The organism is Roseomonas genomospecies 6, assembly GCF_008365375.1.
Taxonomy (GTDB): Bacteria; Pseudomonadota; Alphaproteobacteria; order Azospirillales; family Azospirillaceae; genus Azospirillum.
On the sequence record NZ_QOKW01000011.1, the window covers coordinates 114,248 to 170,891 of the forward strand.

The window sequence follows — 56,644 nt, forward strand, 5'->3', positions numbered from 1 at the left end:
TGCGCAGAAGCCCGGCGATTCCGGTGTGCTCCTCCTGGGTATCGAAGCTGTAGACCAGTTCCCGCCCGTCGCCGGACAGGGTCAGGGGATAGCCGGCCAGCTCCGGCGGGATGGACTCCAGCGGGTTCTGGAGCTGAAGGGTCAGCAGCCGCTTGCCCAGCTTGCGCATCAGCGCCGCCTTGTCCTCCACCAGGACGATGCGGCCGTTGGAGATGACGCCGATGCTGTCGGCCATCTCCTCCGCCTCCTCGATGTAGTGGGTGGTCAGGATGATGGTCACGCCGCTGTCGCGCAGGCGCCCGATCATCTCCCACATGCCGCGGCGAAGCTCCACGTCCACCCCGGCGGTCGGCTCGTCCAGGAAGAGGATGCGCGGCTCGTGCGACAGGGCCTTGGCGATCATCACGCGGCGCTTCATGCCGCCGGACAGCGCCATGACCTTGCTGTCCTTCTTGTTCCAGAGGGACAGGTCCTTCAGCACCTTCTCGATGTGGGCGGGGTCGGGCGGCTTGCCGAACAGCCCGCGGCTGAAGCTGACGGTGGCCCAGACGCTCTCGAACGCCTCGGTCGTCAGTTCCTGTGGGACGAGGCCGATCAGAGAGCGCGCGGCGCGCCAGTCGCGCACGATGTCGTGCCCGTCCACCGTCACGCTGCCGCCGGTCGCGCGGACGATGCCGCAGATGATGCTGATGAGCGTCGTCTTGCCCGCCCCGTTCGGCCCCAGCAGGGCGAAGATCTCGCCGCGGCGGATGTCGAGATCGACCCCTTTCAGCGCCTGGAAGCCGGTGGCGTAGGTCTTTTCCAGCCCACGCACCTGAATGATCGGCTGCATGTCTCCCCTCTGCCTGTCGGTCGGCCCGTTCCGGGCGGGCGTCACCTTAACGGCGGGACGGCCCGCGGTCACCGGGCATTCGGCGCGGTGCAACCATTCCGGATAAGAGGAGCCCGGCTTTGGGAGTCCCGATTTGGTGGAGTGAAAGGTCTGCCCACAAATGATTCCGGGACATCGGCGCTGACGATCCCCATATTATGTAAAAAGCACTGAAGAGGACGAGCCCTCATGCCAAAAGATGTTGTGCTCGGCGATGTCGCCGTTTGGGAAAGCTCCATCACCACATGGCTGCGCTCCAACGCAGCCGAGGACCCGGCGCACGATGTCGACCATCTTCTTCGCGTCTGGCGCACCGCCAAGGCCCTGGCCGCGGCGGAGGCCGAACGGGACGGCGGACCGCCGCCGGACATGCTGGTCGTGCTGGCGGCAGCCTTGCTGCACGACATCGTGAACGTTCCGAAGGACCACCCGGACCGCAGCCGCGCCTCCCGCCTGTCGGCGGACCGGGCCGAGGAGGTTCTGCGCGGCATGGGCTTTCCGGACGCGCTGATCCCCGCCACCCGCCACGCCATCGAGGCGCACAGCTATTCCGCCGGCATCCAGCCGCTGACCATCGAGGCGAAGCTGGTCCAGGACGCCGACCGGTTGGAAAGCCTGGGGGCCATCGGCATCGCGCGCTGCTTCGCCACCTCCGGCCTGATGAAGCGGGCGCTGTTCCACGGCGAGGACCCGTTGGCCGAGGGGCGCCCGCTGGACGACCTTCAGTACGCGCTGGATCACTTCAAGGCGAAGCTGCTGCTGCTTCCCAACACCATGCAGACCCCGGCGGGCCGGGAGCGCGCGCGGGAGCGGGCGGCCTTCCTGCTGTCCTTCCAGGTGCAGCTTCTGGCGGAGATCGCCGGGGACGCCTGACGGCCCCCACTTGCGGGCAGACGGACCGGCGGGCAGGCGGACCGGACGACAACATTCGCCCCGCCTGGGCGGGAGTGCGCTACCATACCCGAATTGAGGGCATCGCCAGGGCGGTGCGGCTCACGCGGACCGGGCTGCGGCAATCGCGGCGCGGCGCCGAGCGTTGGGCAGAATGGGCGTTGGGCAGAATGGGAAAAGCAGGGTCGTGTCGGAGATGAACAAGAACAGCCACCGCAACGGACCCTCCGGGCCGGATATGCGAAAACTGTCGGATGCCCTGGCCTTGGCCCGAAAAGGCGACTTGGAGCGTGCCGTTGCGCTGTTCGAAGCGGCGACCAAGGGCATCGCATTGCCCCCTCAGATCGCGGGTTTCGGGCGTGATCTCTACGCCGCGGTCGGGAACGAGGCCTTCAAGAACCAGCGTTACGACGATGCCCTGCAGGCGTTCGAGACGGCGCGCCGCCACGATCCCGATCACCCCGGAATTCTGCTCAACATCGGGAACACCCTGTTCCGGATGGGAGCCTTCGAGCGCGCCGCCGGCACGCTCGAACAGGTCCGGCTCCTTCAGCCCGGAAACCCGGACACGCTGCTCAGCCTCTCGGCGGCGCTGTTTCAATTAGGGCGCCTCGAGGGGGCGGAGCGCCTGGCGCGCCAGGCGGCTGCGGTGGCGCCGAACGCCCCGGCGGTGTGGTTCAATCTGGGAACCGCTCTCAAAGGACAGAACAGGCTGGACGCGGCGTCCCGGATCTACAGCCGTGCGCTGACCATCGCGCCGCAGCATCCGACCGCGAAGGTCGGGCTCATCCAGACGAAGCAGCAATCCTGCGACTGGTCCTCCTTTGAGGAAGACGCCGAAGAGCTGGAAGCCATCGCGTCGCAGGGTGTGCCGGTGCAGGCGGCCATGATGCTGTCCCACCGCGTGTCCCCGGCGTCGCTTCTGGCGGCGGCGCGGGCGCACGCGCAGACGATCCGGCCGAAACCGGTGCGGCTCAAGGCGAAGCCCCGCCGGACGGATATCGCCACGATCGCCTATCTGTCGAACGACTTCCGCCAGCATCCGGTCGCGCAACTGCTGGCGGAGGTGCTGGCGCTTCACGACCGGTCACGCTTCCGCGTGATCGCCTACAGCTACGGCCCGGACGAGGACGGCGTCGAGCGCCGACGGGTCCGCGAAGGCGTCGACCGGTTCGTGGACATCGAGTCCTCGACCGTGGAGGCGGCGGCCGAGACGATCCGGCGGGACGGCGTGGACATCCTGATCGACCTGAAGGGCTACACCGGACATCCGCGACCGCACATCCTCGCCGCCCGCCCGGCACCGGTGCAGGTCCAGTTCCTGGGCTATCCCGGCACCATGGGCGCGCCCTGGATCGACTACATCGTCGCCGATCCCGTCTCCCTGCCGCCGGAACTGGAGAGCGGCTTCACGGAGGCGGTCGCGCGGATGCCGCGATGCTTCATGCCGCGGGACCGCCGTTACGACGTGCCGCCACCGCCGCCGCGTTCGGCCTGCGGGCTTCCGGCGGATGCGTTCGTGCTGGCCTGCTTCAACAACAGCTACAAGATCACGCCCGAGATCTGGGGCGTCTGGATGGCGTTGCTGCACCAAATCCCCGACGCCGTGCTGTGGCTCGCCCGAACGGCGTCGGAGGCCGAGCGGAATCTGCGCCGGTCCGCGCGATCGGCGGGCGTCGGCGCGGATCGTCTGGTCTTCGCGTCCTGGGCTCCGAGCCTGAGCGATCATCTGTCCCGGCTACAGAACGCCGATCTGATGCTGGACACCTTGCATTACGGCGCCCATACGACGGCGAGCGACGCGCTGTGGGTCGGGCTTCCGCTGGTGACGTGCCTGGGGCCGACGTTGCAATCGCGTGTGGCGGCGAACTTGCTCCACACCGCGGGCATCCCCGAATTCGCGACGGATTCCCTGACGCGTTACGAAAGCACGGTTCTTCATTGGTCGAACAACCGTGATCAACTCAGAACCTTGACGGCAAATCTGCGCGCCGGGCGTGACGGCAGCCCGTTGTTCGACATGGACGCCTACACGCGCTCGCTGGATCGGGCGTTTCTGACGATGCTGGAGCGCCAGCGCCAGGGGAAACCCCCGGCGTCCTTCACGGTTGCCGGGTAGAGGGCGGCGCGGTTTCAGGGCAAACCGGTCTCCCGTTCCGGATGGCCGAAACGAAAAAGGACCGCTCCGGAGGAGTCGGTCCTTTTTTCTGGCCCGGATGGTGGGGCCGTCGCGTCGGGGGCCGGATGGCCCTGGTGCCGCTCATTCGCGCATCAGCGTCGGCAGGTCGAGCGCCGAGGTGTTCGTGGTCGGAGCGTAGGTGGCGGACGACACGGCCTGGTATACGATATACAGCGGGGTGGCCGAGAACCAGGCGCCGGCGAATTCCGTAACAGCCTTGGCGACCTGCGACAGAAGGCCTTCGTGATGGCTGTGATGGGCGGAAGCGTAAGCCATGATGTGTCTCCTCTTTTCTGGTGGGGTTATGATGCCGTGGTATACCCGATACCAGAAGCGTAAACACCGCAGGGCAGGAAGGCGGAAAAATTACAGCCACCTCAAGCGTTTAGAGTAAAAACAGTCGGCATCGCGAACCAATGGACGGACGCCCCGGCATGGCCCCCACGCATCAATGCGTATGCATTTGCGCGTGGATCACGTATTCTCAGCAACATTGCCCCCTGGGATAACCTGGAGTGCCGCGTCCGTGCCGGCGTATGAGTGGCCGCAGATCGTCCGCGCCTTGAGAAGCCTGCACGGTCTGACCTGCGCGCAGTTCGCCGTCATGCTGGCCACCACCGAGGAGGCCGTCACCCGCTGGGAGGCGGGCGCCGCCCTGCCCGACCCGCGGGAGCAGGCGTTGCTGCGCGACGTGCTGACGGGCCATTTCCGGCATCACCCCACCTTTCTCGGGCTGAAGGCTATGGTGCGGACCATGGGGGAGATGACCACCCTCTACACGCCCGGGCTGATCGCCCAGGCCGTATCGCCGCCGCTGGCCTGTTGGATCGAGAAGCACCGGTTCGACATCGTCGGTTCCTCCCTGCTGCCCCGCATCGACGGGATGACCGCGGAAATGATGGAGCGCTACGCCCTGCCCATGCTGGACGGGACGAGCGACGTCCTGTCGGTGACCTACAACGACCGGGCCGTGGCCTTCCGCAACGCCGTCATCAACCGCCGGCTGAGCGTCGTGCCGGTCGACGGCGTGCGCGTTCTGGTGCTGGTGGACCGGGTGCTCTACCGGGACGACGGTCAGGGCATGCCGGACCTGGACCTGCGCATGCTGACCGCCGACGACCTCGCGGACGACTGATACGGTTCGGCGAAAGGTCCGGCTTGCCTCCTGCGCTGTTGTCTGCTCCATGGAGCGGGTACGGTGGGGAGCCAGGGCTTTGAGCACGGGACTGATTGCGCTGTTGGATGACGTGGCCGGGCTGGCGAAGGTCGCCGCGGCCTCCCTCGACGATGCCGCCGGGCAGGCGGCCCGGGCGGGGGCCAAGGCCGCTGGGGTGGTGGTGGACGACGCCGCGGTGACTCCGCGCTACGTGGTCGGCTTCACCGCCGACCGGGAGTTGCCGATCATCGGCAGGATCGCGCTGGGTTCGCTGAAGAACAAGCTGGTCTTCCTGCTGCCGGCGGCGCTGGCGCTCAGCCTCGTGGCGCCCTGGGCGATCACGCCGCTGTTGATGCTGGGCGGCGCCTTCCTCTGCTACGAGGGGGCGGAGAAGGTGTGGGAGGCCCTGTGGCCCCACGGCGGGCATCACGGCACCGGCGGTGTGGAGGCCATCGGGCAGGACGCCGCCCAGTTCGAGCAGGAAAAGGTCAGCAGCGCCATCAAGACGGACCTGATCCTGTCGGCGGAGATCATGGCCATCGTCCTGTCCACGGTGGCCGCCGAGACCTCCTCCTTCTGGATGCAGGCCGCCGTCCTCGCCATCGTCGGGGTGGGCATCACGGTGATGGTCTATGGCGCGGTGGCGCTGATCGTGAAGGCGGACGACGCGGGTTTGTCGCTGGCGCAAAACGGGCGTCCGGTGGCCAGCCTTCTGGGGGTGCGCCGCCCCTCCTCCGCCGAGCCGGGCGGGGCCGACCGGGCGCTCGCCCCGGTGACGCAGGCGATCGGGCGCGGGCTGGTCAAGGGGATGCCGGTGTTCCTGAAGCTTCTGGCCGTGGTCGGAACCGCCGCGATGCTGTGGGTCGGCGGCGGCATCGTCGTCCACGGGCTGGAGGGCTTCGGCGTGACGGCGGTCGGGCACGCGATCCATGGGGTTGCGGTGGCCGCCGGGCACGCCGTTCCGGCGGCGGGAGCGGCGGTGGAATGGCTGGTGGGTGCTGCGGGATCGGGCCTGTTCGGGCTGCTGCTGGGCGCCCTGCTGATCCCGCTGGTGCACAAGGTGATCGAGCCGGCCTGGGGCATGGTGTCCGGAAAGTAACGCGGCCCGAAGAACAACGAAAAGGGGCGGCCCTCCCTTTTCGCTGGGTCCGGACCGCCCCTCGGCAAGCTCTCTTCCCTTACATCAGCATGTTCGGCAGGAACAGCACCAGCCCCGGCCACAGCGCCAGAAGAACGACCAGCGCGACCACGGTGCCGACGAAGGGCAGCGATTCGACGATGTACTCCTCTACCGGGCAATCCAGCAGGCTGCACACCGTGTACATGGCGACCCCCACCGGAGGCGTCATGGAGCCCAGCGTGACGATGGTCATCATCAGGATGCCGAAATGGACCGGATCGACGCCCAGCGGCGCTACGATGGGAAGGAAGATCGGCGTCAGCAGAAGCACCAGCACCGTGCTTTCCACGAACAGCCCGGCGATGAACAGGAAGATCAGGATCAGCGCGACCACCAGCAGAGGGTTGGTGGTGATCTGGGTCATCGCCTCCGCGATGGTCTGGGGCGCCTGCTCGAAGATGATGGCGTAGCCGACCATGCCCGAGAACAGGATGATCAGCATGATCAGGCCGGTGTCCACCACCGCTTCCTGAAGCGCTTCCGCCACGGCGGCCCAGGTCAGTTCCCGGTGCAGCAGGAAGCCGACCACCGCGGCGTAGATGACCGCGAAGGCGCCGACTTCCGACGGGGTGAACAGACCGCCGCGGATGGCGAACAGCAGGGCCACAGGAAACAGCAGCGCCCATTTCGCGTCGGCCATCGCCCGCCCCACGGCGCGCAGGGTCGGACGCTCCGCCATTTCCGGACGGTATCCGCGTCGCTTGGCGATCAGCCACACCGTCAGCATCAGCCCGGCCATCATCAGAAGGCCCGGAATGACACCGGCCAGGAACAGCCGCCCGATCGACACGTTGCCGACGAAGCCGTAGAGGATCAGCCCCAGGCTGGGCGGGATGGTCGCGGTGATGAGCGAGCCGACCGCGATGGTCGCCGAAGTGAAGCCCCTCGAATAGCCGCGCGCGATCAGGCTGGGGCCGAGGATGCGCGCCTCCATCGCCGCATCGGCCACCGCCGAGCCGGAGACGCCGCCCATCAGCGTGGACAGCACGATGCAGACCTGCGCCAGCCCGCCGGACATCCAGGACACCAGCACGTTGGAGCAGTTGATGAGCCGGCTGGTGATGCCGGTGCGGTTCATCATGTGCCCGGCCAGCACGAAGAAGGGCACGGCCAGCAGCGGGAAGCTCTGCGAGGCGGAGGCGACCTGCTGCACCCCGATCGACATCGGGATGATCTCGTTGGTCGCGAAGAAGGAGAAGCCGGCGATGCCGATGGCGAAGGCGATGGGAAGCCCCAGGGCCATCAGCGCGAAGAAGGTGACGGCAAGCAGGGTCATGGCACGACCTCCTCGATCTCGCCGGGTTTGGGGGCCGGTGCGAAGACCGGTTTCGGATGGCGGCGCAATTCGCGCAGCGTGTCCAGGATCTGCCCGGTCAGCGTGGCGGCCAGCAACAGGCAGCCCACCGGCACGGCCGACGTCACGAAGGCGTAGCTGATGCCGCTGTCGCCGAACTGGCGCTCCAGGTTCAGCATGGTCAGCCGGTATCCCATCACGACCATGGTCATGAGGAAGGCCACGACCAGCACGCCGAGCACGAGATCCAGCATGGCCCGGCTCTTCACCGGCAGGCGCTTGACCAGATAGTCGATGCCGATGTGGGCGCGCTTGCGCAGCGCCATGTCGGCGCCGAGGAAGGCGACCCAGACGAACAGAAGCTGCGCCACGTCCACCGACCAGACCAGCGGGTGGCCGAACCAGCGCATGACGCCGGCGGCGAAGACGAGAAGCACGATGGCGGCGAGGAGAAGCATCGCCAGGAACGCTTCCCCCTTGTGGAACAAGGACGACATGGTGGAAGTCCCTTGATAGCGGCCGAAAGTGGCGGCGGACGGGCGTTGGTTTGGTAAGTCTTGCCCCCACCCCGGCCCTCCCCCGCTCTCGCGGGAAAGGGTGCCTTTTGCAAAGCGGCGGCAGTCCCCTCCCCTGCGAAGCTCTCGCGCAAACCTTTGGTTTGCGCTGACGCGGCAGGCGGACCTTCGGTCCGCCGAGAGCGGGGGAGGGTTAGGGAGGGGGCAAGGTCAAAACCCCGGCGTCAGTTCTGGAGCAGCTTCTCCACCTCCTTGTGGAGGTCGGCGTAGCCCAGCTTTTCGTAGACCGGGGCGGTCGCCTTGCGGAACGGGGTCACGTCGATCTCCTCGATCGTCATGCCCTTGTCCTTCATCTGCTTCTCGAACTCGGCGAGCGAGGCCTGGGTGGCGCGCGATGCGCTGTCGCCGGCCTTCAGCGCCTCTTCCTTCAGGATCGTCTGCTGGTCCGCCGGCAGCTTGTCGAACCAGGCGGCGCTGGTGACGATGCCGGTGATCAGGTTGATGTGGCCGGTCTTGGTGACGCGGTTGGTCACTTCATACAGGCGGGAACCGAAGCTGGCCGGGTGCTGGGCCTCCACGCCGTCGATCACCTTCTGCTGAAGGCCGGTGTAGACTTCCGACCAGCCCATCGGGGTCGGGGTGGCGCCCATGGCGCGGATCGTCTCCATCCACACCGGCGCGCCCGGGGTGCGCATGCGGATGCCGGCGAGGTCTTCCGGTCCCTTCACCGGCTTGTTGGTCAGCAGGTGGCGTTCGCCCTGCCACCAGTTGAAGGACAGGACCTGATGGCCCGACGCCTTGCGCAGCTTGTCCGACCACTGGTCGAACATGGGGGAGGTGACGACCTTGCGGATGCCGTCGTAACCCTGCGCGAGGTAGGGGCCGCCCAGCACGCCGAATTCCTTCACGAAGACGGCCAGGCGCCCGCCGTCGACGACCACCGCGACGCCCGCTCCGGCGCGGGCCTGCTCCAGCACGTCCTCGTCCTTGCCGAGCTGCGAGCCGGGGAACAGGCGGACGGCCATTTTGCCGCCGGACCGCGCCTCGACGTTCTTCTTGAACTCCTCCAGTCCCTTGTAGAGCGGGTCCTGCTGGGCCAGCGCGGTGTTCACGCTGAGCGTGTAATCGGCGGCGAGCGCACCGCCGCCGGCGACAGTGGCCAGCGCAAGGCCCAGGGCGGCCACGCGCCATGTGCGGGTGATGATGCTCATCGTTCCTCCCCTTCGCGGAAAATGCCTGCTTCACTCAGACGATTGTTCGATCCACAACTGGTATGGTAGTATACAAGAATGGTGTTGTCCATGGGCTTGCGAACGGTGCAGGATGATTCCTCCGCACGGTGCGGTCCGGGCGGGGACCGGCGATAAGGCCGGCAAGAAAGAGGAATGGGGGAAGCCATGTTGAGGAGGATCGAACCGGATCTGGCGGAGCCCGTGGCCCGCCGCGTCTTCCGGGAACTGCGCCACGCCATCGTGACCATGCAGTTCCGTCCCGGGCAGCCCTTGTCGGAGCAGGAGGTCGCGGGGCAGTTGGGTGTCAGCCGCCAGCCGGTGCGCGAAGCCTTCATCAAGCTGAGCGAGTCCGGCTTGCTCATCATCCGCCCGCAGCGCGGAACCTTCGTCGTGAAGATTTCGGCCAAACAGGTGATGGACGCCCGCTTCGTCCGCGAGGCGGTGGAACTGGCCGTGGCCCGCAAGGCGGGAGAGGGGCTGCCCGCCCGCACCGTCCGTGAACTGGAAGCCAACCTGAGGGCCCAGCGCGATGCCGCCGGATGCACGAATCCGACGGCCTTCCTGGAACTGGACGAGGCCTTTCACCGGACCATAGCGCTCGGGGTGGACTGCGAATACGCCTGGAGGGTGGTGGAGGAAACCAAGGCCCAGATGGACCGCGTCCGCTACCTCAGCCTGCCGCAGGCGACCCCGCTGGACCGGCTGATCGCCCAGCACGAACAAATCCTGGAGGGCATCCGGGTGCGCTGCCCCGATGCGGCGGAAGCCGCGATGCGCCTGCACCTGCGGGAGATCCTGACCTCGCTGCCCGAACTGGCCCGTCGCTTCCCCGACCTGTTCGACAGCGACTCCGCCCCCGCCGAACCGGTGGCGGAGTCCGCGTGATCTCCCGCGCCCGCTTCCCCGCGGGCGGGGGAAACCTTGGTCAGAACTGGCTTTCGGCGACCTTCCTCACCAGGAAGTCGCGGAACACCGCGATGCGCTTAGAATGGCGCAGCTCCTCCGGATAGACGAAGAAGGCGTCCACCTTCGATCCGGACTGCTCGGGCAGCACCCGCACCACGTCGCCAAGCCCGGCGACCAGATAATCGGGCAGCGAGCCGATGCCCAGTCCACTCTCCACGGCGCGGAAGATCGCGTAGAGGTTGTTGACCTGAAGAACCGTGCGGTTGCGGGCAACCGGTTCGGTGACCAGATCGCGCAGCCAGTGCGTGTTGGCGAAGGGCGGGCGCATTTCCTGCGGATAGGTCACCAGATCGTGCGACCCCAGATCGGCCACCGTCTGCGGCTCCCCCCGCCGGTCCAGATAGCGGCGGTGCGCGTAGAGGTGCGAGCGGAAGGTCATCAGATGCCGCTGGATCAGGTCCGGCTGGCGCGGCGGGCTCACACGGATCGCCACGTCGGCCTCGCGCATGCCCAAATCCAGCTCGGTGTCGGTGATCAGCAATGTGAGCTGGATGTCCGGGTAGAGCGCCAGGAACTCGCCGATGCGCGGGGTCAGCCATGTCGAGCCGAAGGCCGCCGTCGCGGTCACCTTCAGCGGGCCTTTGGCGGCGTCCTTGCTTTCGCTCAGCATCGCCTGGGTCATCGACAGCTTCGCGAAGATGTCGCGCGCCGCGTGGTTCAGCAATTCGCCCTGTTCGGTCAGGATCAGGCCGCGGGCGTGCCGGTGGAACAGCGGAACGCCGAGGCTGTCTTCCAGCGCGCTGATCTGGCGGCTGACCGCCGATTGGCTGAGGTTGAGGGCCTCGCCCGCGTGGGTGAAGCTGCCGGCCTCGGCCACAGCGTGGAACACCCGCAACTTGTCCCAGTCCATCATCCCGTCCTGCTTCCCTGAGTCCTTGAGCCGTCCATGGGGATTCGCCCTGCGTCCCCCTTTTGCAATACTGTTTATGGCAAAACGCGCCCCAGGTCTTCCATTGCGAACGTCAGAGGCTGTGGCGGTCGCTATTAGACGTCTAATGCCCCGCCCCGCTCACCCCGCCGAAGGGCCGAGCGGCGGCAATCCGATGCTAATCCGGGTGCGTCCGGGGCGCCACCTTGCAAACCCCTGCCGTGCCACAAATGATAGGCTCTGCCCATCAACGACCGCCGTTCCGTTGACGATCGAAGGGGAACAGACATGGACGCGCCCGTTCCGAACCACGCCGACCTCGCCTGCCTGCGCGAGCTGGAGCGCAAGGTTCTCTGGCTCGCGTCCTGGACGGTCCACAACGCCAACCACGTCCGACCCAACCAGGACGGTCTGAAGATCGGCGGTCGTGCCCCACGGGGTGGTGTAGGAGCTGTGGGGAACCGGCCCGCCGCAGCGCCCTCATCTGGCTGGCGTAGGCGGGCCGGTTATCCATAGCGGGCGGTCATCGTGGTTCTTCGGTAGAGTCTGGTCACCACAACACAACCTCGACCGATGGTGACCACGATGACCGACGAGATGATGGCGCTTCGCGCGATGCTTGAGAAGGGCGCGGATGCCGATGTTCTGCGCGAGATGATCGGCTTTGCCGCCGAACGGCTGATGGAGTTGGAGGTGCAGGGGCTGACCGGCGCTGGTCATGGCGAACGGTCTGCCGAGCGGCTGGTCCAGCGCAATGGCTATCGGGATCGCGACTGGGAAACCCGGGCGGGCACCGTCGAGCTGCGCATTCCCAAACTGCGCAAGGGCTCTTACTTTCCAGGCTTTCTGGAGCCGCGGCGGATGGCCGAGAAGGCGCTGACGGCGGTGATCCAGGAGGCCTACATCCAAGGCATCTCGACGCGCTCGGTGGACGATCTGGTCCAGGCGATGGGAATGTCCGGCATCTCCAAGAGCCAGGTCAGCCGGTTGTGCGCCGAGATCGATGAGCGGGTGAAGACCTTCCTCGGCCGCCCCATCGAGGGCGACTGGCCCTACCTGTGGCTGGATGCCACCTACGTGAAGGTGCGCCAGAATGGGCGCATCGTCTCGGTGGCCGTCACCATCGCGGTGGCGGTCAACACCGATGGCCGCCGCGAAGTACTGGGGATGGACATCGGCCCGTCGGAGGCCGAGACCTTCTGGATCGAGTTCCTGCGTAAGCTGAAACGCCGGGGGCTGAACGGCGTCAAGCTGGTGATCTCCGACGCCCATGGCGGCATCAAGGCCGCCGTCACCCGTATTTTCCAGGCGACGTGGCAACGCTGCCGGGTGCATTTCTCCAGGACCGCGCTTGCCCATGCCGGTAAGAGCGGGCGCCGTGTCGTCGCCGCCTTCATCGCCACTGCTTTCGCGCAGGATGATGCGGCATCCGCACGAACGCAGTGGCGGCAAGTGGCCGATCAAGTCCGGGCCAAGCTGCCGAAGCTGGCCGCCCTGATGGACGAGGCGGAAGAAGACGTCCTGGCCTACATGACCTTTCCCAGGGAGCATCGGGCCAAGCTCCACTCGACCAACCCGATTGAACGGCTCAACGGCGAGATCAAGCGGCGCACCGAGGTCGTGGGTATATTTCCCAACGAGGACGCGATTACACGCCTCATCGGTGCCATCCTCTTGGAACAGAACGACGAATGGGCTGTCCAGAGGGCACGCTATATGACGCTGGAAACCATCGCACCTCTCGGCGATGATACCCTCGTCAGCCTGCCCGCTGTGGCCGCCTGACAATCCCGGCCAGACCAGCCGGAGACCATGAGCGCCTCTCCGTTCCTACACCACGGCCGGGGACACGATCAGATCGGCGGGCATCAGGCGTCCTCCGCCTCGCTGGCGACGATCATGACGGCGCTCTATTTCCAGGCCCTGCGTCCGGAGGACCGGGTGGCCGTGAAGCCGCACGCCAGCCCGGTCTTCCACGCGATCCAGTATCTTCTGGGCAACCAGACGCGCGGGAAGCTGGAGAACTTCCGCGGCTTCAAGGGCGCGCAGTCCTATCCGTCGCGGACCAAGGATGAGGACGACGTGGATTTCTCCACCGGCTCGGTCGGGCTGGGGGTGGCGCAAACCCTCTTCGCCTCGCTGGTTCAGGACTATGTGAAGGCCAAGGGCTGGGCGAAGGACCTGCCGGAAGGGCGCATGGTGTCTCTGGTCGGCGATGCCGAGATGGACGAGGGCAACATCTTCGAGGCGCTGCAGGAAGGCTGGAAGCACGGGCTGCGCAACACCTGGTGGATCGTCGATTACAACCGCCAGAGCCTGGACGCGGTGATCCGCGAAGGGCTGTGGGAGCGGCTGGAGAACATCTTCCGCGCCTTCGGCTGGGACGTGGTGATCCTTAAATACGGCAGACTGATGCAGGCGGCCTTCCAGGAGGAGGGCGGCGAGCGCCTGCGCGCCTGGATCGACCGATGCCCGAACCAGCTCTATTGCGCGCTGACCTACCAGGGCGGTGCGGCGTGGCGGAAGCGGCTGCTCGACGATCTGGGCGACCAGGGGCCGGTGACCCGCCTGATCGAGCGCCGCAGCGACGAGGAGCTGGCCCTCTTGATGGGCAATCTCGGCGGTCACGACCTGCCCTCGCTGCTCGACGCCTTCACTCAGGCGCGCACGCACGACCGGCCCGTCTGCTTCATCGCCTACACCATCAAGGGCGCCGGGCTGCCGCTGGCCGGCCACAAGGACAACCATTCCGGTCTGATGACCCCGGCGCAGATGGAGGCGTTCCGCGCCGCCAACGCCGTCCGTCCGGGCCATGAGTGGGACCGCTTCGAAGGGCTGTCCCTGCCCGAGGCGGAGCTGGACGCCTTCCTGAAGCGGGTGCCCTTCGCGGCCAAGGGGCGGCGGCGCCATGGCGCGGCGGCGGTCCCGGTGCCGGCGGCGCTGGCGGCCCCGGCGCAGAAGGCCCTGTCCACCCAGGCGGCCTTCGGCCTGATCCTGAACGAGCTGGGCCGCGAGCGTACGGAACTGGCGGAGCGCATCGTGACGACGGCGCCGGACGTGACGGTCTCCACCAACCTCGGCGCCTGGGTGAACCGCCGCGGCCTGTTCGCCAAGAGCGCGCTGGCCGACCTGTTCAGGAAGGAGCGCATCCCCTCCACCTACACATGGGACTTTTCCCCCGACGGCCAGCATGTCGAGCTGGGCATCGCCGAATCCAATCTGTTCATCCTGCTGTCGGCGCTGGGCCTGTCCCACTCGCTGTTCGGGGAACGGCTGCTGCCCATCGGCACCGTCTACGACCCCTTCGTGATACGGGCGGCGGACCAGTTAAATTACGCCTGCTATCAGGACGCACGCTTTCTGCTGGTGGCCACCCCGTCCGGCGTGACGCTGGCTCCGGAAGGCGGCGCGCACCAGTCCATCGCCACGCCGCTGGTCGGCATGGCCCAGGACGGGTTGGCCTGTTTCGAGCCGGCCTTCGCCGACGAACTGGCCGTCACCATGCGCTGGGCCTTCGACTATATGCAGCGGGAGGGCGAGGGCGAACCGGACGAGCGGAACTGGCTGCGCGACGAGACCGGCGGCTCGGTCTATCTGCGCCTGTCCTCCCGCGTGCTGGAGCAGCCGGTCCGCACCATGGACGCGGAGCTGGAGAGCGGCATCGTGCAGGGCGCCTACTGGCTGCGCCGTCCCGGCCCGAACGCCCAGGTGGTGGTCGCCTACAGCGGCGTGGTGGCGCCGGAGGCCATCGAGGCCGTGGGTATGCTCGGCGAGGACCGGCGGGACGTGGGGCTGCTGGCCGTCACCTCCGCCGACCGGCTGCACGCCGGCTGGAGCGCGGCGCAGCGGGCGCGCGAGCGCGGCAAGCCCCACGCGCGCTCCCACGTCGAACGGCTGCTGGAGGGGGTACCGTCCCACTGCGCGCTGGTGACGGTGCAGGACGGGCATCCGGCGGGGCTGGGCTGGCTGGGCTCGGTCCACGGACACCGCACGCGGGCGCTGGGGGTGGAGCATTTCGGCCAGACCGGCACCATCGCCGATCTCTACCGCCACCACGGCATCGACGCCCAGGCCATCGCCCGCGCGGCGGAGGCCCTATCCCCGGGACGTCCGGTTCGCCATCTGAAGGCGGTGTAGCGGGCATTCCGAACAGGTCCGTCCCGCCCCGCGCCCAGGATCACCACATAAGGATCGTATCCAGGAACGGTCACAGCGCGAGGCGAGGTCGGGATGAGCTGGTCGATCCCCATCGGCACCGTGAAGGGCACGGTGATCCGCATCCACATCACCTTCTTCCTCTTCCTTCTGTGGATCGGCGCGGCCTACCACGCGCAGGGCGGCTGGCCGGCGGCGCTGGAGGGGGTGGTCTTCCTCTCGCTGCTGTTCCTCTGCGTGCTGCTGCACGAGTTCGGTCACGTCTTCGCCGCCCGGCGCTACGGCGTGCGCACGCCGGACATCACCCTGCTGCCCATCGGCGGGGTGGCCCGTCTGGAGCGGCTGCCGGAAAAGCCGTCGCAGGAGCTGGTGGTGGCTCTGGCCGGGCCGGCGGTCAATCTGGTGATCGCGGCGCTGCTCTACGCCGCACTCGGCGGCTTCGTGCCGGCGGGGGCGGCGGAGGTGCAGAACGCCGGGATCGACGTGCTGTCCCGGCTGGCCGTGGTGAACCTGTTCCTGGCGCTGTTCAACCTGATCCCGGCCTTTCCCATGGACGGCGGGCGCGTGCTGCGGGCGGTGCTGGCGAGCCGCATGGGCTATGTCCGCGGCACGCAGGTGGCGGCATCGGTCGGTCAGGCGGTGGCCATCGGGCTCGGGGTGCTGGGGCTGTTCGGCAACCCGCTGCTCCTGTTCATCGCGCTTTTCGTCTATCTGGGTGCGGCGTCGGAGGCGCATGCGGTGCAGATGCGCGAGATCACCCACGGGGTCGTGGTGTCCGACGCCATGGTCACCCGCTTCGAGACGCTTCCGCCCTCCGGCGTGCTGGAGGATGCAGTGCAGTGCCTGATCCGCACGACCCAGCACGAGTTTCCGGTGGTGGACGGGTCCGGCAAGCTGCGCGGCGTGCTAACCCGCGACGACCTGATCCGCGCCCTGCGCGACCGCGGCCCGGACACCCCGGTTCTGGAGGTGATGCGCCCCGACATTCCGGTGGTCCACCGCCACGGCAAGCTGGAGGAGGCGTTGCGCCTGATCCAGGAGAAGAGCCTGCCCGCGGTCGGCGTCGATGACGGGAACGGGCGGCTGGTCGGGCTGGTGACCCCGGAGAATGTCGGCGAAATGATGATGGTCCAGGCGGCGCGGCACGCGGTGCGGCGGTAAGGAAGGCGTCACGCCGTCCCGGCGCCCTCGTACCAGCGCCGGGTCTTGGTGACGATGCGCACCACGGACAGCATCACCGGCACCTCCACCAGCACGCCGACCACGGTGGCCAGCGCAGCGCCCGACCCCAGCCCGAACAGGCTGATGGCCGCGGCCACGGCCAGCTCGAAGAACCGGGTTGCCGCAGCAGTTTTCCGTCAGGAAGGCCAGCAGGTCGTTCATCCAGCCGAACGCGGCGGAATAGATCAGGGAGCGGCTTGCGCGGCGTTGCTCGATCAAACCGGCGTTGGTCAGTTGCGACAGATGGAAGGACAGCGTGGCCGACGTCTTGAATTCCACATTTCGGTAATGATGGAAGCATCGAAATGCGCGTGGGCGTTCAAGTGACCGTTTCATGACGGCCGATCCATGGGCTGCCATCCGCAAGAGAGCGCCGGGCTGGCCCGCCTTCCCCTTTCGGGAACAAGCGGCGGGCGGGCTCATTGTGCTAGGACAGCGGATGCTCCTGCATCAGAAGGGAGGATGACATGGCGATGCGCTCCACGCGCCGGGCGGCGCTGGCCCTGGCCGGCTTCGCAGGGATGACCGCCGCCATGGCGGGACGGAGGGCCGGGGCGGACCAGCCCGTCGTCCATCGCGTCGCCATCCAGGTCAGCAGCAACGATCCGGCGCTGATGAACATGGCGCTGAACAACGTCAAGAACATCATCGAGCATTACAAGAACACCGGCGAAGCGGTGGAGGTGGAGGTGGTCACCTTCGGCCCCGGCCTGCACATGCTGCGCGCCGACCGTTCTCCGGTGAAGGAGCGGCTGACGTCCCTGAAGGGCAGCCTGCCGACGCTGACCTACTCGGCCTGCGAGAACACCCGCAACGGCATGATCCGCGTGGAGCAGGGCGAGGTTCCCATGGTGCCGGAAGCCAAGCTGGTGCCGTCCGGCGTCGTCCGGCTGATCCAGCTTCAGGAGGAAGGCTGGTCCTACATTCGCCCGTGAGGCGGCGCGTCAGTCGGCATCCCGCAGCAACGCCGCGGTCACCGGTCCCACGGTCCCGTTGCCAATGGGCCGCCCGTCCACGCGCAGCAGCGGGCGGATGCCCAGGCTGTTGGTCAGGAAGGCTTCCTCGGCCTCCAGCAGATCGGCGACGGTGAGAGGCATCTCCCCGGCCCCGGCCCGTTCCAGGATCAGCGCGCGGCGGATGCCCGGCAGAGCGCCCTCCTCCACCGGCGGAGTCATCGGGCGCCCGTCGCGGACGACGAACAGGTTCGCCACGCTGGCCTCCGCCAGCCGCCCCGCGCCGTTGAGAAGAAGCGCCTCCCCCGCGCCGCGTGCCGCGGCTTCCTGGCGAGCGAGAATGGAATCCAGGTAATTCAGTGACTTCAGGCGCGACAGCGGTGAATGCTCGTTGCGCCGGGTGGTTCGGGCGATCACCGCCTCCACCGGCCCGGCGGGCGGCGGGGCGGGCGCCAGCGTCATCAGCAGCGTCGGCACGGCGTCGGCGGGAGGAAGCACGCCGCGCGCCCCGGTGCCGCGCGTCAGCGTCAGGCGGAGCACGCCCTCGTCATGGCCCTGCGCCGCGATCAGCGCCGCCGCGGCCTCGGCGAGCCCCGCGGCGGTGTGGGGAAGCGGCAGGCCGAGAAGCGCCACCCCCTCCCCCAGCCGGGCGAGGTGCCGGTCCAGATGGCGGGCGGTCCCCCCGCTCACCCGGATCGTCTCGAACAGCCCGTCGCCCAGCGTGAAGCCGCGGTCCGCCGGGTCGATCCGCGCCTCTTCCGCCGGCAGCAGGCGCCCGTTCAGCCAGAGAAGGCTCATCCTCGATCCCCCTCCAGGGCGCGAAGCTGGGCGCGGATCTTGACCATCATCTCCTCATGCTCCTCAGCCGGGTCGGAATCGGCGACGATGCCGCCGCCGGCCTGGGCGATCACCGCGTCGGGCGTGATGGAGAGGGTTCGGATGACGATGCTGCTGTCCGTGGCACCGTCGAAGCCGATCCAGGCGACGGAGCCGCAATAGGCGCCGCGCCGGGCCACCTCCAGTTCGTCGATGATCTGCATGGCGCGGATCTTGGGCGCCCCGGTGATCGAGCCGCCGGGAAGCGCCGCGCGCAGCAGGTCCACCGCCCCCAGCCCGGACCGCAACCGCGCCGTGACGACCGAGACGAGGTGGTGCACGTTGGAGAAGCTCTCCAGCCCGTAGAGGACCGGCACGCGGACGCTGCCCACCGCCGACACGCGGGCGAGGTCGTTGCGCAGCAGGTCCGTGATCATCAGGTTCTCCGCCCGGTCCTTCACGCTGGCGACCAGTTCCGCGGCGGCGGCGGCGTCCGCCGCGGGGTCGGCGTGGCGCGGGCGGGTGCCCTTGATCGGGCGCGTCTCGATCTCGCCCGAGGCGTTCAGCCGGATGAAGCGCTCCGGCGAGCCGCTGGCGATGCGCAGGCGGGGGCCGCAGTCGAGATAGGCGGCGAAGGGCGCCGGGCTGATCGCGCGCAGCCGGCGGTACAGCGCGTAGGGGTCCAGCCCGGCGGGCCGCTCGGCCAGGAAGCGCTGCGTGAAATTGGCTTGATAGATGTCGCCGGCCCGGATGTATTCCAGCACCCGCTCCACCCGCTCCAGATAATCGGGGCGGGCCAGTTCGCTCCGCCAGGGGGCGCCCGGCACGGGGCCGAGGGGGGGCGCTCCGCCGCCCTCCAGCCGGGCCGCCAGGGCCTTGGCGCGGTCCTCGGCCTCCGGGCGGGCGGCGATGACCCAGGCGCGGCGCTCCGCATGGTCGAAGGCGGCCACCGCGTCATAGAAGCCGAAGGCCATCTCCGGCTGGCCGCCCGCGTTGGCGTGGCGCGAGCGGACCCGCTCCAGCCGCAGCCCGGCCTCGTAGCCGATGAAGCCGACGGCGCCGCCGCGGAAGGGCACTGGTCCCGGCGGACTTTCGGGACGGGCATGGCGCGCCAGTTCGTCGGCAAGCACCGCGAAGGGGTCGCCCGCCACCGGCTGGCCGTCGAGGTAGGCCCGACCGTCCAGCGACTCCAGCGTGCGGAACGGGTCCGCCGCGATGTAGCTGTAGCGGCCATGGGCCGGGTGCGGAGCGGCGCTGTCGAGCAGCATCGACCAGGGCTGTCCGGACAGGGCGCGGAAGGCGTCCGCCGGATCGGCGCAGGAAAGGGGAATCACCAGCATGGAGGCGGTTCTTCCTGAAAGGATGGCTTTTCTTACATCTGGATGGTGGCGCCGCCGTCCACCACCAGCACATGCCCATTGACGTAGGACGCGGCGGGCGAGGCCAGGAACACGGCGGCCCCGGCGATCTCCTCCGGACGGCCCCAGCGGCCGAGCGGCGTGCGGCCCTCGAAATAGGCGGACAGGGCCGGGTTGCCGGTGATGCCGGCGTTGGTCTCCGTCGCGAAGAAGCCGGGGGCGATGGCGTTGCTGGTCAGGCCCCGTCCGCCATACTCCGCGGCGAGCGCCCGCACCATGCCGGTCAGCCCGGCCTTGGCGGCGGCATAGACCGCGTCGTTGGCGCGGGCGACCTGCCCGGCGATGGAGGTCACGGCGATCAGCCGCCCGAAGCCCCGGGGCAGCATCAGCCGCGCCGCCTCCCGCGCCAGGATGAGGCCCGAGGCCAGATCGACGTTCAGCAGATCGCCGATCTCCTCGTCCGAGAAGTCGGTCAGGGGCTTGCGGTTGCGCTGCCCGACATTCTGGACCAGCACGTCGAGCCGCCCATGCTCCCGTTCGATCCGCGCGAAGGCGTCCCGCACCGCCTCCCGGTCGGCCACGTCGAAGGCCAGCACGGTGGCCCGCCCGCCCGCCGCCGCGATGGCCTCGGCCTGCGGTTGCAGACGCGCGGCGTCCCGTCCGTTCAGCAGCACATGGGCGCCGGACCCGGCCATGGCGCGGGCGATTTCCAGCCCCAGCCCGCGCCCGGACCCGGTGACCAGAGCCACCCGGCCTTCCAGCGAGAATTGCGACAGATAGGGACGATGCGGGACGGTCATGGTCACCGATGCGGATGGAACGGACGATTCCGCAGGTTTAGCAGATGCCCCGCCGGATGACATCCCATCAGGAGCGGGGCAGCAGTTCCACCGTTTCCGCGATGGTCCAGCCATCCGTGCGGACCAGCCGCCCGATGCGCCCGTACAGCGTGGTTCCCGCGGGCACGCGCCCGTCCGCGGCCCAGTCCGATGCGGCGGGGACGGTCAGCAGGCCCAGCACCTCCACCGAGAAGGCGACACCGCCGCTGGCCAGCAGGCGCCCGAAGGGCTCCCGCCCCTCGCGAAGCCGGTCGGCGAACTGCGCGGGGAAGTCGCCGAGCGCGATGCGGATGCTCGCCAGTTCCACCGGCAGGGCGTCCGGCCCGACGGTCAGAACGATGTCGCGCAGAAGCGCCGCCCCGTCCGGCTCCGTCCGTTGCCGCAGCACCCGCACGCCCACCGGCTCGCCCCACCGCTCCGACAGGACGGCGGTCATGCCGCGGTCGTGGTCGAGCAACGCCCGGTAGGGCGCCGGCACCGCGGCGGCGGGCAGCGTGGAAAGCGCCTGCGCTCCGGCCCCCCACCCCGCCGTCAGCGCCCGCGCGCGCGCCAGGGCAAAGCCGGGTTCGTCCATGGAGGAACAGCCGGCGACGGAGGCGGACGAAAAGGAAGGCTTCATTCGGAATCGCGGTTCTTCGGAAGGGCTTGGCCATCCCGAGCGGGGGAGCGGCCACGGGCCGGCATTCTAGGAACAGCGCCCCGCCAACCGCAATGCCGAAGGCGCGCATTCCAGGGTCCCTCCCCTATTCGAAGGCGACGCCGGGGCGCAGACCGGCGCGCTTCAGGACGATCGCCAGCGGGCAGAAGCCGGAGAAGGCCGCCTGGAGCATGTTCGCACCGACGAAGGCGGTCAGCCACAGCCAGTTCGGGCTGTGCAGCTGCGACAGGGCGAGGCTCAGCAGGATGATGGTCCCGGCGAAGGCCATCACAACGCGGTCGATGCTCATGTCGTCGTCTCCTTGAGGCGCGTCGGCGCAATTCATTCATTGACACTAAATTAGCAACAACTAAATTATTGCGTCAAGACACGCCCGTCCCGTCGTTCCTGTTCGAAGGTGGCTCGCCATGCCCCGCTCCTCCCGCCGCCGCACGCTGGCGATGGCCGTTCTGCTGGGGGCGCTGTTCCTTGCGCCCACCACATGGGCCGAAACCGGTACTCTGACCGTCCAACCGCGCCCGGTGGAGGATCTGAAGGCCGTCTTCGCCACGGTGGAGAGCGTGCGCGAGGCGCTGGCCCGCACGCGCATCGGCGGCACCGTGGCGGGCCTGAGTGTGACGGAGGGCGACAAGGTGACGGTCGGGCAGGTCATCGCCACCGTGCGCGACCCGAAGCTGCCGCTCCAGCTCGCCGCCCTCGACGCGCGCATCCAGGCGTTGCAGGCGCAGCAGCATCAGGCGGAGCTGGAACTGGGCCGCGCCCGCCAGCTCCGCGCCAGCGGCACCGGCACGCAGCAGCGGCTGGACGACGCGCAGGCCGCGCTGGACGTCGCCCGCGCCCAGATCGCCGCCATGGAGGCCGAGCGCTCCGTCGTCGCCCAACAACTGCGGGAGGGGGAGGTGCTGGCCCCCGCCAACGGGCGCGTCCTTCAGGTCAAGGTCATCGACGGCGCCGTGGTGATGCCGGGCGAGGCGGTCGCGAGCATCGCCACCGACACCTACATCCTGCGGCTCCGCCTGCCGGAGCGGCACGCCCGCTTCCTGAAGGAGGGCGACCCGGTGCTGGTCGGTCGGCGCGGGCTGGCCCCGGCCACCGTTACCGGCCCCGGCCCCGGCCCCGGCCCCGGCGCCGCGGCGCTGATGCGCGGGACCGTCCGGCAGGTCTATCCGGAGATGGACGGCGGGCAGGTGGTGGCCGACGCCACGGTCGGCGGGCTGGGCGACTTCTTCGTGGGCGAGCGGGTGCGGGTCTACGTCGCCACCGGCACGCGGGAGGCCGTGGTGATCCCACCCGATTTCCTGCTGCGCCGCTTCGGCACCGATTTCGTCCGGCTGGCCGACGGGACGGAGGTTCCGGTCCAGGCCGGCGGCGACATCCCCGCGCTGGACGACCGGCCCGGCGGGTTGGAGATCCTGTCCGGCCTGAAGCCCGGCGACGTGATCGTCCGCCCGGCGGGCTCGTGAGGGACGCCATGAGGCTCGGCCTTTCCGGGGTGCTGACGCGGACCTTCATCCGGTCGCCCCTGACCCCGCTTCTGCTGCTCGCCTCGCTGGCGGTCGGCGCCATCGCGCTCCTCTCCCTCCCGCGCGAGGAGGAGCCGCAGATCAGCGTGCCCATGGTGGACATCCTGGTCCAGGCGGACGGGCTGAAGGCCGGCGACGCCGTGGAGCTGGTCACCCGGCCGCTGGAGGAGATCGTCAAGGGCATCGACGGCGTGGAGCACACCTACAGCCAGACCATGGACGACCGCGTGGTGGTCACCGCGCGATTCCTGGTCGGCACCCCGTCCGACGACGCCATCCTGCGCGTGCACGAGAAGGTGCGGGCCAACATGGACCGCATCCCGCTGGGCATTCCGGAACCGCTGATCGTCGGGCGCGGGATCAACGACGTCGCCATCCTGACGCTCACCCTGTCGCCCCGGGCGGAGGCCGCCGGGCGCTGGACCGTCAACGCCCTGCACGGGGTGGCCGGCGACCTGCTGGGCCAACTCGTCCAGGTGGAGGATGTGGGGCGAAGCGTCATCGTCGGCGGGCAGCCCGACCAGATCCGGGTGGAGCCCGATCCGGAACGGCTGGCGCTCTACGGAGTCACGCTGAACCAGCTCGTGGACAAGGTGAGGAACGCCAACCGCTCCTTCATCGCCGGGGCGGTGCGCAGCGCGGGCGGCAGCCTGCCGGCGGTGGCCGGGCAGACGCTCCAGGGAACGGCGGACATCGGGCTGCTTCTGGTCACCACCCGCGACGGGCGGCCCGTCTATGTGAAGGACGTGGCCGACGTGGTGATCGGCGCGCGGGCCGACGAGAGCAGCGCCTGGCATCTGGTGCCGGACGGCAAGGGCGGGCTGGTCCGCACCCCCGCCGTCACCATCGCCATCGCCAAGCGCGCCGGGGCCAACGCCGTCACCATCGCCGACCGCGTGCTGGAGCGCGTCCAGGCTATCGAGGCGGACGGGCTTCCCAAGGACCTGACCCTGACCGTCACCCGCAACTACGGCGAGACCGCCGACGAGAAGGTGAACGAGCTGCTGTTCCATCTGGCGCTCGCCACCGTCACCATCGTCGGGCTGATCGTTCTGGCCATCGGCTGGCGGGAGGGGCTGGTGACGCTGGTCGTCATCCCGACGACGATCCTTCTGACCCTCTTCGCGTCCTGGCTGATGGGCTACACCATCAACCGCGTCAGCCTGTTCGCCTTGATCTTCTCCATCGGCATCCTGGTGGACGACGCCATCGTGGTGGTGGAGAACATCGACCGCCACTGGGCGATGCGCGACGGGCGCAGCAAGGTCCAGGCCGCCGTCGAGGCGGTGGCGGAGGTCGGCAATCCGACCATCGTCGCCACCCTGACCGTCATCGCCGCCCTGCTGCCGATGATGTTCGTGTCGGGCCTGATGGGTCCCTACATGAGCCCGATCCCGGCCAACGCCTCCGCCGCCATGCTGTTCAGCTTCTTCGCCGCCATGGTGCTGACGCCCTGGCTGATGGTGACGCTGCGTCCGGGTGAAACCCCGGCGGGCGGGCATGGCGATCACGATGGCGGCGGGCGGCTGGGGCGCCTCTACCTCGCCGCCGCGCGCCCGGTGGTCCGCAGCAAGCGCCGGGCCTGGATGTTCCTGCTGGCGGTGGGGGTGGCGACCCTCGCCTCCATGGGGCTGTTCTACAGCAAGGACGTGGCGGTCAAGCTGCTGCCCTTCGACAACAAGTCGGAGCTTCAGGTAGTGCTGGACCTGCCCCGCGGCGCGGCGCCGGAGGACACGGAGCGCGCCCTGTTCGCCGCCGCGCGGGCGTTCGCCGACCTGCCGGAACTGGCCAGCGTCCAGGCCTATGCCGGCACCGCCTCTCCCTTCAACTTCAACGGTCTGGTCCGGCATTACTACCTGCGCGACCAGCCGGAACAGGGCGACCTTCAGGTCAACCTCGCCCCCAAGAGCGAGCGGAGCCGCAGCAGCCACGAGATCGCTCTGGACATCCGGGCGCGTCTGGCCGGTCTGCCGCTGCCCGCCGGGACGGTGCTGAAGGTCGTGGAGGTGCCGCCCGGCCCGCCCGTGCTGTCCACTCTGCTGATGGAGGTCTACGGCCCCGACGCGGAGACGCGGCGCAGGGCGGCGCGGGCGGTGGAGGACGCCTTCCGCGGCGTGGATTTCATCGTCGATGTGGAGAACAGCGTCCGTCCGCCCGGCGAACGGCTGCGCTTCGCGCTGGACCAGGAAAGCCTGGAATTCCACGGGGTGGAGGAGCAGGCCGTCTACGACACGCTGCGCGCGCTGACGGGCGGTGTGCCGGTCGGCTACTCGCACCGGGGAGCGGGCCGCAAGCCCATCGAAATCGCCGTGCAGATGCCGCGGTCCGGCCTGTTCCTGTCGGAGCGCATCCTCGCCACGCCGGTGCCGGGGGCGCGCGGCACGGTGGAGTTGGGCGATCTGGTGACGATGACGCGCGAACCCGCCTCCCACCCGCTGTTCCGGCGCAACGGGCGCTTCGCGGAGATGGTCATGGCCGATCTGGCCGGGCGGTTCGAGGCGCCGGTCTACGGCATGATGGCCGTGCAGGACCGGCTGAACGCCATCGACTGGGCCGCCGCCGGCCTTGCCGCCGAGCCGGAGATCCGGATGCACGGCCAGCCCGACGACCAGAGCCGGACCGTGCTTCTGTGGGACGGCGAGTGGGAGATCACCTACGTCACCTTCCGCGACATGGGGGCGGCCTTCGGCGTGGCGATCCTGGGCATCTACCTGCTGGTCGTCGCGCAGTTCGGAAGCTTCAAGCTGCCGCTGGTCATCCTGGTGCCGGTGCCGCTGACCCTGATCGGAATCGTGCTGGGCCACTGGCTGTTCGGGGCGGCCTTCACCGCCACCTCCATGATCGGATTCATCGCCCTGGCCGGGATCATCGTGCGCAACTCCATCCTGCTGGTGGACTTCATCCGCCACCTGCGCGATTGCGGGACGCCGCTGCGCGACGCGGTGCTGGAGGCCGGGGCCATCCGCTTCAAGCCGATCCTGCTGACCGCCGTCGCCGCGATGATCGGGGCCGCCTTCATCCTGACCGACCCGATCTTCCAGGGGCTGGCGATTTCGCTGCTGTTCGGGCTGTTCAGTTCGACCCTTCTGACGGTGCTGGTGATCCCCGCGATCTACGTCGTCCTGCGAGGCGAGGATGCCGGCCACCGTCACCGTGAAACCGTCGCCACTCGGGGATGACCATGCTGAAGACCCTTCTCTCCCTCCTTGGAATCAACCGGAGCGCAAACACCATGAGCGACCAGATCAAGACCGTCGACGCGGCCACCGTCATGGGATGGCTGAAGGAGGGTTCGGCGGTGATCGTGGACGTCCGCGAACCCCACGAACACCGCGCCGGCCACATCCCCGGCGCCACGCTGGTGCCGCTGTCGCGGTTCGACCCGGCCCGCGTGCCGGATTCGGCGGGCAAGCATCTGGTCTTCCACTGCCAGAGTGGGCGCCGCTGCGGCCCCGCCTCCGAGCGGATGGCGGCCAGCGGCCATGACGGGGACATTTATCGGCTGAACGGCGGCATGGCCGCCTGGATGGCCGCGTCCGGTCCGGTCGAACGCTGACGGGGGCGCCTCAGGTCAGCGTGGCTGGCCTTCGGCCACGCAGCGCGCATCGACGCAGAACTGCCGGTAAAGCTCCATCAGGATCGGACGCACCCGGTCCGACCCGATGCGGTAGTGGATGGAGGTGCCGTCCCGCCGGGTGGCGACCAGCCCCTCCTCCCGCAGCTTGGCGAGGTGCTGGGACAGGTTCGATTGCGACAGGCCGAGCCGCCGCGCGAGATCGCTGACCGGCATCTCCCCGTCCAGCAGGCTGCACAGGATCATCAGCCGGTGGCGGCTGGCGATGGAACGCAGGAAGGCTTCGGCCTCGGCGGCCCGCGCTTCCAGCTCGGCGGGGTCGAGCGGCGGATCGGTGGGTGGCATGGGCCTTGTCCGACCTATAAATCAGATACATCTAATCTACAGGGAGCCCGCCGGGGATCAAGCGGATTGCACCCTCCCCAGAGGCGACGCCTTGCTGAACCGCGTTCAGGCGGGAATTTGCCCGGACCGGGATTAAAAGGCCCCCCCGAACGAAAACGATGCAGGGAAACAGAAATCCAGTCCACGGGGTGGAGTCGTGACGTTCGGCCTGCGCGACCAACTGTCAAATCAATTGCGTTCCTTGCGCCGCTACGCGCTGGCGCTGGCCCGCAACCGCGACGATGCGGAGGATCTCGTGCAGGAAACGCTGGTGCGCGCCATTTCCGGGTCACGGACCTTCCGTCCGAACGGCGACCTGCGGTCCTGGCTGTTCGGCATCCTCCACAACGTCCACGTCAACGGCGTGCGGCGGGAGCAGGTGCGGGCGCGCGGGGTCTCGGCCATCGAGGCCATGGCGCATGGGCAGGTGCCGCCCAACCAGCCCGACCATGTGGAGCTGGTGCGGACCATGGAGGCCTTCGCCTCCCTGCCCGAGGAGCAGCGCCGCGTCCTGACCCTTGTCGCCGTGGAGGGGATGAGCTACCAGGAAGCCGCGAGGTTGCTGGACATTCCGCTGGGCACACTGATGTCGCGGCTGGCTCGCGGGCGGGAAGCCCTGCGTGTTGAAATGGGCCACCGGCAGCGCGCCGCGGTCCCCCTGCGGGTGGTGAGCTGAGCATGGGACGTGACCCCGTCAACATCGGTCCGGACGCCGACCTGCACCTCTACATGGACGGCGAGATGGACGCGGCGCGGCGCATCGCCTTCGAAGCCCATCTGGCCGGCAACCCGGCGCTGGCCGCGAAGCTGCACGACTACCTTCACCAGCGCGAGATGCTGAAGCTGGGGCTGGACATGATGGCCGCCGCCCCGCCGCGGACCACGGAAAGCCTCGCCAGCCGGCTGTGGCGCCGCCTGCATCTGGACCGCGCCACCCGCCGGCTCGCCCCGCTCGCCGCGGCGGTGCTGCTCATGACCGGGGGGTGGAGCCTCGCCGTGTGGGTGGGGGCGGAACGGAGCGGACCGGAGCGGGTGCTGGCCGATAAGGCGGAGGAAGTGCCCGCCTTCGCGGGCGAGGCGGCGCAGGCGCATTCCAAGGCCGTCGCGCTGACGACCCTGCAATCCGCGGCGGTGCCGGCGGACATCGCGCTGGTGCTGGCGCTCGCGCAGGCCCAGCCGGGCCGCGCCGGCGGCATGACGGTGGAGCTTCCCGCCGTCGATCCCAATCTGACGCTGGTCCGCGCCTCCTTCATCCCGTGGAACAACGGCGCCGCGCTTCAGTTTGTCTATAGGGAGGCCGACGGGGAACTGCTCACGCTGTTCGTGGCCGCCGGCGACACGACGCTGGACGGCGCGCTGCACACCGTGGAGCGGGACAGCCTGCGGCTGGTCTACTGGCGGGCCGGCATGGTCGCCTACACCGTGACCGGCAGCAAGGCGGACGGTGATCTGATGACCGTCGCCAAGCGTATGGCGGACAGTGTGCGCCGATCCTGATACGGCACCGCGTCGGTGCCTCACCGAACCTGTGGAGCCCAGCCATGAGCCTGTACACCGATCCGGATGAACGGAACGGCCATCCGCTGGACATGGTCGAAACCTTCATCGCCCGCGAGCATTGGGAGCCGATCCTGCGGCTGGCCGCCGTCAACGGCATGATCATGGGCGCCGTGACCCTCCTTCTCGGTCTGGACGCCCTGCCCGGCCTCGCGATCATCCACATCATCACCTTCGCCACGGCCATGGCCCAGGGATTCCTCGCGCTGCGCCTGGACGAGAGCGGGCACGAGGACGCTGCCGTCGCCGTGGGGCGCCGCTCCATGTCCGCCTTCCTGCTGGCCGGAGTCACGCTGCTGCTGATGCCCTTCGCGGCGTGAGGGGGTAAAAGTCACGCACGGGGAAAGCGAAACGTGACATGGTCCCCGTCCCGCCGGGGATAGCCCCGTGCGGGGAACCGTGAGAGGGGAATGGGACAGCCGATGCGGGGCAGGCAGACACGCGCCGGGGGCCGGATGCAGATCCGCGCACCCTATCTGGACCCGGTGCGTGTGGGAGAGACCTCCGGGAACCTGCGGTGCCGCTGCTGCGGGCGGCCCGACGGGGTTGTCGTGCGCTGCCTGCCCGATGGGCGCTGGTACGACGGGGCGGACGAGACGTGGCGCGACGGGCGCGGGCGCCGCGTGCCCTGGCCGGAGGCCACCGAATACGCCGCCACCACCGACATCCTGGTCGGCGTCGAGGCGCTGCGCATCACCCGCTCTGCGGTCGAGCGGGTCCGCCTGCTGTGCAACCGCTGCCGCCGGCTGGAGGGCGCCGTCCATGGCCGCGCCCGCGCCCGCATCAGCATCCTGCTGCGCCGGGCCATCGGCGACCTGTTCCTGGGCCGCTACGACGACCCCGCCGTCCTCACGGCGCTGGTGGATCTCTACCGCAAGGACGGCTGAAGGCTGGATTGTGGATCAGCCGGCGTCCTCCGCCGCCATGCCGCCATCCAGCCTCGCGGCCAGTTCCCGCCGGGCCAGCACCTCCGGCGCCAGCGGTGTCGCGGGCGCCGCGGCGGGCAGATGGCCGTAGGCGCCGATTCCGAACGCCCCGGCGTCGCCGACGATCCACTCCTCCGCGGGGGACGGCGGCGTTTCGATCTTCCGGAACAGCGCCGCGGCGGAGGCCAGCGCGGAGGACGCGGTGAGAGGGATGGTGGAATTCGCGCGTTCGGTCCGGCCCTGCATGGCCAAGACTTCTTCCTGAGCATCGGACATGGGCCTCTCCCTCACCGTCTGACGAAGGGTGACGCTGAAAGTGTGACATGACGGCCACGCTCCATTCAATTGCACGAACGGCAATCGTATGAATGCCAATCGTATGAAAGGACGAGCCACCGCTTGGACAACAGTCCGTGGCCGGCGCTGGTTCATAGGCAATTAGGGGGAATACGGGCCGGGGGAGCCTTGCCCCGTTCCGGGCGTTCCGTTCACGGCACGGAAACAGGGAGAGACGGCAGGCGCATGGGACGGTTCTTCCGCTGGACGGCGGCCTTGCTGCTGCTCGCCGCCGTCGGCGGGGCGGCGCTGGTGGGAACGGGCATGGTGACGGTTCCGCCCCGCTACGACCCTTGGGCGCCGCTGGACATCGGGGAGGCGCCGAACCTGCTGACCCGCCTCAAGCTGTCACGGCTTGAGGGGGCGCCCCGGCAATGCCACGCCGTTCTTGGGACCGCGGGTCTGCGCTTCACGCCGGTGGAAGACCGCCGCACGGGCGACGGCTGCGGCCTGACGGACGCGGTGCAGGTCGGCCGGTCGGCGGTGGCCTTCAACAGCGGCTTCACCGTCACCTGCCCTCTGGCCGCCGCCTGGATGCTGTTCGAGACGCACACGCTCCAGCCCGCGGCGGAGCGGCATTTCGGCCAGCGCGTCGCGCGGGTGCGCCATCTGGGAAGCTACGCCTGCCGCAACCTGTACGGACGGGCGGAGGGGCGCCGCAGCCAGCACGCGACCGCCAACGCCATCGACATCGCCGGGTTCACGCTGGCCGACGGAACCACCATCGCCCTGCCCGGCGACTGGGGACCGGCTGACGCGCCGAAGGGCGCCTTCCTGCGCGACGTGCGCGACGGCGCCTGCGGCGTCTTCCGCGCCGTGCTGGGCCCCGACTACAACGAGGCCCACCGCGACCACTTCCACCTCGATATGGGGCCGCACCGCGTCTGCCGGTGAGGCCCCTTCGGTCAGGCGCCGTGGTAGGCCAGAACGCCGTCGGGGCGCGTTTCGGTGCGCAGCTCGCCGCGCCCGACCATGTGGTTGAGGTGTGCCAGCGCCTCCCCGAAGGCGAAGCTCAACTGGTGGGTGTCCAACGCCCGGCGGAACAGCACCGGCACCAGTTCCTTGCAGCTCAACGGCTTGGCGCGGCAGGCCTCGGCGATCTGCGCGCAGCGGTCGGCGTGGTGGGCCTCCAGCGCGCGGGTGCGGTGGTCCAGCCCGTAGAAGGGCAGCCGGTGCCCGGACAGGACCAGCGCGTCCGCCGCCACCTCCTCCCGGATCGCGGCCAGGGAGGACAGATAGAGCGCCAGCGGGTCGGCCTTGGGCTGCATCGCCGAGACGCTGACGTTGGGAGAGATGCGCGCGATCACCTGATCGGCGGCCAGGAACAGCCGGTCGGCGGCGCAATAGAGCATCGCCTGCTCCGGCGAATGGCCGCCGCCGGTCAGGATGCGCCAGTCGCGCCCGCCCAGCCGCATGGTCTGGCCGGGGATCATCCGCTCGAAGCTGGGCGCCAGCCCGGTCGTTCGGTTCAGGTAGCTGAGCCCGCGCTTCAGCATTTGCTGGATCTCGTCGGGCGACAGGCCGCCGGCCTGGTAGAAGGCGTCCTGCGCCTCCAGCGTCTGGGGGTCGCGGCCCTGTTGCAGCAGCTTGGCGTAGAAATACTCGCTCTGCGTCATGTGCAGCGGCGGGGCGAAGCGCTCGTGCAGCCAGCCGGCCAGCCCGACATGGTCCGGGTGGAAATGGCTGACCACCAGCCGGACGATGGGTTTGCCGCCCAGCGGGCCGTGCAGCAGCCGGTCCCAGCAGGCGCGGCTGACGTCGTCGCCCAGCCCGGTGTCGAACAGCGCCCAGCCGTCCCCCTCCTCGAACAGGTAGAGGTTGACGTGGTCCAGCGCGTAGGGCAACGGCAGGCGCAGCCACAGCACACCCGGCGCCACTTCCCGGACCGTTCCATTGTCCGGCGGTTCGGAAAAGGGATGGCGGATGAGCTCTGCGTTGTCTTTCACCCTGATGACCCTCCTGCGGTGCGGTCCGGTGATCCGGTGTCTATTGGCTACATGTCTAATGGCTACCCGGTGGTTCGCATCCGGTCAACCATCCGTCACTAGAACATTCCGGTCATTGACGCGCTTCGGTCCGATCCCCATGGAGCGCCTCGCCCCGGGCGGGAGCGCGACGATTGAGCCGCGCCACGGTTATCCAATGGGCATTGCCAGAGGAGAATACCCGGATGACCACCGCAACCTTTCGGATCATCCGCCACGCCGACGGACCGATTTTCTTCGATGACCGGACCATCACGCTCGCGGAGGCGCAGATCATCATCAACGACGCCATCGCTCTTGGCGAGTTGGAGGTCGGGTCCTTCCTGCGCATCGACGACGACGAGCTTGTGATCGAGCGGGAGGCCACGGGGTAAGGCGGCGCCCCGCCCACCCCACGGCTTGCTCCGGAGCGTCAGCTCATCGCCACGAGGCTGGCGTTGCCGCCGGCCGCGGCGGTGTTGACGCTGGTGGACCGCTCGTTCAGCAGCAGGTCGAGGTCGTAGCCTTCGCCCCGCCCCGCCGCCAGCGCCTCGGCGGTCGCCGCCTGCACCAGCAGGATCGGGCCGGGCAGCTCCGCCACGCGGCGGTTGACCGCGGTCACGCGCTCGCGGTCGCCTTCCACCAGGACCGCGGCGAGCGGCCCCGCGTCGCGCCAATCCGCGATGGTCCGGACCCGCGCGGCCAGCGCCGCGGGAAGGCCGCGCAGCAGCTCGGCCAGCTCCGGCGGGGCGTCCACGGCGGCGCTGTTGCCGGTCGCCAGGACCGCGCCGAGCTGGAGCAGCAGCCCCGTCCGCGTCTGTGGCAGCAGCAGGACGCGGCCCCGCCCATGCAGCTCATACAGGTTGCGCTCGCCCACCGGGCCGTTCAGCTCCGCGCCGCCGCCGATGGCGCTGCGCGCCACATAGCCGGCGCAGCGCGACGCCTCCGCCGTGAAGCCCTTGGACCGCAGCCACTCGCAATAGGCAAGCCCCGCCGCGCGCTCCGCGTCCGGCCCGCGGAACTCCAGCCAGCCCTTGGGGCGGCGGCTGAGCAGGCGGGAGAGGTAGAGCGGGCCGCCCGCCTTGGGGCCGGTGCCGGACAGGCCGTGGCCGCCGAAGGGCTGCACCCCGACCACCGCGCCGATGGTGTTGCGGTTGACGTAGACGTTGCCCGCCCCGATCCGCCCGGTCACCCGCTCGATGGTGGCGTCGATGCGGGTGTGCAGGCCGAAGGTCAGGCCGTAGCCCGTCGCGTTGATGGCATCGACCAGAGTGTCCAGATCGTCGCGGTGGAAGCGGACGACGTGCAGGACCGGGCCGAAAACCTCCCGCTCAAGCTCATTGATGCCGCCGATCTCGATCACGGTCGGGGCGACGAAGGTGCCCTCCTCCGTCTCGGCGGGCAGCGGCAGGGAGTCCACCTTGCGGCCCTTGGCGCGCATCGCCTCGATGTGGCCGGCGATGGTGGCGCGGGCCTCCTCGCTGATGACCGGGCCAACATCGACCGCCAGCCGGTCGGGGTTGCCGATGCGCAGTTCCCGCATGGCGCCCTTCAGCATGGCGAGCGTGCGGTCGGCCACGTCCTCCTGAAGGCAGAGGATGCGCAGGGCGGAGCAGCGCTGCCCGGCGCTGTCGAAGGCCGACGCGATCACGTCGCCGACCACCTGCTCCGCCAGAGCGGAGCTGTCCACGATCATGGCGTTCTGGCCGCCGGTCTCCGCGATCAGCGGGATCGGCGCGCCATCCGGCAGCAGGCGCCCGGCCAACTGGCGCTGGATCAGCCGCGCCACCTCGGTGGAGCCGGTGAACATCACGCCGCGCACCGCCTCATGGCCGACCAGCGCCGCACCGACCTCCCCCGCGCCGGGAAGAAGCTGGAGCGCACCGGCGGGGATGCCCGCGGCGTGCAGGATGCGCACGGCCTCCGCCGCGATCAGCGGGGTTTCCTCCGCCGGCTTCGCCAGCACCGGATTGCCGGCGGTCAGCGCCGCGGCGATCTGGCCGGAGAAGATGGCGAGCGGGAAGTTCCACGGGCTGATGCAGACCACCGGCCCCAGCGGGCGGTGGGTGGCGTTGTCGAAGCGGTCGCGCGCCTGCGCCCCGTAATAGCGCAGGAAGTCGATGGCCTCCCGCACCTCGGCAATGGCGTTGGGCAGCGACTTGCCGGCCTCCCGCACGATCAGGCCGAGCAGGGTCGGCATCCGCTCCTGCATCGCGTCGGCGGCGCGGAACAGGCAGGCGGCGCGCTCCTCCGGCGGGGTGGCGGCCCAGGCGTCAGCCCCCGCGACGGCGTGGCCGAAGGCCTCCGCCACCAGGGCTTCGCTCGCCTCGGTCACCGTGCCCACCACGTCGCGGCGGTCGGCGGGGTTGCGCACCGGCTGGGCCTGCCCTCCCCGTTCGCCATCCGCCAGCAGCGGCGCGGCGGTCCAGGTCATTTCGGCGCTGGCCGACAGGGCGGCGGACAGGCGGGCAAGCTCCGTCTCGTCGGACAGGTCGATGCCGGCGGAGTTCGTCCGCTCCGGCGCGTAGAGGTTCCGCGGCAGGGCGATCAGCGCGTGCGGCGCCCCCAGCGGGGCGATGGCCCTGGCGACCGTCACCGGATCGGCGATCAACTCGTCCACCGGCACCGCCGGATCGGCGATGCGGTTGACGAAGGAGCTGTTGGCCCCGTTCTCCAGCAGGCGGCGCACCAGATAGGCCAGCAGCGTCTCGTGCGTGCCGACCGGCGCGTAGATGCGGCAGGGCCGTTTCAGCGGGCCGACGACCTCCTTGTAGAGCGGCTCGCCCATGCCGTGCAGGCACTGGAACTCGTACTTGCCGACCTGGAAATCACTGCCGGCCATCTCGTAGATGGTGGCGAGCGTCTGGGCGTTGTGGGTGGCGAACTGCGGGAACACCGCCTCCGGAGCGGCCAGCAGCTTGCGCGCGCAGGCGACGTAGGAGACGTCGGTGTAGACCTTGCGCGTGTAGACCGGGAAGTCGGGCAGCCCGTCGAGCTGGGCGCGCTTGATCTCACTGTCCCAATAGGCGCCCTTGACCAGCCGGATCATCAGCCGGTGCCCGCTGCGCCGCGCCAGATCGACCAGGAAGTCGATGACATACGGGCAGCGCTTGCCGTAGGCCTGGACGACGAAGCCGATGCCGTTCCAGCCCGCCAGATCCGGATCGAAGCAGAGCGATTCCATCAGGTCGAGCGACAGCTCCAGCCGGTCGGCCTCCTCCGCGTCGATGTTCAGGCCGATGTCGTAGCCCTTGGCAAGCAGCGCCAGGGCCTTCACGCGCGGCAGCAGCTCGTCCATCACCCGCTCGGCCTGGGCGCGGGAATAGCGCGGGTGGATCGCCGACAGCTTGATGGAGATGCCCGGCCCCTCATAGATGCCGCGCCCCGCCGACGCCTTGCCGATGGCGTGGATGGCGTTCTCGTAGTCGGCGTAGTAGCGGGCGGCGTCCTCCGCCGTCAGCGCCGCCTCGCCCAGCATGTCGTAGGAATAGCGGAAGCCCTCGGCCTCCATCGGGCGGGCGTTGGTCAGCGCCTCCTGGATGGTCTGGCCGGTGACGAACTGCTCGCCCATCATGCGCATGGCGAAATCGACGCCGCGCCGGATCAGCGGCTCACCGCCGCGCGCGATCAGGCGCGTCAGGGCGGAGGACAGCGCCTGCTCCCCGCCCGCCGAGGTCAGCTTGCCGGTGATGAGCAGGCCCCAGGTGGCGGCGTTGACGAACATCGAGCCGCCCTTGCCCAGATGCGCCTGCCAGTCGCCCCCGGCGATCTTGTCGCGGATCAGCGCGTCGCGCGTGGCGTGGTCGGGGATGCGCAGAAGCGCCTCCGCCAGACACATCAGCGCCATGCCTTCCTGGCTGGACAGGCTGTATTCGTGGATCAGCCCTTCGACACCGCGCCCCCGCGGCTTGGCGCGCAGGGCGGTGATGAGCTTGCGGGCGGTGGCCGCAGCGGCGGTGACGATGCCGGGGGGAAGGGCCGCCTGTTCGAACAGGAAAGGCAGGCATTCCGGCTCGGGCCGGCGGTAGGCGGCGGTGATCGCCGCGCGCAGGTCGGTCGCCGGGCGGATGGGCGGGGCAAAATCCGCGAAAGGCTTTGTTCCGCCGGAACGGGAGGCGGCGGACGGAGTGATGGTCGGGGTGTCGATCGGGCTGGTCATGCTGTTCATCGGTGTCGTCCGCTCGAATCCGCAGGCCGGGGGCGAGCCGGTCCCTGATGGTGAAAAGGGTGTGCTTCTCAGGCTCGCGGGCCGGTTCCGCCCAGTTCGGTGGCGCGCTGGGCGGCGGCGCGCAGGGTCGCGTTCAACAGAGTCTGGAGGTGGTCATCGGCCATCAGCTTGGAAAGGCCCGCCGCCGTGGTCCCGCCGGGTGAGGTCACGCCGGCCCGCAGTTCCGCCGCCGGCTGGCCGGTGGCGCCCATCAGCGCCCCCGCCCCCTCGACCGTGGCGCGGGCCAGCCGCTCCGACACGTCGGCGGGCAACCCCACCTCCACCCCGGCGCGGGTCAGGCACTCCACGAGGTAGAAGACATAGGCGGGGCCGGAGCCGGACAGCGCCGTGGCGGCGTCCACCAGCGCCTCGTCGGCCAGCCATTCCAGGCTTCCCACGGCGGTCAGCAGGGAAGCGGCGCGCTCCATCCGGTCCGCCGGGCAACCCGCCTCGGCCACCGCGACGGTGGCGCCGCGCCCGACCGCCGCCGGCAGGTTCGGCATCGCCCGCACCACGCTGCCCGACTTCGGGAACAGGCGGCGCAGGTCGGCCAGCGTCTTGCCGGCCATGATCGACAGCACCAGCGTGTGCGGCGCCAGCATCGCCTGCACGCCCGCCGCGGCGCTCTCCACCATCTGCGGCTTGACCGCGACCACGAGCACATCGACCGGAGCGCCGTCCGCCGGGTTCAGCCGGACGCCGGTCCGGGCGGCCAGTTCGGCCAACTCCGGCGCCGGGGCGGGGTCGGCCACCGAAATGGCGGAAGCCGGCACACCCTGCGCCAGCCAGCCGCGCAGCATGGCGCCGCCCATGCGCCCCGCGCCCAGAAGAAGGATCGTGCCGCCGCGCGGCGCCGATCCGGCATTCTCCGCAACAACAGGATTAATGTCGAAGGTCACGGTGTCTCTCACCCGATCCAATTCGTCTCCGCAAGGCCGCACCGTCTGCATTGTTTTGCTTGTTCCGGTGCGGCATCCGCAGACTATCGCGGAGCCTTCCGTGCCTCCATGGTTGTTTTCGCTATTCCACCGCGATATCAACGGACAAAGGCTTCATGAGGCGTGAAAATGACGGACCTTGACCGGACCGACCGGCGCATCCTGGCGATCTTGCAAATGGACGGGCGGATTTCCGCCGTGGATCTGGCGGAGCGGGTCGGCCTGTCCCCCACCTCCGCGGGCGAGCGGATGCGGCGGTTGCTGAAGGACGGCTATGTGACGGGGTTCTCGGCGCGGCTCGATCCGCACCGGCTGGGATTCGGGCTGATGGTGTTCGTCGAGGTGTTGCTCGACAAGACGACGCCCGACGTGTTCGACCGCTTCGCCCAAGCCATCCGCCACGCGCCGGAGGTCCTGGAGTGCCACATGGTGGCCGGCGGGTTCGATTATCTGGTGAAGACGCGGGTGGCCGACATGGCGGCCTACCGGCGCTTTCTGGGGGATGTGCTGCTGTCGCTGCCCGGTGTCCGGGAAACGCGCACCTACGCGGTGATGGAGGAGGTCAAGAACGACGGCCCCCTCCCCCTCTGAAACAAACCGTCGCCCTCGATGCCCGATCAGGCCACCCGGACGGGAAGCGCCGGTTGGCGCGCCGGGATGACGGTGCGGACGAGGGCGTGCAGGGTGGCGATTCCCAGCACCGACAGTGTCGTCACAAAGCCGGTCAGCAGAAGCCCCAGCACCAGAAAGACCAGCATGTCCATATCACGCCTCCTTGCAAGACATGGCGGGAGGCTACGCCCGGACCGGCTCCGGTGGTTTGACCCGGGTCAATGGATGGCCTGATTCCGCAGCCATACCCTTTTTTGTCTTCGGCATCCCGGCGGTTGCATCCGGAATCGCTCCGCCACCGGGGCGTGGCGGCCTCACTGTGGCCCGATTATCACGCATTTGAGATTTATTATCCTAAAATCGTCCCATTTAAGGCCACAACGAAGCGGCTAGTCTGAAGTGGTAAGCCAAAAGGCGAAAGCGCTAACCGAAAGGAAGGGGACGCACCGACCGCGTGCCTGCCCCGCCGGCCACCAACCGCGGTGGCGTCCCCATAAGGAAGAGAGTGCAGACCATGGACGATCTGGGTATCGACCTTCACCACCAGGATCTGACCGACCACACCAACTACGCCGGCGACCTCGGTGCCGATACGTCGCATCTGACGATCGGCGAGACCGCCGTGTCCACCGCCGATTCCTTCGCGACGCCGACCTCCCTCCTCCAGGCGCAGGCCCTCCAGACCGCCGTGCAGCCGCTGGCCCTGGCCGATGCCGCCGCCACCGCCGACAACGCCACGAAGATCGTCATCAATGCCGCCGGCAACGTGGCGGGTGGCGTCGCCCCGCACTTCAAGCTGCTGGTGGACGGCAAGGTGATCGGCGAGGGCTCCGCCGGTGCCGACGCCAAGGACTTCACCTTCAACGCCAACGTGACGGCGGATCAGGCCCACAAGATCCAGATCCAGTACGACAACGACGGCTTCGCGAACGGTCAGGACCGCAACCTGATCGTCAACAAGATCACCATCAACGGCCATGCGCTCGACGCGGCCGACCCGTCCGTGACCTACGACAAGGGCGCGCTGGACGGCAAGGATGTGGTGAAGGGCCAGTCCGGCATGTGGTGGAACGGCACGCTGGTCGTCGCCGCGCCGAAGGAGTTCTTCCCCGCCGCCACCGCCGAAGCGGTGACGGGCGCCACGAAGATCGTCGTCAACGCGACCGGCAACGTGGCGGGCGGCGTCGCCCCGCACTTCAAGCTGCTGGTGGACGGCAAGGTGATCGGCGAAGGCTCCGCCGGCGCCACCGCGAAGGACTACAGCTTCTCCGCCGACATCGCCCCCGGTCAGGCCCACAAGGTCCAGATCCAGTACGACAACGACGGCTTCGCGAACGGCCAGGACCGCAACCTGATCGTCAACAAGATCACCATCAACGGCAACGCCGTCAATGCGACCGACGCCGCCGTCACCTATGACAAGGGCGCGCTGGACGGCAAGGACGTGGTGAAGGGCCAGTCTGGCATGTGGTGGAACGGCACGCTGGTCGTCGCCGCGCCGAAGGAGTTCTTCCCGTCCTCCACCACGACGCCGACCACGCCGACCACGCCGACCACGCCCACGGTCCCGACCACGCCGCCGGCTCCGCCCGCCCCGACGAACCCGGGCGGCACGTCCGACTATCCGGCGACCCCGGCCTCGCAGGTCTTCTACATCGACGCGACGCACGGCAACGACAGCAACTCCGGCAACAACCCGAACCAGGCCTGGAAGTCGCTGGCCAAGGTGAACGCCACCAACTTCGCCGCCGGTTCGCTGGTCCTGTTCGAGCGCGGCGAGACCTGGACCGACAGCCTGCTGGTCTCCACCTCCGGCACGTCGGACAAGCCGATCATCTACGGCGCCTACGGCACCGGCGCCGATCCGGTCATCAAGGCCAAGAGCGGCTCCAGCTTCGCCGTCAGCCTGAACAACAAGGACAACATCACGTTCGACAACCTGACCATGACGGGTTCGAGCGACACCGGCCTTCTGCTGAACGGCGGGGCCGAGAACGTGAAGGTCACCAACTCGCAGATCATCGACAACCGGGGCTCCGGCGTCGTCATCAGCGGGACCTCCAACAACCTGCGCATCGATCACTCCATGATCGACGGCAATGGCGCCTACGGCATCGTCCACTATGCGTCCAACAACGCCAACCAGTACTTCACCAACAACGTCATCAGCGACAACGGCTGGCGGACCGACGGTGTGTATTCCGGCTGGAACGGGCGCATCCTGAGCGGTGAAATCGCCGGCAACACGATCTTCAACAACGGCAGCGGTGGCGGTGACGGCCGGTCGCACGGGCTGTACCACGACCACAGCCAGGCCAACAGCACGCTGAAGATCCACGACAACGTGATCCACTCGAACCCGCGCGGCGCCGGCATCCTGGCGAAGTCGAGCACCGAGATCTACGACAACACGATCTACGGCAACTCGAACGTCGGCATCTCGATCGGCCAGAACCAGACCACCAGCGTCACCTACAAGATCTACGGCAACGAGATCTTCAACAACAACGGTGGCCTCATGGAGCATCTGAAGGGCAGCGGTTCGATCACGCTGAGCCTGTACGACAACACCTTCTACAACAACAACGGCCGCGCGGCGATCAACATCGCCGACAGCATCAAGCAGACGGTGACCAACAACACCATCTCCTCGGTGACCAAGGCCAACCCGATCGCGTAACGACGGGCCGCTTCGACCCTTTGGCAACGACCGCGCCCGGCCACTTGTGGCCGGGCGTCGGCGTTTCGGGACTTGGAGCCTCAATGATCGGAAGCAACAGCCGGTCAGGATCGCGCCAATCGCCGCATTTTCTTGTGCGCTGCACAAGAAGCTTCGCATCGCCGGAATGATAAGGTCGCTGTGCCGGTCGTATTCCCTAGCTTTTCATGGCGCCCAGCCGTTATTTCTTCACCGCACACGCGGCATCCCCCGCTTTCTCCAGACCAGACCAAAGTGGCAGGCGGCTTTCCCTTTAGGGCGCTGCGAAGGGGATATTTATCTTGCACTTTATGTAGGTTTACCAGCCTTCCGCCCTTTGATAGCGTCGGCAGACGTATTCCGTGCCTATGCTTGCATCGGCACCGACCGCTACGACGGCTGCGGGTGTCCCGGTCCAGGATGCGGACCGGACCGGGACCCGCGCGAAGCCGACACCGAAAGGGACGAAGCAGAACAAGAACGGCACTGAAAACGACGACAAGGACGGGACGGCCGGCGCCTCGATCGGCTCCGGACCGACGGCCACCAGGGAAGGAACGCCGAAACCGGTTCCGTGCGCGTGCCGCGGGGCCGCAGGCTCGGGGCGGCACGCACACGCCTCCATTCCCGGGGCCGGGCCTCCGCGCGCCGTCCGCGTCGCCACGCAAAGAGGGTGGAGACCAGGTATGAATCATTTGAGCGGACCGGGGGACGGTCGGGACACTCAATCGATCAGCGTTCTTATGGCCACCTATGCCGGCGAGAAGGCGGAAAACCTTCACGCCGCATTGGAGAGCGTCTACACGCAGACGCTTCTCCCGCGCGAGTGCGTGCTGGTGGTCGATGGGCGGATCGGGGAGGAGCAGGAGAAGGTCATCGCCCGCTTCCAGGCGTCCAACGCCTGCCGGCTGGTCGTGGTCCGGCGGCGCAACCAGGGGGGCTTGGCCCGCGCGCTGAACGACGGGCTGCAATACTGCACGGGCTATCTGGTGGCCCGCATGGACAGCGACGACATCTGCCTGCCCCACCGCTTCGAGACGCAGGCGCGGGCCTTCGCGGAGCAGGGGGCGCTGGACGCGCTGTTCTCCTGGCACGCGGAGTTCGAGCAGGACCCCGGCGCCATCACCTGCGTGAAGCGCAGCCCGGCGACCCACGAGGAAATCAGCCAGGGCATGAAATGGCACTGCGTCCTGTCGCACCCCACCATGATGGTGCGGCGGCGGGCGCTGAACGCCATCGGCGGCTACCGCTCCTGCTTCGGAAATCTGGAGGACTACGACCTGTATGTCCGCCTGCTCCAGGCCGGGGCGCGCATGGAGACGGTGCAGGAGGCGCTGCTGCTCTTCCGCACCAGCATGGCCCAGCGCGTCCGTCGCGGCGGGTTGCGCTACGCCGTCAACGAATGGGCCTTCCGGGTCTGGTGCTGGCGGTCGGGGTTCCTGACCAATTCGGAATTCCTGGCGACGGCCTCCCTCCAGATCGGCTTCCGGCTGACGCCGCCGGGCCTGAAGAAGATGCTGTACCGCATGGTCCGCACGCCGACCGAGGCGCAGGTCATGACCAGCATCCACACCGCCATGATGCAGCCCAAGCGCCTTGCCCCCGATGGGGCGGACGCCCTCTGACCCTCTGCCTGACCCTCTGCGGGAGGATTTGAATGAGCGTTGCGGACGTGATTTCCGGTGGCGGGTCGGGACGGCGGCTCCGGTGGATGGACGCGGTGCGCAATCCGCTGGGGGCCGCCTGCCGTCACGCCTACGGCAACCCGGTGCTGGCCGTCGTCTACCACGCCGTCTGCGACACGGTGCCGGACCATCTGAAGCACATCTACCGCCCCCGCACGCCGAAGGAATTCACGGAGGATCTGGATTTCCTTCTGAAGCACTTCGAGCCCACGGACCTGCCCACGGTCACCGGGGCCGCCATGGGCGGGCCGGAGATCCGCCGCCCGTCGCTGCTGGTCACCTTCGACGACGGCATGCGCGAGGTCGCGGAGGTGGCGATGCCCATCCTGCGCCGGAAGGGCATCCGCCCGGCGCTGTATCTGAACCTGAATTTCCTCGACAACAAGACGCTCTTCTACCGCCACAAGGCGAGCCTTCTGGCGGAACGGCTGCGCCGGCTGGCGGTGGCCGATCCGCGCCGCGCCATCTGCGCCGCGACTTTGGCGCGGGCCGGCGCCGTGGCCGCCGATCCGTCCGCGGGCGTCATGGCGGTGAGCTGGGACCGGCGCGCGGTGCTGGACGAGATCGCCACCGTCCTGGAGTTCGACACGGCCGATTTCCTGGCAACTCGGAAACCCTACCTGACCTGCGGAGAGATCGCGGAGCTGATGGCGGAGGGGGTGTCCATCGGCGCCCATGGGTTCGACCACCCCAACCACCGTCTTCTGACTCCGGAGCAGCGGAAGGAGGAGGTGACGGGCAGTGTGGCCGGCATCCGGGCGCTGTTCGGCGCCGGCTGCGGCTCCTTCGCCTTTCCCTATTCGGACGAGGGCCTGCCCGACGCGCTGTTCGGGGAGCTGTATGGCAGTGGCGTCGATGTCACCTTCGGCACCTCCTGGCCGCGGCGCGGGGGACCGCAGCGGCGGATTCAGCGCATCTGCTTCGAAAATGGCCCCGCGCCCGCCCGGCACCAACTGGTCAAGCGCCTGCTCCGCGGCGGCGCCGGCAACATGAAGCGCGCCCTGGCGGGGTAAGCGTTTCAGGCGCACCGAATGCTCCCTTGCCCAAGGAGGGCAAGGGAGCGTTTTCCGTTGGGCGTGTATTGTGGGCAACCCCGGCGGTACGATTCCAAAGAGAACCCCCGCACATCCCTTTGGAATGCCCCCTTATCGCAGCGTGATCGCTTAAGCGTGATCCCGTTTCCTTTCCCTTTATTTGGCTGCGACGTAACACAAAGTACAGGGATACGGGAACGCTTCGGTTTTTAGTATTCCGTTCCTCCGCCTGCCTAGGCCCCCGCAAGGAGATCGCGATGATCGAGCAAGCCACGCCGGCCAGCCCTGATCTTCTGGGTGGGGTCGCGGACATCCGCGCGGCGGACGCCGCGCCGAAGGCGGCGGGCCGCCTCGATCGCCCAGTGTTCGATCGCCCGGTGTTCGATCGCCCGGCGCTCGATCTCGGCCGGGCGGGCTGGGCCTTGCTGTGCACGGGCTGCGCCCTGGCGGCCTGGGGAGTGGCCTATGCGCTGATCCGCGCCGCCGTGTGAGACTGCGCCAAGAGCGAAAATCATGGATCATCTGCCCCCGCCTTCCCCCGCCTTCGAGCGGCCCGCGCCGCAGACGCCGACGCAGCCGCTGTTCGTCGCCACGCGCGGGACCGACGCCGACGCGCCGGTCTTCTACGTCGATGCCACGGACGGCGACGACCGCCGGTCGGGCCGCGGCCCGAAAGAGGCGTGGAAGTCGCTGGACAAGGTGAACGCCACAGTCTTCGCGCCGGGAACGCGCGTGCTGTTCGAGCGGGGGGAGAGCTGGCGCGGCAGCCTTCTGGCCTCCTCCTCCGGCACGGCGGACCGGCCCATCACCTACGGCGCCTACGGCACGGGCGACGCTCCGGTGATCGACGCGCGGGGCGCCTCGGTCGCGGTCGGCCTGAACGGGCGGACGAACGTCGCCTTCGACGGTCTGACCATCACCGGGGCGGCGGATACCGGCCTTCTGCTCGGCCCGCGGGCGCGGAACATCACGGTGACGAACGTGACCGTCGCGGGTAATAGCGGGTCCGGCATCGTCGTGCAGGGCACTTCCGACGGGCTGCGGATCGACGGGTCGGCCATCACCGGCAACGGCGCCTATGGGATCGTGCATTACGCCGCGGACAACACCGATCAGACCATCACGCGCAACACCATCGCCGACAACGGCTGGCGCAAGGACGGCGGGGTCTATTCCGGCTGGAACGGGCGCATCCTGACCGGAGTCATCGCCCACAACCGGGTTTTCAACAACGGCATCAACGGCGGCGAGGGCCGGTCGCACGGTCTCTACCACGACCAGGGGCAGGCGGGCAGCGCGCTGAAGATCCACGACAACCTGATCCACGACAACCCGCGCGGCGCCGGCATCCTGGCGAAGTCCAGCACGGAGATCTACCGCAACGTCATCTACCGCAACGCCGACGCGGGCATCTCGCTCGGCCAGAACCGCGGGATCGACGTGACCTACCGGGTCTACGAGAACGAGTTCTACGACAACAACGGCGGCGTCCTTCAGCACCAGAAGGGCGGCGGCTCGATCACGCTGGAATTGCGGGACAATCTCTTCCACCGCAACGGCAAGCGGGCCGCCATCATCATCGCCGACCGCATCGACAAAACCGATACCGGCAACCGGATCAGCAACGATGCCAAGACCGGAAGCCGGGCCGGAAACACCGCGATCCAACAGACAGGAGGACCCGTGCAGGAGGCGTCCGGGCGGCATCCGGAACCCATGCGCTGACCCCAACTCCGGTCCGCGGGCAAGCCGCGGGGCGGGCTTCGGTTCCGGCGCGTTCGAACAAGGGGGGGCATGTGAGCATCAGCAGCAGCACCGTCGGTCAGTCCATCGCCGACCGGCTGAAGAAAACCGTCTTCCGCTTCGAAGCCTCCGACACGGCGGAGCTTCGCGGATTCCAGCGGAAGATGTTCGGGGAGCGGGTCTGGCAGGTGGATGAATCCTACAACCGCTGGCTCTTCGACGAGGTTCCCGACCGGGACGCGGACGGGCCGCAGATCTGGGTCTGCAAGCGGCAGGGTCAGATCGTCGGCCAGCAATGCGGGATTCCCTTCCGTCTGAAGGCGGGGGAACGGGAGATCCCGGCCTCCTGGGCCAACAGCCTGATGGTCCTGCCGGAATGGCGGATGCGCGGCGCCTTCACGCCGCTGGCCGAGGCCCAACTCGACAGCCGTCCGCTGGCCATGGCCATCCATATTTCCGATTCCGCCTACAAGGCCTACACGAAGGCGGGCTGGATCGACATCGGCGCCCTGCCCGCCTACGTCTTCCCGCTCGACACCCGGCGCTGCCTGGAGGCGTCCTCGCTCCAGGGGCGCATGCGGACCATCGGGAGGATCGCCGGTCCGGCGCTGCATGGCGCCCGGGTCGCCGGCCATCTGCTGAGCCGGGCGACCGGCGCGCGGTTCGAGGAGATCGGGCGGTTCGACGGGCGGGCCGACGCGATTTGGCGCCGCGCCTCCTCCCACTACCCTCTGATCGCCTTGCGCGACCTGACGCACCTGCGCTGGCGCTACGACGCGATTCCCTGCGCCTCGGCCTATCGCCGGTTCATGCTCACGCGCGGCGGCGAGCCGCTGGGCTATGTGGTCCTGCGCCGCGAGACCTGGCGCAAGGAGCCCTGCCTCGCCGTCGTGGATTACCTGTGCGAGCCGAAGTGGCTGTGGGTCCTGCTGAGCCACACGCTGCGCATCGCGGCGGCGGAGCGCGCGACCGCCCTCATCTGCCGCACGCTGAACGCGCGGGCGGAGCGGACCTTCCTCGCCATGGGCATGATGAAGGTGCCCGACCGCGTTGGCTTCCCGGTGCGGGTGATGGCGCATCCCGCGCCGGACGCCGGCGTTGACCGGGCGCAGTTCGCCGACCGCCGCAATTGGCTGCTGACCATGGGCGACGGCGACGCCAGCTTCCTGATGCACAACACGCTGCCCGAATCCGCCGGGCTGCAACCGGAAGGAGTCGCCGTCCAGGGGTGACCGGGATGCGAAGGGGCTGTCCGGCCACCGAAGCGCCGGCTTGGTTCCTTTCGTCTATTCTTCCCGTGGTTACTCAGAAGGGGTTGGCAAAGCATCATTCGGGATGGTCATCCCGAAAGTCTCACAAGAAAGTGCACGCGCTCCACTGACGGTAGTTCGGCCTTTTACGACGTTTACGGCTTCCACTTTTTCTATCACGATTGCTGGGTGCTTACACAAATAAGCCTAACGTATTCGGTGAGAGGAAACGCCGATCGATCAGCACTATGAAAAGCAAAAGCCAAGGCCCGATGTCAGAACCGGACCTTGGCTTCGGTTTTGTGCCGGTACATCTGGTCTCTGTCATACAGCACGTAGAATAGTGAAACCTTTACGAGCAAGTGAGTCGGGAAAGGAGACGTCTTATGTCGAGCAATGAGATTGCCGACCTGTTGGTGAGCGGGGGTTCGGTCGGCACGTCCGGCATTCCGGAGGCCCTGGCGGCGCTGGAGGCGAAGATCGCGGCGGGGACCGCGAGCGTCGGCGTCATCGGCCTGGGCTACGTCGGCCTGCCTTTGGCGCGGCTGTTCGCGCGGGCCGGTTTCTCGGTGACGGGCTTCGACATCGACCCGGAGAAGGTCGCCAGCCTCAACGGCGGCACCTCCTACATCGGCACCGTCTCGACGGACGAGGTCCGCGGGATGCTCGACGAGGGGCGCTTCACGGCCACGGCGAATTTCCAGACGCTGGCGGACATGGACGCCATCGTCATCTGCGTGCCGACGCCGCTGACGCGCAACCGCGAACCGGACATGAGCTGCATTGAGGTCACCACCCGGCAGATCGCCCAGGTGCTGCGCCCTGGCCAGCTCATCGTCCTGGAATCGACCACCTACCCCGGCACGACGCGCGAGGTGGTGCGCCCGATCCTGGAGAAGACCGGCCTCAACAGCGGCACGGACTTTCTGCTGGCCTTCTCGCCGGAGCGTGAGGACCCCGGCAACGAGACATTCACCACCGCCCGCATCCCGAAGATCGTCGGCGGCGAGGACCCCAACGCGCTGCGCATCGCCTGCGCGATGTACGGGCGCGCGCTGGAGCGCGTGATCCCCGTCTCCTCGCTGGAGGCGGCGGAAGCGGTGAAGCTGACCGAGAACATCTTCCGCTGCGTCAACATCGCGCTCGTCAACGAGCTTAAGGTCGTCTACGACGCGATGGGTATCGACGTGTGGGAGGTCATCGAGGGCGCCAAGACGAAGCCCTTCGGCTACATGCCCTTCTACCCCGGCCCCGGCCTGGGCGGTCACTGCATCCCCATCGATCCCTTCTACCTGACCTGGAAGGCCCGCGAGTTCGACGTCGCCACCCGCTTCATCGAGCTGGCCGGCGAGATCAACACCCGCATGCCGCATTACGTGGTCGAGCGGCTGTCCCAGGCCATGGACACCAAGCTGGGCCGCGCGCTGCGCGGGTCGCGCATCCTCATCCTCGGCGTCGCCTACAAGAAGAACATCGAGGACATGCGCGAAAGCCCGGCGCTGAAGATCATCGATCTTCTCCAGGACCGCGGCTGCGAGGTCTCCTACTACGACCCGCACGTCCCGGAGCTTCCGGAAACGCGCCGTCTGGCCCGCATGGCCGGCACCCCGTCGGTCGCGCTGGAGGACATCCGCGAGGGCGCCTTCGACGCGGCGATCCTGTGCACCGACCACGACTCCTTCGACCTGAAGACCCTGCTGGACGGGCTGCCGCTGGTGGTCGACACCCGCAACGCCTTCGGCAAGGCCGGCATCGTGGATGACAAGATCGTCAAGGGCTGATCGCCGGACCGGACCCTTTCCGACCAATCCTCAGGAGAATGGGATGGCCGCGTACACTCACGTAGACGGAGCCCTGGGGTCCGAAGCCAGCACGCGGGAGGTCGCGCTCCGCGACCTCCTCCAGGTGCTGCGCCGGCGCCGGAGCACGATCATCGCCAGCGTCCTGTGCTGCACGGCTCTGGCCACCACCGGTGCCCTGCTCTTCGAGCCGCGGTTCACCAGCCAGGCCGTGCTCATCATCGACCCGCGCACGACCGCGGTCACGGACATCGACGCCGTGATCTCCAACCTGCCGCGCGAGGCGGCGGCAATCCGAACCGAAATCGACATGATCACCTCCAGCGCCACCGCCGCCAAGGTGGTGGACCGTCTGGGGCTGGTCCACGATCCGGATTTCAACGGCGCCATCGAGCGGCCTTCGGCCATCGACCGGGCGGTTGCCGGGATCAACGACACCTTCGGCTACGACCTGTCGCCGCTGCATCAGCAGATCACCGGCTACCTGACTTCCGCCGGGATCGGCGTGAAGGAGCCGACGACGCCGGACAAGGAGCGCGCCGCCGTCATCGCGGAGGTCCGCCGCGGCCTGTCCGCGACCAGCGACGCGCAGTCCTACACCATCGTCGTCTCCTTCAAGGCGAAGGAGGCGGAGAAGGCGGCGCGCATCGCCAACGCCTTCGTGGACGAGTACCTGCTCGACCAGTTGAACACCAAGCAGGAGGTCACCCAGCAGGCCAACAAGTGGCTGGAGGACCGCATCAACGAACTGCGCGCCCAGGTCGAGGTGTCGGACAAGGCGGTGCAGGACTATCGCGCGCAGCAGGGCCTCGTGCTCGGCGGGGCCGGCGGCGAAACCTTCCTGTCGCAGCAGTTGGCCGAACTGAACCGCGCCCTGGTCGTCGCCCAGACGGAACGGGGCCGGGCCGAGGCGCGGGCGCAGAACGCGCGGCTCGTCGCCCGCAGCCCGACCGAGGGCAACGCGGCGGAGGTCCTGGGGTCGCCGCTGATCCAGCGGCTGGGCGAGGAGGAGTCGGCCATCGCGCGGCGGCTGGCCGAATACCGCACCCGCTACGGCGACCAGCACCCGGCGGTGCAGGCCTACGTCACGCAGCTCACCAACCTGCGCCAGAAGCTTCGTGACGAAGCCACGAAGATCATGGCGGTCATCAACAACGAGGTCGAGATCGCCCGCGCCCGCGAGCGCGAGCTTGAGGCCCAGTTGAAGAAGCTGACCGCGGAGACCGCGGGCGAGCTGGGCGCCAACGTCCGTCTGGCCCAGTTGCAGCGCGAGGCCGACGCCAACCGCCGCGTCTATGAGGGTCTGCTCCAGCGGCTCGTCGAGACGCGGGAACAGGGCGACCTTCAGCAGCGCGACGCCCGCGTCGTGTCCAAGGCGGAACCGCCGCTGGAGCCGTCCACGCCGGGCAAGAAGCTGTTCGTCGGCGGCGGTCTGGCCGTGGGCCTGCTGATCGGCATGTTCCTGGCCTTCCTGCGCGACCATCTGAACAAGACCTTCCGCAACACCCAGCATGTCGAGGAGACGATCGGTGTGCCGGCCATCGGGCTGGTGCCGTCCCTGCCGCATCACAGGAACGCCAAGCCGGAGGATTACGTCCTCGACCGCCCGCGCTCGGAATACAGCGAGGCGGTGCGCGCCATCGGCGTGTCGCTCTACGCCCGCGGCGCCCTGAACACCGGCAGCGTGGTGATGGTCACCTCCGCGGTTCCGGGCGAGGGCAAGACCACCGTCTGCCTGACCCTGGCGCGCATGCTGGCCGCCTCGGGACGGCGGGTGCTTCTGCTGGAATGCGACCTGCGCTGCCCGCGCATCGGGAACGTGCTGGGCGACAACGCGCCGGGCGACCTGAGCGACCTGATCGTCGGCAAGGCGGAGTGGAACGACGTGGTCCAGGTGGACGGGCGCACGGGACTGCACTACGTCGTCGGCCGCCCGCACTGCGACCACCCGCAGGAGCTTCTGGGGTCGGAGAAGCTGGCGAGCATCATCAAGTTCGCCTCGCTCGAATACGACTGCGTCATCCTCGACACCCCGCCGATGGCGGTCGTGGCGGACGCGGGCGTGCTGACCCGGTCGGCGACGGAATGCCTGTTCGTGGTGCGCTGGGAACAGACGCCGCGCGCCGTCGTCCAGCGGGCCATCGACCGGCTGACCGAGCTGGGCCGCGACGTGACCAGCGTCGTGCTGAGCCGGGTGGACCTGAAGAAGCTGGCCCGCACCGACGCGTCGGAAGAGGCCTACGGCATGAACGAGGCGCGTCGCTACTACACGCGCTGACCGGCAAATCCCCTCTCCCCTCCGGGGAGAGGGTTAGGGTGAGGGGGTTGCGCTTTTGCCGGACGTACCGCCACGCACATCCCCCTCACCCTCCCCACCGCTGACGCGGTGGGTCCCCTCCCTCTCCCCAGAGGGGCGAGGGGATAAAGGGTTCATCGGGGGAACAGGATGAGTGCAACGCCATTTCCGCGAAACCGAGCCGCGCTCGCGGCGGCGCCCGACGCGGACGCGCCGCCCGCCCGGCCACGGACGCCGCTCTTGCGCAGCGCGGCCGATCTCACGCCCAGCCTGTTCGATCAGGTGGTGTGCGCCATCGGCCTGATCCTGCTGTGGGACGCGCTGCTGTCGGTGCTGATGTCGGCACCCTCGCAGCGTTTCATCCTGCGCGCGGGCGGTGCGCCGGAATCCTCCGGCGACACCATCAAGCAGCTCATCTTCGCCGGCCTCTACGCCACCGCCCTGCTGCGGATCGTCATGCTGCACGGTGTCCGGGCCTTCCGCTATCTCAGCATTCCCATGGCGCTCATGGTCGTGCTGGCCCTGGCGTCCAGCCAATGGTCGCATGATCCGTCGCTGACCATCCGCCGCAGCGTCGCGCTGATCGGCACCACCATCTTCGGCCTGTATGTCGGCCTGTCCTACGGCGAGGTGGCTCTGGCCCGGCTGATCCATCGGGCGGTCTTCGTGCTGGCGGTGCTGAGCGCGCTGCTTGCGGTCGGCCTGCCGAGCTACGGCCTGATGCCGGCGGAACAGGGATCGCAATGGCGCGGCGTCTTCTCCCACAAGAACGGGTTGGGCGACGCCATGGCCTTCGGGCTGACCGCCGGTCTGTTCGTTCTGCGCTCCCGCCCGGTGACCGACACCATGGCGATGGTCTGGCGGCTCGGCACCTTCGCCATCATGGCCGGCTGTCTCGCCATGTCCGGCTCCGCCACGGCGCTGATCGTCGCCACGGCCGGCATGACGCTGGTCATGCTGGTCACCCACCGGCAGGACGCCGGGTCGCTGGCGCTGGAACTGTACGGCGGCACCATGGTCATCATGCTGGCCGCCATCTTCGCGATCCTGAATCTGGAGAGCATCGTCGCCCTGCTGGGCCGCGACATCACGCTGACCGGGCGCACGCTGATCTGGGAGTTCGCCTTCCGGATGATCGAGCAGCAGCCGGTGCTGGGCTATGGCTTCAGCGCCTTCTGGTCGGGTCTGGACGCGCCGGGCGCCCTGTTCTGGCGCACGTCGGGCCGCTTCGACATTCACGCCCACAACGGCTTCATCCAGACGACGCTGGACGTCGGCCTTCTCGGCATCGGCCTCTTCCTGGTGGCCTATGTGATCTACCTGTCGCGGATCGCGCGGATCGTGCCGGTGGACCGCAGCGGCGCGGCGCGCTGGCACATCGTCTTCGCCATGATGCTGTTGCTGGCCAACATCGCGGAAAGCAGTCTTCTCGTGCAGAACGGCCTCCTCTGGTTCCTCTTCACCGCCTTCCAGACGCGGCTGGCCAAGACCGTGCACGCCCACGCCCTGACCCCGCGCCCGGCGCCGGGACGGCGTCCCAGGCTGCAGAACGGCATTCCGGTGGCGGAGCCGCGGTCATGATGTCGAGCGGCTTCGCCTTCTTCGCGACCCGGATCGCCGTGGGCATCCTGGGCTTCGCGGCGGTCGCGGTCTTCTCGCGCATCGTCACGCCGGAGGCCTACGGCCATTACGCGCTGGTGATGGCGGCGGCGGCGGCGATCAACGCCTGCGGCTTCTCCTGGATGGGCCTGTTCGTCCTGCGCAAATGCGGCGGCGACGCGGCGGAGCGGGACGCTTGGCTGTCCACCGTGGTCACCGCCTTCCTGGTGGTGGCCTGCGGCGTCCTCGCCATCCTGGGCGCCGTGGCGGCCTTCTACCCCGGCGTGAGCGGCACGGGCTACCTGCTCTATCTGCCGGTCATCGCGATCCTGATCTCCTGGTTCGACCTGTCGATCCAGATGTCGCGGGCGCGGCTGAAAGGCTCCGTCTTCGCGGCGAAGTCCTTCGCCAAGGCGCTGTTCGGGCTGGCGCTCGGCTCCGCCTTCGTGCTGATCGGCTGGACCCAGGAAGGGCTTCTGCTCGGCACCAGCATCGGCTTCCTGCTGGTCACCGCGATCTGGCTGCGTTCCGACCTGAAGGGCATCTCGCTGCGCTGGCCGGCGCGGGAACGGATCGGGCTTCTGCTGACCTTCGGCGGGCCGCTGATGCTGAGCCTGATGGTCGGCTGGGCGCTCGATTTCGCGGACCGCTTCCTGATCTACTGGTTCATCGGCGAAGCGGCGGCGGGCGCCTACGCCATGGCCTACGATCTCGCCAAGCAGCCGATCATCCTGGTGGCGTCGGCGGCCTCGCTGGTCACGCTGCCGATGGCGTCGCGCGCCTATGACGACGCCGGTCCGCGGGCGGCGCGCCCCATCATGGCGCAGAACCTGACGATCCTGCTGCTGGTCTGCCTGCCCCTGGTGCTGATGGAGGTTCTCTCCGCCCAGGGCATCGTCGGGCTGCTGCTGGGCGAAGCGTACCGCGACACCGGTGCGGCGATCATGCCCATCGTCGCCCTCTCGGTCTTCATCAGCATCCTGCGCATCTACCACTTCGACCTGTCGCTGCACCTGACGAAGAAGACCGGTTACATCCTGAAGCTGACCATGCTGACGGCGGTGCTGAACATCGGCGCCAACCTGTATCTGATCCCCCGCTTCGGGGTGATCGGGGCGGCCTACGGGTCGCTGGCGGCACAACTCGGCTGGGTGGTGGCCGCGGCCATCCTGATGCCGCGCGCCGGCGTCCTGGCCGTGCCGGTGAAGGATCTTCTGAAGGTGACCACCGCCGCCCTGCTCTTCGCCGCCGGATTGAAGATCGCGGCGATGGAAAGCGACCTGCTGCTCGTCCAGCTCGCCCCGGCGGGCAGCCTCTATCTTCTGGCCCTGGCCGTGCTCAACCCCGCCAACCTGATGGGTCAGGTGCGGATCGGGCTAGCCCGGCTGAAACGCACCCGATCCCCGGCATGAACACCATGTAAAGGCGTGAGGAAGGAACAGGCACCATGTCGAAAAAGCTGGTGGTTTGCGTGTGCACCTACCGCAGGCCGAAGGATCTTCACCGCACCTTGCTGTCGCTGGAGGGGCTGACCTTCAACCCCGACGCCCCGCTGGATGTCGAGGTGCTGGTGGTGGACAACGACCCGGCGCGCTCCGCCGAGCCGCTGTGCCGGGAGATGGCGCAGGACTGGCGCTTTCCCATCCGCTACGCGGCGGAGCCGGTGCCGGGAATCCCCGCCGCCCGCAACCGCTGCTTGGACGAGACGGCGGACGCCGACCTGATCGCCTTCATCGACGACGACGAGGTGGCGAGTCCCGGCTGGCTGGACTGGCTGGTCACCGCGATGGAGCGCACCGGCGCCGCCGTGGTCGCCGGGCCGGTCCTGCCGATCTACGAGAAGCGCCCGCCGGACTGGCTGACCAAGGGCCGCTTCCACGATCTGCAACGCATGCCCACGGGCAGCGAGCCGGCCTACTGCGCCACCGGCAACGTGCTGTTCCGCCGCTCCATCCTGAAGGGCGGCGTGCGCTTCGACCCGGAGCTGAGCCTGTCCGGCGGCAGCGACGTTCTGTTCTTCGAGCAGATCCGGCGCCAGGGCCACCGCATCGTCTGGTGCGACGAGGCGACCATCGAGGAGCATGTGCCGGCCAGCCGCATGACCGCGCGCTGGGTGCTGCGCCGCGCCTTCCGCCTGGGCACCTGCGTGTCGCTGACCGAGGCCAAGCTGAACGGCCAGCGCCGCACGCTGGTGAAGCGCTCCACGCTGGGCCTCGCGCACATCGCCTTGAACCTCGCCGCCCTGCCCCTGGTGCCGATGGCGATGGCCTTCGACCGGAGCTGGCCGATCCGCCGGCTTCAGAAGATCTGCGTGGGCAGCGGCTATCTCTACGGCCTGATGGGCTTCCAATATCTGGAGTACAAGCGATGAAGGACGTTGAGGCGAAGGGTGCGCAGGCGAAGGGGGGGACGGCGGAAGCTCCGCCCGTCACCGTCAGCGCGGTCATCCCGACGCGCAACCGCCCGCATCTGGTCCTGAAGGCCGTGGAGAGCGTGCGCGCCCAGACCATCGCGGACCTGGAGATCGTCGTCGTCGTGGACGGGCCGGACCCCGCCACGGTCGCCGCACTGGAGGCGGTGGAGGACCGCCGCCTGCGCATCGTGCAGAATCCGGCGTCGCTCGGCCCTGCCGGCGCGCGCAACGCCGGGGTGCAGGCGGCGCTGGGCGAGTGGATCGCCTTTCTGGACGACGACGATTCCTGGGCGCCGGAAAAGCTGGAACGGCAGCTCGCCGCCGCCAAGGCGTCCGGCGCCAGGCTGCCCGTCGTCTCGTGCAGCACCAGCGTCAGCATCGGGGAGCGCCGCTACGTCTGGCCGCAACGCCGGCCCGAGCCGGGCGAGCCGATCAGCGATTACCTGATCGACCGCCGCAGCCCGCTGTCGCGTCCCGGCTATCTCGCCACCCCGACGATCATGGTGCCGCGCTCGCTGGCGCTGGCCGTTCCGATGCCGGACTACCGCCATTTCGAGGATTGGGGCTGGCTGTTCCGGGCGCTGGACCAGCCGGGGGCGGAACTGGTCTTCGTGGACGAGCCGCTGTGCAACGTGGAGATCGACGAGGGGCGCGCCTCGCTGCATTCGGTGGACGACTGGCGCCAAGCCTTCGAATGGGCGCGCACCCATCGTCCGTTGATGACCGGCAACGCCTACGCGGCCTTCCTGATGACCAAGGTGGTCGGCATGGCCCGCCGCGAGGGCGACTGGAACGCCGTCCGCCGCCTGCTGGCCGAGGCGACGCGGGCGGGCGACCCGAAGATGCGGCACTATCTGATGTTCTTCGGGACCTGCGTGGTGCCGCCGTCCTTTCACCGCGCGGTGCGCGCGGCGACCCATTCGGACGCGGCGACGGCGTGAGGTGCGGGCGTCGCGGAGTCTTGCCCCCCTCCCGACCTCCTCCCCTGCAAAGCGGGGGAGGTTTAGGGAGGGGGCAAGACTTCGCACCCCCTCCCCTCTTCACATCACCACCGCCAGCAACAGCGGCAGCGTCAGGAACGACAGCGCCGTCGACCCCAGCACCATTCCCGCGACCTCCTGCGGGGCGTTGTTGTAGCGCAGAGCCCAAAGGTAGTTGAACACCGCCACCGGCATGGTGCTTTCCAGCAGCACGACCCCGCGCATCGTGCCCTCCAGGTCCAGAACCTCCACAACCGCCAGACCGGCGGCGAAGCCCAGCAGCAGGCGCAGCGCCGACATCGCCAGCGACCGCAGCATCCCCTCCATGCGCAGGCCCGCCAGCGCCACCCCCAGCGAGAACAGCATCAGCGGCACCGCGCAGTTGCCGAGCAGCGTGGTGGTGTTGGTCACCCATTGCGGCGGCTGGAAGCCGGTCGTCAGGACCAGCACGGCCAGCGCCACCGCGTAGATCACCGGGGTGCGCAGAACCTGCTTGGCGTCCGTGCGGCCCGCCGCCAGGGCCGGACCTATGGTGAACTGAAGGACGGCCAGCGTCGCGAAGAACAGAACCGCCAGCCCCAGCCCGGTTTCCCCGAAGGCGAACAGGCAGACGGGAATGCCCATGTTGCCGCCGTTCGGGAAGCTGAGCGCCGGCAGATAGACGCGCAGAGGCAGCCGGCAGGCCAGCAGGATCGGGGTGGCCATCAGCCCGGCCAGCGCCATGCTGCCGACCGAGGCCAGCGCCATGGTCAGCAGATCGTCACCCCCCAGCGTCAGCCGCGCCAGCGAGGAGAAGACCAGACAGGGGGTGGAGACGTTGATCGCGAAGGTGGTGATGAAGGCGCTGTCGTAGGGCAGCTTGGCGCGGCTCCAGCCGAAACCGAGCGCCGCGATCAGGAACACCGGCACGACGACCGCGGCGATGTTGGACAGGGGGGCGAGCAGATCCATCGTCAGCGCGCGGCCTCTCTGGCGGCGTGGAGCCAGCCCAGCCCGTCCTCCGTCCGGGCGCGGGGGCGGTACTCGCAGCCGATGAAACCGCGGTAGCCGGTGCCGGCCAGAACCTCGAACAGGTAGGGGTAATGGACCTCGCCCTGGTCGGGCTCATGGCGGTCGGGCACGCCGGCGATCTGCACATGGGCCGTCAGGTCGGCGTTGGCCCGGATGCGCGTGGCGAGGTCGCCCTCGCTGATCTGGCAATGGTAGAGATCGAGCTGAAGCTTCAGGTTCGGCGCCCCCACCTCTTCGATCACCCGGCGGGCCAGCGTGGTGCCGTTCATCAGATAGCCGGGCATGTCGCGGTTGTTGATCGGTTCGACCAGCAGGGTCAACCCGGCCTCCGCGCAGGCCGCCGCGGCGTGGCGCAGATTGTCCGCATAGAGCGCCAGCGCGGCCTCCCGCTCCATCCCTGCCGGCGGGATGCCGGACATGCAATGAAGCAGACGGTTGCCCAGCACCGTCGCGTAGGCGATGGCGGTCGCCACCCCGTCCCGGAACTCCGCCTCGCGGCCCGGCAGGCACGCGGTGCCGCGCTCCCCCGCCGCCCAATCGCCGGGGGGCAGGTTGAACAGCGCCTGGGTCAGGCCGTGCGTTTCCAGTGCCGCCCTGATCCGCTCCGCCGGAACCTCGTAGGGGAACAGGAACTCCACCGCGTCGAAACCGGCCGCCGCCGCCGCCCCGAACCGCTCCAGAAAGGGCCGCTCGGTGAACATCATGGACAGGTTGGCGGCGAACCTCATCGTGTCCGCCTCGTGGACTTCTCGAGCATGTCTTCCTCCCGTCTGGGCCGCGTTGCGGCTGGCTGCTCCGACAATGCAGCAGGCGGACGGTCCGGACAATCGCCGGCCTATGCCGGACACGCTTGTCAGGTTACCGTCCACACCGGTTGCTTCCCGTTACGCCCGATCCAGCGCTTCCGCAGGGGAGAAGTTGACGTATTTGCCGACGGATATGCGCCGTGAACAGCGGACCTGG

53 protein-coding genes (2 of these 53 cut by a window edge) are annotated in these 56,644 nt (G+C 68.8%); 32 read left to right on the top strand and 21 right to left on the bottom strand.

The genetic code is table 11. The features are described from left to right. Window positions 1–832 carry the 5' portion of an ABC transporter ATP-binding protein gene (locus DS843_RS15560; RefSeq protein WP_149469806.1) on the bottom strand. It extends 95 nt beyond the left edge of the window, so only the first 832 of its 927 coding nucleotides appear in the window; its start codon is at window positions 830–832; the stop codon falls past the left edge of the window. Window positions 833–1,060: 228 nt separating this feature from the next. Here DS843_RS15560 and DS843_RS15565 point away from each other — a divergent pair, with 228 nt between their 5' ends. Together DS843_RS15565 and DS843_RS15570 are read left to right on the top strand one after the other, a co-directional pair. After that, complete coding sequence (locus DS843_RS15565) at window positions 1,061–1,744, top strand: HD domain-containing protein (RefSeq protein WP_149469807.1); 684 nt, start codon at window positions 1,061–1,063, stop codon at window positions 1,742–1,744. Between the two features lie 301 nt (window positions 1,745–2,045). After that, entirely contained in the window at window positions 2,046–3,881 is a 1,836-nt protein-coding gene (locus DS843_RS15570; protein WP_286192122.1) for an O-linked N-acetylglucosamine transferase, SPINDLY family protein, read from the top strand. Window positions 3,882–4,022: 141 nt separating this feature from the next. Here the strand turns inward: DS843_RS15570 and DS843_RS15575 are convergent, their stop codons facing one another. Further along, complete coding sequence (locus DS843_RS15575) at window positions 4,023–4,217, bottom strand: hypothetical protein (RefSeq protein WP_149469808.1); 195 nt, start codon at window positions 4,215–4,217, stop codon at window positions 4,023–4,025. Between the two features lie 250 nt (window positions 4,218–4,467). Here DS843_RS15575 and DS843_RS15580 point away from each other — a divergent pair, with 250 nt between their 5' ends. After that, complete coding sequence (locus DS843_RS15580) at window positions 4,468–5,076, top strand: helix-turn-helix domain-containing protein (protein ID WP_149469809.1); 609 nt, start codon at window positions 4,468–4,470, stop codon at window positions 5,074–5,076. 79 nt (window positions 5,077–5,155) lie between these two features. Continuing rightward, complete coding sequence (locus DS843_RS15585; RefSeq protein ID WP_149469810.1) at window positions 5,156–6,196, top strand: DUF808 domain-containing protein; 1,041 nt, start codon at window positions 5,156–5,158, stop codon at window positions 6,194–6,196. Window positions 6,197–6,275: 79 nt separating this feature from the next. Here DS843_RS15585 and DS843_RS15590 read toward each other — a convergent pair whose 3' ends face one another. The 3 genes from DS843_RS15590 to DS843_RS15600 all read right to left on the bottom strand — a co-directional run bounded on the left by DS843_RS15590 (window position 6,276) and on the right by DS843_RS15600 (window position 9,297). Next, window positions 6,276–7,553: a TRAP transporter large permease gene (locus tag DS843_RS15590; protein ID WP_149469811.1), complete on the bottom strand. Its 1,278-nt coding sequence runs from the start codon at window positions 7,551–7,553 to the stop codon at window positions 6,276–6,278. Next, the gene (locus DS843_RS15595) at window positions 7,550–8,068 is read right to left on the bottom strand and encodes a TRAP transporter small permease (RefSeq protein ID WP_149469812.1); all 519 of its coding nucleotides are present in this window, start codon (window positions 8,066–8,068) and stop codon (window positions 7,550–7,552) included. The genes DS843_RS15590 and DS843_RS15595 overlap by 4 nt, the downstream gene beginning before the upstream one ends. 242 nt (window positions 8,069–8,310) lie before the next feature. Further along, entirely contained in the window at window positions 8,311–9,297 is a 987-nt protein-coding gene (locus DS843_RS15600) for a C4-dicarboxylate TRAP transporter substrate-binding protein (RefSeq protein ID WP_149469813.1), read from the bottom strand. Window positions 9,298–9,483: 186 nt separating this feature from the next. On the opposite strand from DS843_RS15600, the gene DS843_RS15605 reads away from it, so the two are divergent. Then, window positions 9,484–10,203, top strand: coding sequence for a GntR family transcriptional regulator (locus DS843_RS15605; protein ID WP_149469814.1), 720 nt, complete (start codon window positions 9,484–9,486; stop codon window positions 10,201–10,203). A gap of 40 nt (window positions 10,204–10,243) precedes the next feature. On the opposite strand, the gene DS843_RS15610 is transcribed toward DS843_RS15605, so the two are convergent. After that, window positions 10,244–11,134, bottom strand: a complete 891-nt coding sequence (locus DS843_RS15610; protein ID WP_167525326.1) for a LysR family transcriptional regulator — start codon at window positions 11,132–11,134, stop codon at window positions 10,244–10,246. 603 nt (window positions 11,135–11,737) lie between these two features. Here DS843_RS15610 and DS843_RS15620 point away from each other — a divergent pair. The 3 genes from DS843_RS15620 to DS843_RS15630 all read left to right on the top strand — a co-directional run bounded on the left by DS843_RS15620 (window position 11,738) and on the right by DS843_RS15630 (window position 16,468). Then, on the top strand, window positions 11,738–12,937 hold the full coding sequence (locus DS843_RS15620) for an IS256 family transposase (protein ID WP_149469817.1): 1,200 nt from the start codon (window positions 11,738–11,740) through the stop codon (window positions 12,935–12,937). Between the two features lie 27 nt (window positions 12,938–12,964). Then, a complete protein-coding gene (locus DS843_RS15625) occupies window positions 12,965–15,289 on the top strand; it encodes a transketolase (RefSeq protein ID WP_149469818.1) in 2,325 nt (774 codons plus the stop codon). Window positions 15,290–15,382: 93 nt separating this feature from the next. Further along, window positions 15,383–16,468, top strand: coding sequence for a site-2 protease family protein (locus DS843_RS15630; RefSeq protein WP_149469819.1), 1,086 nt, complete (start codon window positions 15,383–15,385; stop codon window positions 16,466–16,468). A gap of 8 nt (window positions 16,469–16,476) precedes the next feature. On the opposite strand, the gene DS843_RS15635 is transcribed toward DS843_RS15630, so the two are convergent. Beyond that, window positions 16,477–16,626: a hypothetical protein gene (locus DS843_RS15635; protein ID WP_475849201.1), complete on the bottom strand. Its 150-nt coding sequence runs from the start codon at window positions 16,624–16,626 to the stop codon at window positions 16,477–16,479. Here DS843_RS15635 and DS843_RS31220 point away from each other — a divergent pair. Continuing rightward, complete coding sequence (locus DS843_RS31220) at window positions 16,613–16,855, top strand: hypothetical protein (RefSeq protein WP_167525320.1); 243 nt, start codon at window positions 16,613–16,615, stop codon at window positions 16,853–16,855. The genes DS843_RS15635 and DS843_RS31220 overlap by 14 nt on opposite strands. Window positions 16,856–16,995: 140 nt before the next feature. Then, a complete protein-coding gene (locus tag DS843_RS15645) occupies window positions 16,996–17,463 on the top strand; it encodes a DsrE family protein (protein ID WP_208852251.1) in 468 nt (155 codons plus the stop codon). A 9-nt stretch (window positions 17,464–17,472) separates the two neighbouring features. Here DS843_RS15645 and DS843_RS15650 read toward each other — a convergent pair whose 3' ends face one another. The 5 genes from DS843_RS15650 to DS843_RS15670 form a co-directional block, all read right to left on the bottom strand. Next, on the bottom strand, window positions 17,473–18,279 hold the full coding sequence (locus tag DS843_RS15650) for an aminotransferase class IV (protein WP_149469820.1): 807 nt from the start codon (window positions 18,277–18,279) through the stop codon (window positions 17,473–17,475). Further along, window positions 18,276–19,637, bottom strand: coding sequence for an aminodeoxychorismate synthase component I (gene pabB, locus DS843_RS15655; RefSeq protein ID WP_149469821.1), 1,362 nt, complete (start codon window positions 19,635–19,637; stop codon window positions 18,276–18,278). The genes DS843_RS15650 and pabB overlap by 4 nt, the downstream gene beginning before the upstream one ends. Before the next feature lie 32 nt (window positions 19,638–19,669). After that, on the bottom strand, window positions 19,670–20,455 hold the full coding sequence (locus DS843_RS15660; protein WP_149469822.1) for an SDR family oxidoreductase: 786 nt from the start codon (window positions 20,453–20,455) through the stop codon (window positions 19,670–19,672). 67 nt (window positions 20,456–20,522) lie between these two features. Next, a complete protein-coding gene (locus DS843_RS15665; protein WP_286192123.1) occupies window positions 20,523–21,068 on the bottom strand; it encodes a hypothetical protein in 546 nt (181 codons plus the stop codon). A gap of 169 nt (window positions 21,069–21,237) precedes the next feature. Next, window positions 21,238–21,441: a YgaP family membrane protein gene (locus DS843_RS15670; protein ID WP_149469824.1), complete on the bottom strand. Its 204-nt coding sequence runs from the start codon at window positions 21,439–21,441 to the stop codon at window positions 21,238–21,240. Window positions 21,442–21,559: 118 nt separating this feature from the next. Here DS843_RS15670 and DS843_RS15675 point away from each other — a divergent pair, with 118 nt between their 5' ends. The 3 genes from DS843_RS15675 to DS843_RS15685 are packed head-to-tail and all read left to right on the top strand — an operon-like array spanning window position 21,560 to window position 26,231. Then, the gene (locus DS843_RS15675; RefSeq protein ID WP_286192124.1) at window positions 21,560–22,615 is read left to right on the top strand and encodes an efflux RND transporter periplasmic adaptor subunit; all 1,056 of its coding nucleotides are present in this window, start codon (window positions 21,560–21,562) and stop codon (window positions 22,613–22,615) included. Between the two features lie 8 nt (window positions 22,616–22,623). Beyond that, window positions 22,624–25,854 carry an efflux RND transporter permease subunit gene (locus DS843_RS15680; RefSeq protein WP_149469825.1) on the top strand — a complete coding sequence of 1,077 codons (3,231 nt, stop codon included), beginning with the start codon at window positions 22,624–22,626 and terminating at the stop codon, window positions 25,852–25,854. Between the two features lie 53 nt (window positions 25,855–25,907). Then, entirely contained in the window at window positions 25,908–26,231 is a 324-nt protein-coding gene (locus DS843_RS15685; RefSeq protein WP_286192125.1) for a rhodanese-like domain-containing protein, read from the top strand. Window positions 26,232–26,246: 15 nt separating this feature from the next. Here the strand turns inward: DS843_RS15685 and DS843_RS15690 are convergent, their stop codons facing one another. Beyond that, a complete protein-coding gene (locus DS843_RS15690; protein ID WP_149469827.1) occupies window positions 26,247–26,594 on the bottom strand; it encodes an ArsR/SmtB family transcription factor in 348 nt (115 codons plus the stop codon). A 196-nt stretch (window positions 26,595–26,790) separates the two neighbouring features. Here DS843_RS15690 and DS843_RS15695 point away from each other — a divergent pair, with 196 nt between their 5' ends. The 4 genes from DS843_RS15695 to DS843_RS15710 all read left to right on the top strand — a co-directional run bounded on the left by DS843_RS15695 (window position 26,791) and on the right by DS843_RS15710 (window position 29,077). Further along, on the top strand, window positions 26,791–27,309 hold the full coding sequence (locus tag DS843_RS15695; RefSeq protein WP_149469828.1) for a sigma-70 family RNA polymerase sigma factor: 519 nt from the start codon (window positions 26,791–26,793) through the stop codon (window positions 27,307–27,309). A 2-nt stretch (window positions 27,310–27,311) separates the two neighbouring features. Then, on the top strand, window positions 27,312–28,130 hold the full coding sequence (locus tag DS843_RS15700; protein WP_149469829.1) for an anti-sigma factor family protein: 819 nt from the start codon (window positions 27,312–27,314) through the stop codon (window positions 28,128–28,130). A gap of 44 nt (window positions 28,131–28,174) precedes the next feature. Further along, window positions 28,175–28,510 carry a hypothetical protein gene (locus tag DS843_RS15705; RefSeq protein ID WP_149469830.1) on the top strand — a complete coding sequence of 112 codons (336 nt, stop codon included), beginning with the start codon at window positions 28,175–28,177 and terminating at the stop codon, window positions 28,508–28,510. A 135-nt stretch (window positions 28,511–28,645) separates the two neighbouring features. Next, entirely contained in the window at window positions 28,646–29,077 is a 432-nt protein-coding gene (locus DS843_RS15710; RefSeq protein WP_149469831.1) for a hypothetical protein, read from the top strand. 15 nt (window positions 29,078–29,092) lie between these two features. Here DS843_RS15710 and DS843_RS15715 read toward each other — a convergent pair whose 3' ends face one another. After that, window positions 29,093–29,392 (bottom strand): hypothetical protein, encoded by a 300-nt coding sequence (locus tag DS843_RS15715; RefSeq protein ID WP_149469832.1) that lies wholly within the window; start codon window positions 29,390–29,392, stop codon window positions 29,093–29,095. A 246-nt stretch (window positions 29,393–29,638) separates the two neighbouring features. On the opposite strand from DS843_RS15715, the gene DS843_RS15720 reads away from it, so the two are divergent. Then, window positions 29,639–30,346, top strand: coding sequence for an extensin-like domain-containing protein (locus DS843_RS15720; protein ID WP_149469833.1), 708 nt, complete (start codon window positions 29,639–29,641; stop codon window positions 30,344–30,346). Between the two features lie 11 nt (window positions 30,347–30,357). Here DS843_RS15720 and DS843_RS15725 read toward each other — a convergent pair whose 3' ends face one another. Further along, window positions 30,358–31,398, bottom strand: coding sequence for an MBL fold metallo-hydrolase (locus tag DS843_RS15725; protein ID WP_149469834.1), 1,041 nt, complete (start codon window positions 31,396–31,398; stop codon window positions 30,358–30,360). Window positions 31,399–31,622: 224 nt separating this feature from the next. On the opposite strand from DS843_RS15725, the gene DS843_RS15730 reads away from it, so the two are divergent. After that, on the top strand, window positions 31,623–31,811 hold the full coding sequence (locus tag DS843_RS15730) for a hypothetical protein (RefSeq protein WP_149469835.1): 189 nt from the start codon (window positions 31,623–31,625) through the stop codon (window positions 31,809–31,811). Between the two features lie 38 nt (window positions 31,812–31,849). Here the strand turns inward: DS843_RS15730 and putA are convergent, their stop codons facing one another. Further along, window positions 31,850–35,584: a trifunctional transcriptional regulator/proline dehydrogenase/L-glutamate gamma-semialdehyde dehydrogenase gene (gene putA / locus DS843_RS15735; protein ID WP_149469836.1), complete on the bottom strand. Its 3,735-nt coding sequence runs from the start codon at window positions 35,582–35,584 to the stop codon at window positions 31,850–31,852. 68 nt (window positions 35,585–35,652) lie between these two features. Next, window positions 35,653–36,522 carry a pyrroline-5-carboxylate reductase gene (proC, locus tag DS843_RS15740; protein ID WP_286192126.1) on the bottom strand — a complete coding sequence of 290 codons (870 nt, stop codon included), beginning with the start codon at window positions 36,520–36,522 and terminating at the stop codon, window positions 35,653–35,655. Window positions 36,523–36,690: 168 nt separating this feature from the next. Between proC and DS843_RS15745 the strand changes: the two genes are divergently transcribed. Continuing rightward, window positions 36,691–37,152: an Lrp/AsnC ligand binding domain-containing protein gene (locus DS843_RS15745; RefSeq protein WP_149469837.1), complete on the top strand. Its 462-nt coding sequence runs from the start codon at window positions 36,691–36,693 to the stop codon at window positions 37,150–37,152. Between the two features lie 26 nt (window positions 37,153–37,178). Here DS843_RS15745 and DS843_RS31225 read toward each other — a convergent pair whose 3' ends face one another. Then, window positions 37,179–37,325 carry a hypothetical protein gene (locus DS843_RS31225; protein WP_167525321.1) on the bottom strand — a complete coding sequence of 49 codons (147 nt, stop codon included), beginning with the start codon at window positions 37,323–37,325 and terminating at the stop codon, window positions 37,179–37,181. 362 nt (window positions 37,326–37,687) lie between these two features. On the opposite strand from DS843_RS31225, the gene DS843_RS15750 reads away from it, so the two are divergent. The 12 genes from DS843_RS15750 to DS843_RS15805 all read left to right on the top strand — a co-directional run bounded on the left by DS843_RS15750 (window position 37,688) and on the right by DS843_RS15805 (window position 54,631). Further along, window positions 37,688–39,853 carry a carbohydrate-binding domain-containing protein gene (locus DS843_RS15750; RefSeq protein ID WP_149469838.1) on the top strand — a complete coding sequence of 722 codons (2,166 nt, stop codon included), beginning with the start codon at window positions 37,688–37,690 and terminating at the stop codon, window positions 39,851–39,853. A 761-nt stretch (window positions 39,854–40,614) separates the two neighbouring features. Further along, window positions 40,615–41,496 carry a glycosyltransferase gene (locus DS843_RS15755; RefSeq protein ID WP_149469839.1) on the top strand — a complete coding sequence of 294 codons (882 nt, stop codon included), beginning with the start codon at window positions 40,615–40,617 and terminating at the stop codon, window positions 41,494–41,496. A 32-nt stretch (window positions 41,497–41,528) separates the two neighbouring features. Continuing rightward, window positions 41,529–42,569, top strand: coding sequence for a polysaccharide deacetylase family protein (locus DS843_RS15760; protein WP_149469840.1), 1,041 nt, complete (start codon window positions 41,529–41,531; stop codon window positions 42,567–42,569). Between the two features lie 278 nt (window positions 42,570–42,847). Further along, window positions 42,848–43,081 carry a hypothetical protein gene (locus tag DS843_RS15765; protein WP_149469841.1) on the top strand — a complete coding sequence of 78 codons (234 nt, stop codon included), beginning with the start codon at window positions 42,848–42,850 and terminating at the stop codon, window positions 43,079–43,081. A 22-nt stretch (window positions 43,082–43,103) separates the two neighbouring features. Continuing rightward, window positions 43,104–44,315: a right-handed parallel beta-helix repeat-containing protein gene (locus DS843_RS15770; RefSeq protein WP_149469842.1), complete on the top strand. Its 1,212-nt coding sequence runs from the start codon at window positions 43,104–43,106 to the stop codon at window positions 44,313–44,315. Window positions 44,316–44,386: 71 nt separating this feature from the next. Further along, complete coding sequence (locus DS843_RS15775) at window positions 44,387–45,565, top strand: GNAT family N-acetyltransferase (protein WP_149469843.1); 1,179 nt, start codon at window positions 44,387–44,389, stop codon at window positions 45,563–45,565. A 404-nt stretch (window positions 45,566–45,969) separates the two neighbouring features. Next, window positions 45,970–47,364: a nucleotide sugar dehydrogenase gene (locus DS843_RS15780; RefSeq protein WP_149469844.1), complete on the top strand. Its 1,395-nt coding sequence runs from the start codon at window positions 45,970–45,972 to the stop codon at window positions 47,362–47,364. Between the two features lie 43 nt (window positions 47,365–47,407). After that, complete coding sequence (locus DS843_RS15785; protein WP_149469845.1) at window positions 47,408–49,660, top strand: GumC family protein; 2,253 nt, start codon at window positions 47,408–47,410, stop codon at window positions 49,658–49,660. Between the two features lie 258 nt (window positions 49,661–49,918). Further along, on the top strand, window positions 49,919–51,259 hold the full coding sequence (locus tag DS843_RS15790; protein WP_286192127.1) for an O-antigen ligase family protein: 1,341 nt from the start codon (window positions 49,919–49,921) through the stop codon (window positions 51,257–51,259). Beyond that, window positions 51,256–52,689, top strand: coding sequence for a lipopolysaccharide biosynthesis protein (locus tag DS843_RS15795; protein ID WP_149469847.1), 1,434 nt, complete (start codon window positions 51,256–51,258; stop codon window positions 52,687–52,689). The genes DS843_RS15790 and DS843_RS15795 overlap by 4 nt, the downstream gene beginning before the upstream one ends. Before the next feature lie 35 nt (window positions 52,690–52,724). Then, the gene (locus DS843_RS15800; RefSeq protein WP_149469848.1) at window positions 52,725–53,648 is read left to right on the top strand and encodes a glycosyltransferase family 2 protein; all 924 of its coding nucleotides are present in this window, start codon (window positions 52,725–52,727) and stop codon (window positions 53,646–53,648) included. Then, window positions 53,645–54,631 (top strand): glycosyltransferase family 2 protein, encoded by a 987-nt coding sequence (locus DS843_RS15805; protein ID WP_149469849.1) that lies wholly within the window; start codon window positions 53,645–53,647, stop codon window positions 54,629–54,631. The genes DS843_RS15800 and DS843_RS15805 overlap by 4 nt, the downstream gene beginning before the upstream one ends. A gap of 99 nt (window positions 54,632–54,730) precedes the next feature. On the opposite strand, the gene DS843_RS15810 is transcribed toward DS843_RS15805, so the two are convergent. From DS843_RS15810 to DS843_RS15820, 3 genes are all read right to left on the bottom strand, one after another. Beyond that, entirely contained in the window at window positions 54,731–55,621 is an 891-nt protein-coding gene (locus DS843_RS15810) for an AEC family transporter (protein ID WP_149469850.1), read from the bottom strand. A 2-nt stretch (window positions 55,622–55,623) separates the two neighbouring features. Beyond that, window positions 55,624–56,409, bottom strand: a complete 786-nt coding sequence (gene otnI, locus DS843_RS15815) for a 2-oxo-tetronate isomerase (RefSeq protein ID WP_149469851.1) — start codon at window positions 56,407–56,409, stop codon at window positions 55,624–55,626. A gap of 156 nt (window positions 56,410–56,565) precedes the next feature. Next, window positions 56,566–56,644, bottom strand: the final stretch of a protein-coding gene (locus DS843_RS15820; RefSeq protein ID WP_149469852.1) for a hypothetical protein. It continues 1,214 nt past the right edge of the window; the window shows 79 of its 1,293 coding nt (coding positions 1,215–1,293); the start codon falls outside the window, past its right edge; it ends in the stop codon at window positions 56,566–56,568.

Coding starts and splice junctions, on each gene's coding strand:
- DS843_RS15805 (WP_149469849.1), top strand. CDS start 53,645: ATGAAGGACGTTGAGGCGAAGGGTGCGCAGGCGAAGGGGGGGACGGCG.
- DS843_RS15720 (WP_149469833.1), top strand. CDS start 29,639: ATGGGACGGTTCTTCCGCTGGACGGCGGCCTTGCTGCTGCTCGCCGCC.
- DS843_RS15710 (WP_149469831.1), top strand. CDS start 28,646: ATGCAGATCCGCGCACCCTATCTGGACCCGGTGCGTGTGGGAGAGACC.
- DS843_RS15755 (WP_149469839.1), top strand. CDS start 40,615: ATGGCCACCTATGCCGGCGAGAAGGCGGAAAACCTTCACGCCGCATTG.
- DS843_RS15780 (WP_149469844.1), top strand. CDS start 45,970: ATGTCGAGCAATGAGATTGCCGACCTGTTGGTGAGCGGGGGTTCGGTC.
- pabB (WP_149469821.1), bottom strand. CDS start 19,637: ATGCTGGTGATTCCCCTTTCCTGCGCCGATCCGGCGGACGCCTTCCGC.
- otnI (WP_149469851.1), bottom strand. CDS start 56,409: ATGAGGTTCGCCGCCAACCTGTCCATGATGTTCACCGAGCGGCCCTTT.
- DS843_RS15650 (WP_149469820.1), bottom strand. CDS start 18,279: ATGAGCCTTCTCTGGCTGAACGGGCGCCTGCTGCCGGCGGAAGAGGCG.
- DS843_RS15810 (WP_149469850.1), bottom strand. CDS start 55,621: ATGGATCTGCTCGCCCCCCTGTCCAACATCGCCGCGGTCGTCGTGCCG.
- DS843_RS15675 (WP_286192124.1), top strand. CDS start 21,560: ATGCCCCGCTCCTCCCGCCGCCGCACGCTGGCGATGGCCGTTCTGCTG.
- DS843_RS15730 (WP_149469835.1), top strand. CDS start 31,623: ATGACCACCGCAACCTTTCGGATCATCCGCCACGCCGACGGACCGATT.
- DS843_RS15715 (WP_149469832.1), bottom strand. CDS start 29,392: ATGTCCGATGCTCAGGAAGAAGTCTTGGCCATGCAGGGCCGGACCGAA.
- putA (WP_149469836.1), bottom strand. CDS start 35,584: ATGAACAGCATGACCAGCCCGATCGACACCCCGACCATCACTCCGTCC.
- DS843_RS15670 (WP_149469824.1), bottom strand. CDS start 21,441: ATGAGCATCGACCGCGTTGTGATGGCCTTCGCCGGGACCATCATCCTG.
- DS843_RS15660 (WP_149469822.1), bottom strand. CDS start 20,455: ATGACCGTCCCGCATCGTCCCTATCTGTCGCAATTCTCGCTGGAAGGC.
- DS843_RS15700 (WP_149469829.1), top strand. CDS start 27,312: ATGGGACGTGACCCCGTCAACATCGGTCCGGACGCCGACCTGCACCTC.
- DS843_RS15590 (WP_149469811.1), bottom strand. CDS start 7,553: ATGACCCTGCTTGCCGTCACCTTCTTCGCGCTGATGGCCCTGGGGCTT.
- DS843_RS15665 (WP_286192123.1), bottom strand. CDS start 21,068: ATGGACGAACCCGGCTTTGCCCTGGCGCGCGCGCGGGCGCTGACGGCG.
- DS843_RS15705 (WP_149469830.1), top strand. CDS start 28,175: ATGAGCCTGTACACCGATCCGGATGAACGGAACGGCCATCCGCTGGAC.
- DS843_RS15575 (WP_149469808.1), bottom strand. CDS start 4,217: ATGGCTTACGCTTCCGCCCATCACAGCCATCACGAAGGCCTTCTGTCG.
- DS843_RS15630 (WP_149469819.1), top strand. CDS start 15,383: ATGAGCTGGTCGATCCCCATCGGCACCGTGAAGGGCACGGTGATCCGC.
- DS843_RS15785 (WP_149469845.1), top strand. CDS start 47,408: ATGGCCGCGTACACTCACGTAGACGGAGCCCTGGGGTCCGAAGCCAGC.
- DS843_RS15600 (WP_149469813.1), bottom strand. CDS start 9,297: ATGAGCATCATCACCCGCACATGGCGCGTGGCCGCCCTGGGCCTTGCG.
- DS843_RS31220 (WP_167525320.1), top strand. CDS start 16,613: ATGGCCGCGGCCACGGCCAGCTCGAAGAACCGGGTTGCCGCAGCAGTT.
- DS843_RS15685 (WP_286192125.1), top strand. CDS start 25,908: ATGAGCGACCAGATCAAGACCGTCGACGCGGCCACCGTCATGGGATGG.
- DS843_RS15795 (WP_149469847.1), top strand. CDS start 51,256: ATGATGTCGAGCGGCTTCGCCTTCTTCGCGACCCGGATCGCCGTGGGC.
- DS843_RS15760 (WP_149469840.1), top strand. CDS start 41,529: ATGAGCGTTGCGGACGTGATTTCCGGTGGCGGGTCGGGACGGCGGCTC.
- DS843_RS15620 (WP_149469817.1), top strand. CDS start 11,738: ATGACCGACGAGATGATGGCGCTTCGCGCGATGCTTGAGAAGGGCGCG.
- DS843_RS31225 (WP_167525321.1), bottom strand. CDS start 37,325: ATGGACATGCTGGTCTTTCTGGTGCTGGGGCTTCTGCTGACCGGCTTT.
- DS843_RS15690 (WP_149469827.1), bottom strand. CDS start 26,594: ATGCCACCCACCGATCCGCCGCTCGACCCCGCCGAGCTGGAAGCGCGG.
- DS843_RS15595 (WP_149469812.1), bottom strand. CDS start 8,068: ATGTCGTCCTTGTTCCACAAGGGGGAAGCGTTCCTGGCGATGCTTCTC.
- DS843_RS15610 (WP_167525326.1), bottom strand. CDS start 11,134: ATGGACTGGGACAAGTTGCGGGTGTTCCACGCTGTGGCCGAGGCCGGC.
- DS843_RS15800 (WP_149469848.1), top strand. CDS start 52,725: ATGTCGAAAAAGCTGGTGGTTTGCGTGTGCACCTACCGCAGGCCGAAG.
- DS843_RS15605 (WP_149469814.1), top strand. CDS start 9,484: ATGTTGAGGAGGATCGAACCGGATCTGGCGGAGCCCGTGGCCCGCCGC.
- DS843_RS15745 (WP_149469837.1), top strand. CDS start 36,691: ATGACGGACCTTGACCGGACCGACCGGCGCATCCTGGCGATCTTGCAA.
- DS843_RS15750 (WP_149469838.1), top strand. CDS start 37,688: ATGGACGATCTGGGTATCGACCTTCACCACCAGGATCTGACCGACCAC.
- DS843_RS15645 (WP_208852251.1), top strand. CDS start 16,996: ATGGCGATGCGCTCCACGCGCCGGGCGGCGCTGGCCCTGGCCGGCTTC.
- DS843_RS15765 (WP_149469841.1), top strand. CDS start 42,848: ATGATCGAGCAAGCCACGCCGGCCAGCCCTGATCTTCTGGGTGGGGTC.
- DS843_RS15625 (WP_149469818.1), top strand. CDS start 12,965: ATGAGCGCCTCTCCGTTCCTACACCACGGCCGGGGACACGATCAGATC.
- DS843_RS15680 (WP_149469825.1), top strand. CDS start 22,624: ATGAGGCTCGGCCTTTCCGGGGTGCTGACGCGGACCTTCATCCGGTCG.
- DS843_RS15565 (WP_149469807.1), top strand. CDS start 1,061: ATGCCAAAAGATGTTGTGCTCGGCGATGTCGCCGTTTGGGAAAGCTCC.
- DS843_RS15770 (WP_149469842.1), top strand. CDS start 43,104: ATGGATCATCTGCCCCCGCCTTCCCCCGCCTTCGAGCGGCCCGCGCCG.